Raw genomic sequence first — 56,289 nt, forward strand, 5'->3', positions numbered from 1 at the left:
CGCCCGGTCCCATCCCGAACCCGGAAGCTAAGCCCACCAGCGCCGATGGTACTGCACTCGTGAGGGTGTGGGAGAGTAGGACGCCGCCGGACTCATTTTCGCGATAGCCCCCTCACTTCGGTGAGGGGGCTATCGCCATTTCCAGGCCTTCCGACGCGGAAAGGCACATCACCGGCTCCGCGAATTGAGGCGCGCGGCCTGCCGGGTCAGGTGGTCGCGCTCCGCCAGGTTCGGCGCCTTCGCCGCCGCCTCCGCGTACAACCGGGCCGCCGCGTCCAGATCACCGTCCCGCTCGCGCAGGTGCGCCGCCACCGCCGCGTACCGGGGGAGCGAGTCGTCCAACGCCGCCAGCGCGGCCAGACCCGCCCGGGCCCCGTCCGCCTCCCCGACGGCCACCGCGCGGTTGAGCCGCACCACCGGGTTGTCCGTGAACCGGATCAGCTCGTCGTACCACTCCACGATCTGCACCCAGTCGGTTTCCGCCGCGACGAGCGCGTCCGCGTGCAGCGCCGCGATCGCCGCCTGCGCCTGGAACTCGCCCAACCGGTCGCGCGCCAACGCCGCCTGGAGGACCGCCACCCCCTCGGCGACCGCCCGGGTGTCCCACCGGCCGCGGTCCTGCGCGGCCAGCGGGACCAGGCTGCCGTCCGCCGCGGTCCGCGACGCCCGCCGGGCGTGGTGCAGCAGCATCAGCGCCAGCAGCCCCGCCACCTCCGGGTGGTCGACGGCGGCGGCGAGCTGCCGGGTGAGCCGGATGGCCTCGGCGGCCAGGTCGACGTCACCGGAGTAGCCCTCGTTGAACACCAGGTACAGCACCCGCAGCACGGTCGCCACGTCACCGGGCCGGTCGAACCGGACGCCGGAGACGGTGCGCTTGGCGCGGCTGATCCGCTGCGCCATCGTCGCCTCCGGCACCAGGTACGCCTGGGCGATCTGGCGGGTGGTCAGGCCACCCACCGCGCGGAGGGTGAGCGCGACGGCGGACGACGGCGTCAGCGACGGGTGCGCGCACAGGAAGTACAGCTGGAGCGTGTCGTCCACGTCGGTGGCGTCCCCGGCCGCGGGCTCGTCCTCGACCAGGTCCTCCCGCCTGCGGCGCGCGGCGTCCGCCCGGGTGGCGTCGACGAACCGGTGCCACGCCGCCGTGACCAGCCACCCCTTGGGGTCGCGCGGCGGATCGGCGGGCCAGGTCTCCAGTGCCTTGATCACCGCCTCCTGCACGGCGTCCTCGGCCGCCGCGAAACCCGCTCCGCGACGGACGAGGACGCCGATCACCGCGGGCACCAGCTCCCGCAGCACCTCCACGCGCACGGCTACTCGGTCACCGTCGGCGCCTCGCCGTACAGCGGGCGCAGCTCCAGCCACTCGTGGATCGGCCGACCACCCGCCCCCGGCGCGGCGGAGAGCTCGCCCGCCAGCTCGACGGCGCGCTCGTAGCTGTCCACGTCGATGATCATCCAACCCGCGATGAGGTCCTTGGTCTCGGCGAACGGGCCGTCGGTGATCGGCGGGCGGCCCTCCCCGTCGTAGCGGACGAACGTGCCCTCGGGGGCCAGCGCCCGGCCGTCGACGAACTCGCCGCTGCCCTCCAGCCGGTCGGCGAAGTCGTTCATGTACTTGATGTGCGCGGTGACCTCCTCGGGCGTCCACTGGTCCATGGGGACGTCGTTGACCGCCGCAGGGGCGCCGCGGTAGTGCTTGAGCAGCAGGTACTTGGCCATCTGACGAACTCCTCGCTCCGGTGCGACCCCATTCTGGCCGCTCGCACCCCGGGGACGGAGCCGGGTGGGCGGTTCTCGACACGGCCGCCCGAACTTTTCGAGAAAAACTCGTCCTGCCTGTTCAGAGGGCACAAAGAAGCGAGCGCCGCGGGAGGCGACGCTCGCTATGGGTTGGGGGGAACCGTTCCGCTAGCCGATAGGCAGCTCTGCTCGAACATCGTCACCATGGTGGGTCAGTGTCGCTCCGCAGGTACGTAACGCGCCCAGCGCCGCGGCGTTGCCGGTACTGGTGTCCGCCACGATCGTGCGGACCCCGGCCGCCGCGGCCTCGGCCAGCAGCGCGCGCAGCGCCGCCGTGCCGATGCCCTTGCCCCGGGCCGACCGGCCCAGCCACATGCCCGTCTCCGCCTCGTCCGGGGAGATCCGGGCCATCCGGATCATCCCGGTGAGGCTGCCCTCCGCCTCGACCGCGTACATCACGGTCCCGTTCGCACCGTGGAAGTGCGAGCGGTGGAACTCCCGGAAGGCGTTCTCCGTCGCCGGGGTCCAGGTGTCGGGCGTCCACTCGGCCCGCGCGGGCGGCATCACGTCCGCCGGTCTGGCCTCGTGCACGGCGACCGTGAGCAGCCGCTCGGTCGTCGCCTCGTCCAGCGGCAGCAACCGCACCACCGGGTCCGACGGCTTGTCGGCGCGGACCACGTCGTGCATCCGCTCCAGGAAGCGGCGGGCCACGGCCAGTTCCGCGCCGTCGAACTCGCGCATGGCCGAGACCATGTCGCGGGTGATCCCGCCGAAGAACGCCCAGCCGAGGCGGACCGCCTCGTCCTGGACGGTGAGCAGCACCCGTCTGCGGTCCCGGTTGTCCCTGGTCCGCCGGACGTAGCCCGCGCGGACCAGCCGGTCCACCAGTGCGGTGACCGAGGCCGAGTTGAGCGCGAGCTTGCCGCTGAGCCAGCCCGGGGTCGCCGGGATCTCCTCGCGGCGGGCGTCGAGCAGGTGCACCAGCGCCCGCAAATCCGTGGGGTGCAGCCCGTTGGCCGCGGCGAACTCCGAGCCCATCAGGTCGAGTCTGCCGGTGATCCGGCGCAGCAGGTGTACCAGTTCCAGTCCCGCGTCCCCGTCGTCCACGTCCACGTGGCACCTCCGCGTGCGCACTGTCGTGTGTGGACAGTGCGGATGATAAGTCCGAATAGGAATGCCCGTGCCGCCCGCCGCCGAAGGACGACGGCGGGCGGTCTGGCGGGCCACACGCGGCTGTAACGGGCTGAGCGGCTGCCCGGGGTTGACCCGAGCAGCCGCCCACATCCGGCCCGTCCCAGCCGGAGACTAGCCGCGCAGCGCGGAGATCAGCTCGCCGTTGCTGGTGTCACCGGACAGCTCCCAGAAGAAGGTGCCGCCGAGACCCTGCGAGTTGGCCCAGTTGCGCTTGCCCGCGATGGTCGCCGGGGTGTCGTAGCCCCACCAGTTGCCACCGCAGAACGCGTACGCGGTGCCACCGATGGTGCCGGTGGAGGGGCAGCGGGTCTTGAGGACCTTGTAGTCCTCGAAACCGGCCTCGTAGGTGCCCGGGGCGGCACCGGTCGCCGTGCCACCGGGGGTGGCCTGGGTGACGCCGGTCCAGCCGCGGCCGTAGAAGCCGACGCCCAGCAGGATCTTGCTCGTCGGGACGCCCTTCGACTTCAGCTTGGCGACAGCGCCCTCGGTGGTCCACTTGTCCTTCGGGATACCGGGGTACGAGGTCAGCGGCGAGTGCGGGTTGGTCGGGCCCTTGGTGTCCCACGCGCCGAAGAAGTCGTAGGTCATGGGCATGATCCAGTCCAGGGACTGGGCCGCGCCCGCGTAGTCGGCCAGGTCGAGCTTGCCGCCGTCCTCACCGTCGGCCGAGATGGCCGCGGAGATCAGGTTGCCCGCGCCGAACTTGGCGCGCAGCGCCGAGGTGACCGCCTTGAGCGAGTCCGGACCGCTGGTGTCGCAGGTCAGACCGCAGGCGTTCGGGTACTCCCAGTCGATGTCGATGCCGTCGAACACATCGGCCCAACGGGGGTCCTCGACCAGCTTGTAGCAGGAGTCGGCGAACGCGGCCGGGTTCTTCGCCGCCTGGCCGAAGCCGCCGGACCAGGTCCAGCCACCGAAGGACCAGAGGACCTTCAGGTTCGGGTACTTCTTCTTCAGCTTGCGCAGCTGGTTGAAGTTGCCCCGCAGCGGCTGGTCCCAGTTGTCGGCCACGCCGTCGACGCTGTCGGCGGCGGTGTAGGCCTTGTCGTAGTCGGCGTAGGAGTCACCGATGGTGCACTGGCCGTTCTGGACGTTGCCGAACGCGTAGTTGATGTGCGTCAGCTTCGCCGCGGAACCGCTGGTGTCGACGTTCTTCACGTGGAAGTTGCGACCGTAGACGCCCCACTGGATGAAGTAACCGACGAGCTTCGACCCGGGCGGGGGCGGAGTGGTCGGACCAGTGGTGGTCGTGGTGGTCGTCGTCGTGCTGGTGGGCGTGGTGGTGGTGCTGGTCGGCTTCGTGGTCGAAGTCGAAGTCGTCGTGGTGGTCGTCGTGCTGGTGGGCGGGGTGCCGCCCTCACACGCCGCGCCGTTGAGCTTGCAGCCCGTCGGCGAGCCCGACCCGGAACCGTTGAAGCCGAAGGACGCCGAGGCGCCCGCGGCGATGTTGCCGTTCCAGGACAGGTTCACGAACTTGTAGTGGTCGCCCGTCTTGGTCATCTGGGCTTCCCACGCCGACGGGATGCTGGTTCCCGAGGGCAGGTCGAACTCGACGGTCCAGCCGGAGAGCGTGGTCGAACCACCGTTCTTGACGGTGACCTGACCGGTCCAGCCGGAGCCCCAGTCCTGGGTCTTCTTGAACTCGGCCGTGGGGGACGCCGCACCACTGGCGGGTGCGGCCACGACGCCGATCGTGACAGCGGTCGCGGCGACCGCCGCCGCGACCAGATGCCATCTGAACCTGGACAATTGTTCACCTCGAAGGGGAGCAGGGATAACACTGTCTACCGTGGTCCAGACCAATTGTTTGGGACAAGGTCTAGACCACAGGTGTCACTCTAACGGAGTAGCCGAACAAGTCCACACCGCGATTCGTGGTGCGGTGTTGCCAGTTCGGCGGCCGCCGATCCGCGGGACGCCCCAGGCGCGTCGATCCGTGCCGCCGCCCCGGGACCGGGGTGGGAAACGCGGATCCGCGCGCGTGGTGGCCGGATCGGTGTAGACCAATATCGCGACCGGGTCGCGGTCGACCGCGCCCGGGGTGGCGGGGTGTGAGTCGGTGCCGCCGGTTCGTCGACCCGGGTGGTCCCGCCGGTCGGGTCGACCGTCGCCGCGCGGGGTGGCGCAGCGACGCGAGCGCTCAACTCATGTCCCGTCCTTTCCCGTGCATTGCGTGTCACGCAACAGAAGTCTCACTGGCGGCAACCGCAAGGATGGTAGAATCTGCCCATCCCGGGCACAAGATAACCCCGGTTCGGCGAAACGCGCGATAGCGCGCCACGGACGGTTATCTCGCCCGCCACGCCACCGGGTGCTCCGGTGGCCGGGTCGCGCGGCGTCGGAGATCGTTGTGGGCGACCAGGGGCCGCCCGTCCACCCTTGTGGTCTGAACAACTACTGGTCTATACCTATGGTGCCGACCATCGGAGGATTGTGTGTCCAGTTGCCCCGCGTCCCGCCTGCCCGCCGTGCCGAGGAGTCGCGCATGACCAGGGTGATCCCGGCCCCCGTGTCGGTCGAACCCGATCGCGGCGCCGACTTCGAGCTCACCGCTGAGGCGGTCATCCGGGTCGGTGGCGGCGCCGAGGAGGTCGGCGAGTACCTCGCGGGCGTCCTGCGGCCGTCGACCGGGTACGCGCTACCCGTGGTGCGCGGTGGCGGGGCAGCGGGCATCTCCCTGGAACTCGGGGACGTCGGCGCCGAACTCGGCGCCGAGGGCTACCGGCTGGACGTCGGCACCGCGGGCGTCGACCTGCGGGCCAACACGGCGGCGGGGCTGTTCGCGGGCGTGCAGACGCTGCGCCAGCTGTTGCCCGCGGAGGTCGAGAGCGCCACCGCGCAGCCCGGGCCGTGGCCGGTCGAGGGCGGGCGCGTCGTGGACTACCCGCGGTTCGCCTACCGCGGCGCGATGCTCGACGTCACCCGGCACTTCTTCACGCCGGAGCAGGTCAAGCGCTACATCGACCAGATCGCGCTGTACAAGGTCAACCACCTGCACCTGCACCTCACCGACGACCAGGGCTGGCGGATCGAGATCGAGCGCTGGCCCCGGCTGACCACCCACGGCGGCACCGAGGTCGGCGACGGCCCGGGCGGCTCCTACACCAAGGCGCAGTACCGCGACCTGGTCTCCTACGCGGCGTCGCGGCACATCACGGTCGTGCCGGAGATCGACCTGCCGGGGCACACCAACGCGGCGCTCGCGGCCTACCCGGAGCTGAACCCCGACGGCGTGGCGCGCGAGCCGTACACGGGCATCGAGGTGGGCTTCAGCTGCCTCGACATCGACAGCGACGTCACGTACCGGTTCGTCGAGGACGTCCTCACCGAGGTGGCGGAGCTGACCCCCGGCCCGTACCTGCACCTCGGCGGCGACGAGGCGCTGCAGACCCCGGACGCGGACTTCATCAGGTTCTTCGACCGCGTGCTGCCCATCGCCCAGGCGACCGGCAAGCAGGTCGTGGCCTGGCACGAGTTCCTCAAGGTCGAGTCCGCGACGTCCGTGGTGGGCCAGTACTGGGGCAACCCCGCCGCGCCGGACAACACCGCGGACGCCCTGGTCCGGTCCGCCCTGGACCGCGTCGACAAGATCATCATGTCGCCCGCGAACAAGTCGTACCTCGACATGAAGTACGACGAGGACTCGCCGCTGGGCCTGAAGTGGGCGGGCTACGTCGAGGTCGACGCCGCGTACGACTGGGACCCGGCCGACTTCGTCGACGGCCTGCCGGAGGCCAAGGTGCTCGGGGTCGAGGCGCCGCTGTGGTCGGAGACGCTGGAGAACAGCGACCACATCGAGTACATGGCCTTCCCCCGACTGCCCGCGATCGCCGAGATCGGCTGGTCGCCGCGGTCCACCCACGACTGGGAGTCGTTCCGGGCGCGGCTGGCCGAGCAGGCGCCGCGCTGGGCGCACCGGGGGATCGGGTTCTACCGCTCGCCCAAGGTCGACTGGCCGTGACCTGAGCGCCGGACCGCGGTGTCGCCGCGGTCCGGCGGCGAGCGCGGCGGCACAGTGGTGAATTCCCGTTTCGCCCGGCCGCGGGTTCACCGCGCACCACAGCCCGCTCGGCGGGCCATCCCGCGAACGACAAGAGCCGGGCACCCCTGCGGGTGCCCGGCTCTTCGCCTTCGTCTCCCGGTCGCCCACCACGAGCGTGGTGGGCGACCGGGAGACGAGCGGGTGGCGGCGTCGAGCCTGGTGACGTCGCCACCCGCTCGTCAGCCCTTCACGGCGCCCGCGGTGGTCCCGGCGACCAGCTTGCGCTGGACGAGCAGGAAGAAGATCAGCGCGGGGACCGCGTAGATCATCGAGGCGGCCATGGTGGCGCCCCAGTCGGTGCCGAACGCGGTGCGGAACGACGACAGCCAGACCGGGAGGGTCTGCTTGTCCTTCTCGCGCAGGAACACCAGTGCGTAGAGGAACTCGTTCCACGCGGTGATGAAGCTGAACACCGAGGTGGCCACCAGGCCGGGGCCCAGCAGCGGCAGCGTGACCCGGCGGAACACGCCCCAGCGGCCGCAGCCGTCGACCATCGCGGCTTCTTCCAGGTCGATCGGGATGCCCTTGACGAAGCCGCGCAGCGTCCACGCGGTGAACGGCAGCGTGAAGGCGACGTAGATCAGGCCGAGGCCGAGCAGCGAGTTGAGCAGGTCGGCGTCACGCATGATCAGGTACAGCGGGATGAACAGCGCCTCCGCCGGTGCCAACTGCGCGACCAGCACCAGCAGCAGGAAGCCCTTGCGGCCGCGGAAGCGCATCCGCGCGAGCGGCACCGCGGCCAGCAGACCGGCGGCCAGGGTGAACGCGACCGCGCCGAGGGTGACGATCAGGCTGTTGGTGAGGAAGGTCGTGAAGTTGGGGATGCTGATCGCGTTGCTGAAGTTCTTCAGCGTCGCCGACAACGGGATCAGGTCGTAGGCGGGCGAGAGCACCTGGGCGGGCGTCTTCAGCGACGTGGTGAACATCCAGTAGACCGGGAACAGGAAGAACCCGGCCACCAGCAGCCCGAAGACGGTGAGCCCCACGCGCTGCGCGGGTGACTTGAACAGCATGGCGCTACAGCTCCGTTTCGGGTGAGCGGATCAGCAGTCGCATGTACCGCCAGGTGACCGCGACGAGGACGATCAGCATCAGCACCGCGACCGCGGCACCCGAACCGAAGTGGCTGCCCGCGATGCCCCGGAGGTAGCCCAGCACCGGCAGGGTCGTGCTGCCGCCGTCGGGACCGCCCTGGCGGATGGCCCAGACCTGGGTGAAGACCCGGAAGTCCCACAGCACCGACAGGAAGGTGACCAGCGCCAGCATCGGGCGCACCGAGGGCCAGGAGACCGCGCGGAAGGCCTGCCAGCCGGACGCGCCGTCGATCGCGGCGGCCTCGTACAGGTCGCGCGGGGTGCTGATCAGACCCGCGTAGAGGGTGAAGGCGATGAACGGGACCGCCTGCCACACCACCAGCAGACCGATCACGGCCAGCGTGCTCGCGCCGCTGGCGAACCAGGAGTGCCCCTTGAAGGAGTCGAAGCCCAGCAGCACCAGGGTCTTGTTGAGGATCCCGTACTCCTGGTCGAACATCCACTGGAAGACCGTGGTGGCCGCGATGATCGGGGTACCCCAGGCCAGCACCAGGCACAGCTGCAGCACGATGCGCACCCAGCCGCTCAGGTGCCGCATCAGCACCGCGATGCCCAGGCCCAGCAGCAGCGTGGCGGCGACGACGGTGGCGGTGAACACCACCGTGCGGAGCGTGATCTCCCAGAACTCGGGGTCCGAGAGGATCTTGGTGTAGTTGTCGAAGCCGACCCAGGTCACCTTGCCGCGCACCAGCTCGCCGAGGTCGAGCTTGCGGAAGCTGATGAACAGCACCTGGACGGCGGGCCAGGCCAGCAGCCCCAGCATGATGACCACGCCGGGCAGCAGCATCAGGTAGGGCACGGCCGTTTCGGACAATGGGCGACGGGCCCGGCGCCGGGCACCGGGCCGCGCGGCCGGCGGGGTTGCCCCCGCCGACCGCGCGGTGTCCACGGATGAGGTCATCGTGTCCCGATCTAGCCCGAGAACGCGGTGTTCAGCGCCTTGTTGGCGTCAGCCGTGGCCGCGTCCAGGGTCTTGGCACCGGTGAGGTACGCGGTCAGCATGTCCTTGAGGGGGTTCTGACCGGCCTCGATGGTGGCCCAGCCCGGGGTGGCCGGGACGGCCTTGCCGTTGGTCGACGCCTTCGCCATCGCGGCGTTCACCGGGTCGGACTGCAGCGCGGAGACGTCCTTGGAGGTGCCCGGGATCATGCCCGCCTTGGCGAAGTCCGCCTGGTACTTGTCGCTGGTGATCAGCTTCAGGTAGTCCTTGGCCAGGTCCTTGTTCTTGGCCTTGGCCGGGATCGCCAGGTTGGAGCCACCCTGGAAGACCGGCGCGGTCTGGCCCGCGGTCTTCGACGGGATCGGGAAGCCCGAGGTCTTGTCCTTGATGGTCGGGTCGGACTTGGCCGCGGTCGCGACCTCCCACGGCAGACCGATCATCATCGCGACCTTGCCGCCGCCGTAGATGCCCGCCTGCTCGGGGGTCTGCTCGTCGGCGTCCTTCGGGGCCTTGGTGCCCGAGGCCTCAAGCAGCTGCTTGTAGAACTCGATACCGGCCTTGGCCTCGGGGGAGTCCAGCGTGGCGGTGAACTTGGTGCCGTCCTTCTTGGCGATGTCGCCACCCTCGTCGTAGATGAACGAGAGCAGGGCGTACCAGTTCTGGCCCGGCAGGTACAGCGGCTGGAAGTCCGGGTCGCTGCCGTACTTGGCCTTCAGCTTGGTGATGGCCTCGAGCCACTCGGCGCGCGAGGTGGGCGGGGTGGTGATGCCCGCCGCCTCGAACATGTCCTTGCGGTAGAGCACCTCGCGGTTGGCGGCGTAGAACGGGATGCCGTACTGCTTGCCGTCCCAGTTGCCGGAGTCCTTGAGGCTGGTCAGCCAGTTGGCGCCGTTGAAGTCGTTGACGCTGGCGGTCAGGTCCTCCAGCACGTCCTCGCTGGCGAACTTCGGCGCCTGGGTGTTGCCGACCTCGATGATGTCCGGGGCGTCGTTACCGGACAGCGCGGTGGTCAGCTTGTCCTGGATGCCGTTCCACTGCTGCTCTTCGAACTTGACGGTGACGTCCTTGTGGGAGTCCTGGAACTCCTTGTGCAGGGCCTCGACCAGCGTCTTGGGCGCCGAGCCGTTCATCAGCCACACGGTCAGCGTGCGGGGGCCCGCGGGCGGGGCGGCGGAGGTCGTGTTGGTGCCCGCGTCGCCACCCGACCCGGCGCAGCCCGAGACCGCGAGGGCGATCGCGACCCCCCCGACCATTGCCTTCGACCAACTTCTCACAGTGATGCATTCCTTCCGGACGCTGCTCCGCCCGACGTGGGTGGAGCGAAGGACTTGAGTGGTTTAGACCATTGCGATTAGAGTGGTCCGTACTTCTCGGGCTTGTCAAGATAAATGCTTAAACGTGACATCAGATGTCCGTCTCGACGCGGGTCGCCGACGCATGGGCGAGCAAGGAACAACATGGGTGAGAACCTGCCCGGCGATGCCGTGGAAAACGGTAAGAAATCGCCTCGAACGCCGAAGCACTGGGAACTCAAGGAGCGGCTCGCGGAGCTGCTGCGGGTGGTGTCCCCCGGTGGGTCGCTGCCCGGTGAGCGGGCACTGGCCAGCGAGTTCGGCGTGTCCCGCACGACCGTGCGCAAGGCCCTCGCGGAGCTGACCGCGGAGGGCAGGCTGACGCGGGTGCACGGCAGCGGCACGTTCGCGGGGGAGGGCAAGCTGACCCAGCGGTTGCAGCTGTCCTCCTACACCGAGGACATGCGCTCGCACGGCCGCAGACCGACGTCTTCCCTGCTCGACGCCCGGATAGGGGCCGCGGACCCGGAGCTGGCGGCGCTGCTGGGCATCCGCTCCGGCGACGACGTGCTGCGCCTGCGCAGGCTCCGGCGGGCCGACGGGGAGCCGATGGCGATCGAGACCTCGCGGCTGCCGCTGCCCCGGTTCCCCGGCCTGGACCGGTACGTGGGCGACAGCTCGCTCTACGGCGTCCTCTACGAGCACTACGGCGTGGAGCTGGGGCACGCCGAGGAGACGATCGAGACCGCGCTGGCCACCCCGGCGGAGGCGGCGCTGCTCGGAAACGAGGCTGGCGCGCTCATGCTCCTGCTCTCGCGGCATTCCTTCGACACCGAGGGCAGACCCGTGGAATGGGTCCGCTCGGTTTACCGGGGCGACCGTTACAAGTTCGTTGCGACCCTCGTGTCGCCGCAATCGCTGGACACGTGAGCAGGATTTCCGGCCCGGCGGCTCTGTCGGGCCGGAATGTTTTCGACTAGCGCCCCGCGCGCCAGTCGGACTTGTTGTCGGACCGGTTCTGCCTCGCTTCCTCGGTGGGGACCAACCGGTGTTCACCGGCCCGGGATCGCGCGGCCCGGCACGCCGGGTCTGCGCTGCCATGGCCGGGGACCCGCCGGTGGGCGGTACTCGACCCCCAGCGCGTCGAGCCTGGGCAGGTGGTGGTCGGCCACCCGCGCCAGGAACTCCGCCTGGACCCGCTCGTCGGTCTCCGCCCGTGGACTCCAGACCACCTCGGCGAAGGCGGCGAGCCGGGGGAAGGCAGCGTAATCGACCCGGCGCGGATTGTCGAAGTGCTCCGACCACAGGTTGGCCTGCGCGCCGAGCACCCGGTGGTGGGCGCTCGCGGGCAGGTCGGGCGGGATCGGCTCGTAGGCCCGGACGTCGGCGAGGGTGCGCACGTACCCGACGGGCACCGGCTCGTCCGGGTGGTCGGACTGCCGGTGGTCGAGGTAGACCTTCGTCTCCGGGCACATGACGACATCGTGCCCCGCGAGCGCCGCCCGCACACCTGCGGCCTCACCCCGCCAGGAGGCGACGGCCGCGCCGTCGGGCAGCTCGCCCGCGTCCAGGATCTCGTCCCAACCGAGCACCCGGCGGCCGTGCCCGGCGAGGTGTTCGGCCAGCTCACGGAGGAACCAGCCGTGCAGCTCGGCCACCGAGTCCAGGCCGAGTTCGTCGGCGCGCTGCTTCACCGCGACCGACTCGTGCCACTGGTCGGCGTGCACCTCGTCGCCGCCGAGGCACACGAACGGGGCGTCGAAGACGTCCACGACGTGGTCGAGCACGGTCCGGTAGAAGTCCAGTGTGGATTCCGCCGGGTCGAGCACGCACCTGCTCTCGCCCCAGGCGTGCCAGACCGCCACCGGCTCCTTGGTGACCCCGAGCTCGGGGTAGGCGGCGATGGCGGCCTGGCTGTGCCCGGGGACGTCGACCTCGGGCACCACCGTGATCTGCCGGGCGCGCGCGTACGCGACGATCTCCCGCAGGTCGGCGGTGGTGTAGTAGCCGCCGTGCGGGCGGTTGTCGTGGGTCTCGTCGCCGTCCACCTGGCGGCCGACCCACGAGCCGTGCCGCCAGGCGCCCACCTCGGTGAGCTTCGGGAAGGCGGGGACCTCGAGCCGCCAGCCCTGGTCGTCGGTGAGGTGGAAGTGCAGCACGTTGAGCTTGTGCGCGGCCATCAGGTCGAGGAAGCGCAGCACCCCGGCCTTGGGGATGAAGTGCCGGGCCACGTCCAGCAGCACGCCGCGCCAGCCGAACCTGGGGTGGTCCTCGACCTCCCCGCAGGGGAGCGTCCACGCGCCGACGTGGATGTCGGCGGCGCGGAACGCGTCTGGTCCCAGCAGCTGGCGCAGCGTCTGCGTGGCGTGGAAGGCGCCAGCGGCGTCGTGCGCGACGGCGGTGACACCGTTCTCCGCTATGGAAAGCCGGTATCCCCCCGGAGCGGGCACGGCGACCGGGTCCAGTGCCACGGTGGCGGGGTCGAGCACCGCCGCGACCGAGGCCACCGCGTACCGGCCCGGCGCGGGGCGGGCGGCGACGGGCCTGGGGAGCAGGGTCTCGAAGCCGGTCATCCCGCAGGAATCCCTTCCACCTTTGGTTGCGCCATGTGCAACCACTGTTTCACTGCCCGCAATGCCGCAGATCGTAGATCGGCGACCGAACCGGCACAAGTTCCCCCGATCAGGGGGCGAGCACGGTCACCCAGCAGGCGCCCTGGACGGTGGCGGCCTTCTCGGGGGTGCCCAGCCGGCCCGTCGCCGGGTCCCTCGGCAACATGGTGACCAGGCTCGACCGCTCGTTCGCCACGTACAGCCAACGGTCGTCGCGGGCGAACGCGCAGTGCCTCGGCCAGGCGCCTCCGGTCGAAGCGGTCTGGACCAATTTCGGTTGGCCGGACTCTACCCCCAGCACCGCGACCGCGTCTTCCCCCCGGGTGGTGGCGTAGACGAACCGGCCGTCCGGGCTGACCAGCACCTCGGCCGGGTAGGTCGGCGACGGCGCGCCGGAGCCGAGCACGCTCGTCTCGGACACCGCGGTGAGCGTGCCCGCCGTCGCGTCCCAGCGCGCCTCGATGAGCACGGCGCGCTGCTCGCCGAGCAGGAACACGCGCCGACCGTCCGGGTGGAACGCCAGGTGCCGGGGGCCGGTGCCCCGGGTGGTGGTCAGCTTGGAGTGGGTGCTGATGGCACCCGAGTTCTGGTCGACCTTGTGCACGAACACGGCGTCGGCCCCCAGGTCGACCGACAGCAGCCACTGCCCGGTCGGGTCGGGGATGACCTGGTGCGCGTGCGGCTGCGCGCCCTCGTGCCGCACGACGCTCGCCATCGCGCCGATGCGGCCGTCGGTGCCCAGCGGGTGGGTGGCGACCCGGCCGTCGGTGTAGTGCGCGGTCACCAGGAACCGGCCGTGCACCGCCAGGTGCGTCGGGCCCGCGCCGCCGGATGGGCGGGTGCTCAGCACCCGGGGGACCAGCGGGTCCCGGACGTCGATCGCGGTCACCTTGCCGGTGGGCACCAGTTCCGACGTCGCGTACAGGGTGCGGCGGTCGGCCGAGAGCGCCAGCGCCGACGGCTCGCGCACGGCGCCGAGGACGCCGGGCGCGCCGGGGCGGTCGTCGGTCGCCCCGGCGTAGCCGAGGCCCTGACCGCTGAGGGTGCCGATGTAGAGGGTGCTGTGTTGGACCACGTCACGCTCCTGCTCTGGTCGTGGTGGGCTGGGCGCCGCGGTCCCCGACCGGTCGGGTAACGCGACCGCGTCGGTGGGCATTCAAGCGCCCGCCCGTCGGATGGAGTGGCCGGGCAGCGCCCCGGTGGGGACGCCGTCCGAGAGCACCGGCACCCCGTTGACCAGCACGTGCGGGATTCCGCGCGCTGCCTGCCGGGGTTGGTCGTAGGTGGCGGTGTCGCTGATGGTGGTGGGGTCGAACAGGACCAGGTCCGCGGCGTAGCCGGGGCGCACCAGGCCCCGGTCGGTCAGCCGCAGCCTGCGCGCGGCGCGCCCGGTCAGGTGCGCCACGCACTCCTCGACGCTGAGCACGCCCAACTCGCGGACGTAGTGGCCGAGGTAGCGGGGGAAGGTGCCCCAGGCCCGCGGGTGCGGGCGGTCGCCGACGAGCAGCCCGTCGCTGCCGCCGGTGTGCGCGGGGTGGCGCATGATCGCCCGCACGTTGTCCTCGTGGCCGACGTGCATCAGGCACGACGTGCCCAGCCGCTCGGCCACCAGCGTGTCGGCGAACAGGTCGAACGGCGCCACGCCCGCGGCGGCGGCCGAGTCGGCGACCGTGCGGCCGACCAGGTGCCGGTGCTCGTCGCGGCGCACGCCGTTGATCTCGATGGTGCCCCAGTCCACGGGCACGCCGTGGCAGCCGTCGGAACCGGTGACCTCCAACGCCTCCCGGATCCGCGCCCGCCCGTCCACATCGGACAACCGGACCACGGTCGCGTCCGCGCCGCCCTCGGCGGCCCAGCTCGGCAGCAGCGCGGAGAGGTAGGTCGCGCCCGCGAGGTACGGGTACGTGTCGAGGGTGATGTCGGCGCCGCGCGCGATCGCGTCGTCGAGCAGCGCCAGCAGGTCGACCGCGCGGCCCTCGTTCACGGGGAAATTCATGGTGGCGTGGGCCAGGTGCAGCGGGCAGCCGGTGCGCAGGCTCAGCTCCACCATCTCCCGGTACGCCGCCAGCGCGCCCGCGCCGTAGCTGCGGTGGTGCGGGCTGAAGAACCCGTCGTGCGCGGCGACGACCTCGCACAGCGCGGTCAGCTCGGCGTTGTCGGCGTACATGCCCGGCGCGTAGGTCAGCCCGGCGGACAGGCCGACGGCGCCCTCGCGCAGCCCCCGCGCGGTGATCTCTCGCATCCGCTCGACCTCCGCGGCCGTGGCCGGGCGGTCGTCCCAGCCCAGCACCAGCATCCGCACGGTGCCGTGCGGCACCAGGTAGGCGGCGTTCACCGCGATGCCCAGGTCGAGGCGGCCCAGGTAGCAGCCCACTTCCCGCCAGTTCCAGGAGAACCCCTCGGGATCGCCGTTCCAGCCCGCGAGCTGCGCGCGCAGCACCTCCAGCGTGCGGTCGTCGACCGGCGCGTACGACAAGCCGTCCTGGCCGAGCACCTCCAGCGTCACACCCTGCGACACCTTCGCCAGGTGGTCGGGTTCGGCCAGCAGCCGCAGGTCCGAGTGCGAGTGCATATCGATGAACCCGGGCGCCAGCACCAGACCGTCGGCGTCCACGACCGTCGACGCACCGGTCAGGGCACCCGCGGGGTCGATCTCGGCGATGCGCCCGGCGGCGACCCGGACGTCGGCCCGGTAACCGGGGGAGCCGGTGCCGTCGACGACGGTGGCTCCGCGGAAGAGGAAGTCGGGTGCGGTCATGTCAGAAGAAGGTACGGACAAGGTCGACCACGGTCTCCCCGTCGGTACCGGTGAGCGGCAACAGTTGCCACTTGTCGAACACCGTGCACGGGTGCGACAGGCCGAGGCCCACCCAGTCGCCCACCTCGACGCGCGTACCCGGCTCCAGGGCGAGGAAGCCGTGCTGGTCGTTGAGCGCGGTCATCCGCGCGCCGCTGAGCGACCGCGTCCCCCCGGCGGTGCGCAGCAGCTGCGGCTCGGGGAGATCGATGTCGTACGGCACGTCCCGCTTGCCCACGGCCAGCAGCGCCAGACCGGGCTCGGGGCACGACGTCACCTGCGCCCACGCGCGCAGCGCGGATCGCAGCGGCGGGACGGAACCCAGTCGGGACCGCTCGCCGAGCGGGGAGATGCCGCGGTAGAAGCCGTCGTCGTGGGTGATGTAGGCGCCGCTGCGCAGCACCGGCAACACCTGGAGACCATCCGGCCACGGCGCGGTCAGCGCGTCGGCGACGCGGTCGAAGAAGGCGCTGCCACCGGCGGTGACGATCACGTCGTCGGTCTCGAACCGCTCGCGCAGCATGACCGTCGTCGCGCGCACCCGGTCGAGGAAGGTGTCCACGGCGCGCAGGGACTCGGCGCTGGAGTCGTGGCCCGCCGGACCCTCGTAGCCGCCGACGCCGACCAGGCGCAGCACCGGGCTCGCCACCACGGCGTCGGCCACGGCGCGCGCGGTCGCGTCCTCCCGGACCCCGGTCCGCCCGCCGGGCACGCCGACCTCGACGAGCACGTCGACGGGACGGGTCGCGCCCGCGGCGGTCAGGTGCTCGGTCATCAGCTCGGCGCCGCGCGTCGAGTCGACCCAGCAGGCGAACTCGAAGCCGGGGTCGGCGGCCAGTTCGGCGGCCAGCCAGGCGAGGCCGTCCGGGTCGAGCAGCTCGTTGCCGAAGAGCACCCGGCTCACCCCGAACGCCCGGTAGACGCGCAGCTGGCCGATGGTGGCGGCGGTGATCGCCCACGCGCCGTGGTCGATCTGCCGGGCGAACAGCGCGGGGGCCATGGTCGTCTTGCCGTGCGGGGCGAGCAGCAGGCCGCGCTCGGCGGACCACGCGGCCATGGTGGCCAGGTTGTGCTCGACGGCGGCGTTGTCCAGGGCCACGATCGGGCCGGTGAACCCGTCGCGGAACAGGCCGGGGCGGGCGGCCACGGCGTCGGCGACGGTCCGGCCGAACAGCCGGTGCGGCACCGATTTGAACCGCCAGTCGAGCGTCTCCCCGGCCAGGCGGGCCACGGCGTCGCGGTCGATGCTCGCCCGGTCCGACACGGGTGACCCCCTTCTCGGTGCCTGCTCGCCATCCCGACTGTTGCGTGTCGCGCAACGGCAAGTGCGCTATGTGATACACAGTGTGTAGCATTCCGCGGGTGCCGGTCAATTTCACCGGTTGCCGAAGGGTGGGTGCGGGTGGACGCGGGCTCCAAGGGCACTGCGGTGCTCGGTACCGGGGTGCTGGGCAGCGAGGTGCTCTGCATGGGCGAGTCGATGGTGCTGTTCGTGCCGGGCGAACCCGGTCCCGCGCACGAGGTCACGACGTGGACCCGCACGGTCGGCGGCGCCGAGTCGAACGTGGCCTGCACGCTGGCCCGGCTCGGGGTGCCGTCGGCGTGGGTGAGCGCGCTCGGCGACGACCCGTTCGGCCACGCGGTGGTCGCCGCCGTCGCGGGCGCCGGGGTCGACGTGTCGGGGGTGCGGTTCGACGCGGTTCGGCCGACGGGCCTCTACATCAAGGAGAGCGACGCGGCCGGGAGCCCGGTCCGCTACTACCGGCGCGGGTCGGCGGCGTCGGCGATGGGACCGGACGTGCTCGACCGGGTCGACCTCACCGGTGTGCGCGTCGTGCACGTCAGCGGCATCACGGCCGGTCTGTCGGAGTCGTGCCGCGCGCTGCTGTGGGCGCTGCTCGACCTGCCGCGCGACGGGTTCGCGGTGTCCTTCGACCTGAACTGGCGCCCGGCGCTGTGGGCCGAGCAGGACCGAGGCGTGCTGCGCGACCTGGCCCGGCGCGCGGACATCGTGCTCGTCGGCGCCGACGAGGCCGAGACCGTCTGGGGGGTCGGTACCCCCGCCGGGATCCGGGAACTGCTGCCGGAACCGTCGACCGTGGTGGTGAAGCAGGGCGCCGACGGGGCCACGCTGCTCGAACTCGGCGCCGAGCCGGTGTTCGAACCCGCGCTGCGGGTGGAGGTCGTGGAGCCGGTCGGCGCGGGGGACGCGTTCGCCGCCGGGTTCCTGGCCGCGACGCTGGCGGGCGCCGCGCCGTCGCGGCGGCTCCGGGAAGGGCACCTGCGCGCCGCGACCGTGCTGTGCACCCACCACGACGTGGCCGAACCGCTGCCCGTCGAGGTCGCGTCCGCGTTGCTCGACGCGGATCCGGGGGAGTGGTCGTCGGTGAAGCTGACCGCACAGGGGGTGACGCGGTGAGTCAGAGCCTCGACCGCGCGTTGACCGTGCTGGACGCGCTGGCCGGTGGGCCGCGCACGTTGGACCAGTTGGCCGTCTCGGCCGGTGTGCACAAGACGACGGTGCTGCGGCTGCTGCGCACGTTGGAGTCGCACCGGTTCGTGCAGCGCGACGACGCGCGCCACTACCGGCTGGGGACGGCCCTGTTCGACCTGGCCAACCGCGCGCTGGACGACCGCGACGTGCGCAAGGCGGCGGAACCGGCGCTGCGGGAGCTCAACGAGCTGACCGGGCACACCGTGCACCTGGCCAGCTACGAGGGCGGGGAGGTGGTGTACATCGACAAGTACGAGAGCCGCCACCACGTCCGCATGTACTCCCGCGTCGGCAAGCGCGCCGCGCTGCACTGCACGGCGGTGGCGAAGGTGCTGGTGGCCAGCTTCCCGCCCGCCCGGCGGGCGGAGGTCGCCGAGGGGATCACGTACACGCCGATGACGGCGAACACGATCACGTCGGCGGAGGAGTACCTGGCCGAGCTGGAGCGGGTCGAGGCGCGCGGGTACGCGCTGGACAACTCCGAGCACGAGGACTTCATCCACTGCGTGGCCGCGCCGGTGCGGGGGCAGCGCGGGGAGGTCCTGGCGGCGGTGTCGGTGTCGGTGCCGAAGATCCTGCTCGACCTGGAGGGCCTGATGGCGTTGATCCCGGACCTGAAGCTGGCCGCGGACAAGGCGTCGATCGCCTGCGGCTGGACTCCGGACGTGCGCGCGGGGGAACGCTGACTCGAACCAGCAACCCCTCGATCAACAGTCGAATGCTCGCGCTGTCCGTCGAGCGCGGCGGCCCATAGGTTGGGCTGTGTTGATGTAGACCTGCCCCCGGTTTCCATGCTACCGGAGGGGCGCGACAAGACCTGGGTCCTGATCTTGGGGCCTGTGGACAACTCACGACGCCGGTGGTCGGGGTCGGTTGGAGAGAGGGAAGAACATGCCTAGGACCGCGTTGACACCCGCCGGGAAGCCGCCCGCGGTGCCGCTGTCGCCCGGGGTGCGCAAGGGCAACATCGTCCAGGTCGCCGGTCAGGTGGCGTTCCACCCCGAGACGGGTGAGGTCATCGGCACCACCGTCGCCGAGCAGACCCGCCAGGTGCTGGCCAACGTCTCCGCTGTGCTGGCCGAGGCGGGCGCGACCGAGGCCGACGTGGTCATGTACCGGGTCTACCTGACCGACGTCGCGCACTTCGCCGAGATGAACGAGGCGTACGCCGAGTTCCTCAGCGAGCCCAAGCCCGCCCGGACCACGGTTTACGTCGGACTACCACCCGGTCTGTTGGTGGAGATCGACGCGCTGGCCGTGCTTGACTGAACCCAAAGCCGCCCTTGGGCGTCCGATGGGGCGGAGTTCCACAGTGGAAGATCCGCGCCGAGGGCGCGGGTGAGAAGGGGCTGAGGGATGGTCTTCAAGAAGATGCTGCGGGCGCTGGGGGTCGGCGGTCCGTCCGTCGACACGGTGCTCACCGACTCCCGCGTGCACCCGGGCGGCGTGCTGACCGGTGAGGTCCGCCTGACCGGCGGCGAGGCGCACGCGGACATCGACTACGTGGCGCTGTCACTGGTCACCCGGGTGGAGCGCAGCGACGACAGCTCCGCTCCGGTCGAGTTCGACCGGGCGGTCGTCGCGGGCCGGTTCGCGCTGCCCGCAGGCGCGCACCACAGCATCCCGTTCCAGCTCCCGGTGCCGTGGGAGACCCCGGTGACCGAGGTGTTCGGCAGCCACCTGCACGGCATGGCGCTGGGGCTGCGCACCGAGCTGGCGGTCGCCAAGGCCGTGGACAAGGGCGACCAGGACCCGGTGCACGTGGTGCCGCTGGGGTCGCAGGCCGCGGTGCTCGCCGCGTTCGGCGACCTCGGTTTCCGGTTCAAGTCCGCGGACCTGGAGGCGGGCCGCATCCACGGCGTGCACCAGCAGCTGCCGTTCTTCCAGGAGATCGAGTTCTACCCGCCGCCGCACCTGGCGGGCGGGTTAAGCCAGGTCGAGCTGACCTTCGTCACCGACCCGCACGGGCTGGCCGTGGTGCTGGAGGCCGACCGCCGCTCCGGTCTGTTCCGCCAGGGCGGCGACGCGTACGGCCGCTTCCACGTCAGCCACCACGACGCGGAGCGCACCGACTGGCGCGGCCGGATCGAGCAGTGGCTGCACCAGGTGTCGAGCACCCGCCACAACCCGGGCCACGGCCACGGGTTCCACGGCGGGCACGGTGGCCACGGCGGTCACGAGGGCCCGGGTGTCGGCGGCGTGGTCGCCGGTGCCGCGGCGGGCATCGTCGGCGGCATGGTGCTCGGCGAGGTCTTCGAGGGCATCGGCGACTTCTTCGGCGGCGACGACGACTGACGTCCGGCTACCCGCCCCGTCGGTCCCGGCATCCGGTCGGGACCGACGGGGCGGGTAGCGTTCACGCCCGTGTCGGACGAGTTGGAACTGTTCTTCGCCGAGCGCCACCTGGCGACCCTCACGACCCTGCGGCCGGACGGCACGCCGCACGTGGTCCCCGTCGGCGTCACCTACGACCCGGTCACCCGGGTCGCCCGCGTGATCACGTCACGGGATTCCCGCAAGGCCCGCAACGTCGCCGCCGGGAGCCGCGCCGTGGTGTGCCAGGTGGACGGTCGCAGGTGGACGTCGCTCGAGGGCCCCGCCGTGGTGTCCGACGACCCCGCGCGCGTCGCGGACGCCGAGCGCCGCTACACCGAGCGGTACCGGCCCCCGCGCGCGAACCCGGAGCGGGTGGTCATCGAGATCTCCGTCGACCGCTTCCTCGGGACGGTCAAACCGGCTACTGGGTCCCCGCGGCCTTGAGCCCCGCGTAGTCACCCGCGCCGAGCAGTCGGCGGGAGGTGTCGCACGGCGCGCTGGCCGGGGTCATGGTCTGCGCGGCGTTGCGGGTCTGGTCGACGTGCGCGAGACCGGCGGTGTGCAGCCGCTCGTGCGTCATCGTGGTCTCCAGGTCGTAGAGCTGGCCGCTGCACGTGGCGGGCTTGGTGGTGAACCACGTGTAGGCCACGTTGTCGATCAGCAGGTCCGTGGCGATGACGACGCCCTTGGAGTTGAAGTAGGTGCAGGTGTAGGCCAGCACCTTGGGCGGCAGCGAACCCCAGCCGGTGACGGACTTGTTGTCGTTGCCGGTGCAGGTCAGGTCGCTGGCCACCTGCGGCTTGGCCGTGGTGGTGCCCGCGTACTTGTAGACGGTGGTGAAGCTGGCGGGCAGCCCGCACCGGTTCGCGCCCTTGGCCACGGTGTCCCCGGACGCGGTGATGGCCCCGAGCGCGGTGCTCGCCACCGCGGGCGGCACGCCGTCGCCGTTGTAGAGCCAGTTCAACGTTCCCGCGACCTTCCAGGTCTTGAGCGCGTAGCTGCTGTCGCTGCACGAGGTGTCGTCGCGCGGCACCGTCGCTCCCGCGTACTGAGCGTCATCGACGTCGGCCGCGTAGATGGCCTCCCCGACGACGTGGAGTTCTTCCTCCGGCGCGGTCCCCTCAGACCCCGGTACCCCCGCCACGAACGCCGTGGCAACCAAAACACCAGCCAAAACCCCAAACGAACCCCGACGCATGACGTGTCCCTCTCGGCTCGAACCAGTCTTGGTTGGGAGATTTCCCACCTATCTCTTACCCGGTTTGGGAGCGCTCCCGGTTGCGACTTGGGTGCAGCGTGCAACCGAGCGGGTGAAAGGTTCCGGCGGCAGTCCGGCGGTTGGGACCGGTGCGGGCCTCGGACGTGGTGCGGCCCCCGGTCTGAGGATGACCGGGGGCCGCGGTGGGGAGGTGGAGAGTCTTAGCGGGTGGCGAGCGCCTTGAGCCCCGCGTAGTCGCCCGCGCCGAGCAGTCGGCGGGAGGTGTCGCACGGCGCGCTGGCCGGGGTCATGGTCTGCGCGGCGTTCTTGACCTGGTCGACGTGGCCCAGGCCCGCGGTGTGCAGGCGCTCGTGGGTGAGGGTGGTCTGCAGGTCGTACTTGGCGCCGGAGCAGTTCGCCGGGAGGGTGGTGAACCAGGTGTAGGCGACGTTGTCGATCAGGGTGTCGGAGGAGACCACGACGCCGCGGGCGTTGTAGTAGGTGCAGGTGTAGGCCAGCACCTTCGCCGGGAGGGCGCCCCAGCCGGTGACGGACTTGCCGTCGTTGCCGCCGCAGGTGCCGTTCGAGTTGACCTGGGGCTTGAGGGTGGTGGTGCCGCCGTACTTGTAGGTCGAGCCGGTCAGCGGGGCCAGGCCGCAGCGGTTCTGCGCGCTCGCCACGGAGTTGGTCGACGCGGTGATGGTCGACAGGGCCGTCGAGGAGATGCCGGCCGGGACGCCCGCGCCGTTGTACAGCCAGGTCAGCGTGCCGACCTTCCAGGACTTCAGCGCGTAGGTGCCGTCGGTGCACGCCGTGTCGGCGGTCTTGGCGGCGGAGACGGTGTTCGCGTCACCGTGGACACCGACCTCGACGCCGCCGTTGTCGAAGGTGAACGCCTCGGAGACCAGGTACAGCTTCTCCGGCGCGGCCGACACGGCCCCGGGCGCGGCGGCGGCGACCACGGCGGACACCGCGAGAACAGAAGCGGCGAGGGCGGTGATCCGGCTGCGGCGCATTGGTGTTCCCCTTCGACTTTCGGCTTGTTGGCACAAGCTTCGAGTTCGGGGGGAGCGCACCGGGTATGCGCACGGGTGTGTTTCGGGTGCGGCCCGCCGGGGTAAGGCCCGGGGCCATTTCGACAGCCCCGGGCCGGCTTTAGCTCAATTCCAAGTGATCTCCGACAAGTCCGCCAGTGGTTCGCGCTGACCTGCGGATTCCGGGCGGTCCGGCGCGGTGTCGGCGGATACCAGCGCGGCCGGGAATTGTAAAGAGGCGCGCGACCCCAATTCCGTGATCGGCACCTGGAAAACCCGGAACTCGGCGAACTCGAGGCTTTCCAACTGGTTGAGGTTCTGCGTCAGCAGGAAGGCGCTCGCGTTCAGCGCGCCGTCCTGCACGGAAGCGATGACCTTCCAGAACTCGCGGGGCAGCCGCACGCCCCGGTAGAGCCGGTCGTCGGCGGCGAACAGCGGCCCGCCGAACACGCTGACCCGCAGGTCGTCCACCTCGACGTCGGCGAACAGCGCATCCTCCAGCCGACCCCACAGCCCGGACCGGGCGCTCTGGTTGAAGTCGTCCATCTGCGGGGTGATGTTGGTGAAGAAGAAGGAGTCCCGGTTCGCCTTCGCCGCCTCCTCCGGCGTCCCCCACAGCAGGTCCGCGCGCCGCGCCAGGTGGCCGCGGTCGAGCCGGTTGCCCTGGTACACCTCGTCCCCGGCCTGCGCGGTCGCGGGCAGCCGCGGGTCCTTCACGAACGGGATCCCGCTGCGGTTCAGCTTCCGCAGGCCGCCGCCGTCGATGTTCCACGCGACCCAGAACGCGAACTTGCGCGGTGTGCTCAGCGCCAGCGAGAAGTGCGTGTAGTCGATCCGCGACGAGCCGTCGAGCAGGCACGCGTCGCCGCGCACCGACGGGTCCAACTCCGGCACGGGCAGCGCGACCCCGAGGAAGTCGTCGTCGTAGCCCGCGGTGGGCTCCGGCGCGGTCTCCGGTCGCAGCAGCGTGATGTCGAGCTTGTCGAACACCGACCGCGGCAGGCACGCCAGCGCGTGCTCGTCCGGGTCCCCGGTGCCCTCGCCCGCGAAGTGCAGCCCCGCCAGCACCTTCGCGGGCCGCCCGTTCGCCGCCTTGAACAGCCACGCCGCGCCCGAGTCGCCGCCCTCGCTGATCTCCCCGCCCCGGGGCTTGCGGTGCGGGTCGACGCCGATCTCGAAGCAGCCGACCTCGACGACACCGGCCGCGGTGCCGTAGTCGAGCTTCACGATGGTGTCCACGCGCCGCACGACGCCGTGCGTCACCCCGGTCGTGCGGCCGCTCTTGACCACTTTGTCGCCCAGCTCCGGCTCGCCGAGCTCCGCAGGCGCCACGTCCAGCTCGATGACCGACGCGTCGAGCCCGCGGCCGGTCACGGTCGCCAGCGCCGCGTCCCCGGCGATCCCCAGGTACGACCGCACCAGGGTGCCGACGTGGTTGCGGTCGACCCGGTTGTCGTCGTGCCGACCCGGCTGCACGACGACGTCCCCGACCTCGCCGTCGGGCCCGTTCAGCACGTGCCAGTTGCTCAGCACGTAGGGCGTCCCGTCCTGCCGGTCGTAGACCACCGCCCCGACCGTCCCGCAGGTGATCTTCGGGTGCCCGATGCTCACACCCGGCCGCACCGGGTCGACCCGCGACTTGCGCTCGTTCGCCGCCGCCTCGCCGACCACCCGGAACGACGGCCGGTAGGAGCGCTCCAGCACGTCTGTCAGCACCTCGACGCCCGCCACGGTGATGCTCGCGGGCAGCGGTTCGGTGCCCAGCTCGCCCAGTGCCTCCGGCGCCGCCTTGGTGCCGACGGTGAACTGGATGGCCACCTCGTCGGTGCGCCTGCCCCCGCGCACCCGGTGGCCGACGCCTATGGACGTGACATTGGAGTCCTGGAGATATCCGGAACCCCGGGCGCGGATGAACTCGCGCAGCGCGGCGAACAGCTCGGGGGTGGGTTCGGGAGGGGCTTCCGCCATGACAGTCCTTCGTCTTGTATCGAACGTGGGAGATGAAAAGAAATCGGAAGTGTGATCACGGCCCAGATGATGGCCGAGATGATCACGGATAGTTCGCAAGGTTCCCCGATCGGGCGACCAAAGAGACAGACCATACGGGCGAACCTGGTGTGACCAGCAGGTACAGCGGACGCGAACAGCGCGTGAGCGTGGGCGGAAAGGGGTATGAGTCGGCCGCCCGGACCGGCCGGGGCACCCGTGATAGCGCCCGCGGGAGGGTCTCAGGACACGGACCGGTCACGTCAACTTTCGGGTGAACCGCTACGCTGCTGACTCGCGTACCGCGTGCGGTTGGCGGCGCTGAGTGAGATTGATCTTGTCCCTGCGGGGTCGTTCACTCGGCGGTGTGATTACCCGTCCGGTGCGTGCTGCGCGTGTCCCACGCCAGCCCGATGACCTCGCCGAAGACGGAGAGCCGTGAAGCGCACCAGCGGGTCCCCCGCGAAGTCGACGACGACGATCCGGTCCCGGCTCACCGGAGTGGTGGTCGTCCCCAGCGCGATCCTGCTGGTCATGTGGGCGGTGTTCTCCTCGTACACCGTCTTCGACGGCATCTACCTCAAGGCCGTCACCAGCGGCGTCAAGGACGCCTCCATCCCCGCCGTGGACACCTTCGCCGCGCTCCAGCGCGAGCGGCAGCTCACCATGACCGCGCTCAGCGCCGTCAACCCCGACACCCTCGCGCTCAAGACGCAGCAGCAGACCACCGACAAGGCCGTGCAGGAGCTGCGCACCGCGCTCGACGCGCTCTCGGCCAACGCCCCCGCCGAGGTCAGCGCCCGCGTCCAGGCCCTCAACCAGGCCCTGGCCCCGCTGTCCCAGCACCGCGCCCAGGTCGAGGCCGGTCGGGCGAACAAGAACGAGGTCTACTCGTACTACAACAGCGTCCTCGACGCCGGGACCGCGCTGTTCGACACCCAGGCCCGCATCGTGCCCGACCCGGTCGTCGTGCAGGCCGGTCTGACCGCCACCGACATCTTCCGCGCCGCCGACCGCATGTCGCGCGCGTCGTCGCTGGCCGCCGCCGCCATCGCCGCGGGCGCCTTCACCCCCGAGCAGCACGTCGAGTTCGCCGGGCTGGTCGGCTCCTACCGGTTCCTGCTGGCCACCGCGGCGGGCGCGGGCACCGACGTCACCAAGGCCCACTACCAGCGGCTCTCCACCGCCGAGTCCTGGCTGCGGCTGACCACCCAGGAGAACACCCTCATCGGCGCCGCGCCCCGCGCGCCGGAGAGCACGCCCACCCCGCCCCGGCGCGGCAGCACCACCAACACCCCGGAGCCCGCCGCGCTGCCGGTGTCGGCCGCGGACTGGGAGGCGGTCAGCGGCGCGGCCTCCGAGGAGCTGATCAAGCTCGCCGTCGAGCAGGCCACCGGCGGCGTGGAACTGGGCCTGGACCGGGCCGACCAGAAGTTCTTCGAGGTCATCGTCGGCAGCCTGATCGCGCTGCTGGCCGTGGTCACCGGCATCGTGGTCGCGGTCCGCGTGTCCCGCCGACTGGTCAACAAGGCCCTGGTCACCCGGCTCGACCGGCTCAAGGCCGACTCGCTGAAGCTGGCCCACGAGAAGCTGCCCGGCATCGTCGAGCGGCTGCGCCAGGGCGACCGCGTGGACGTGGGCGCCGAGGTCCCACCGCTGGACTACGGCACCGACGAGATCGGCCAGGTGGCCGACGCGTTCAACGCCGCCCAGTACACCGCCATCGCCGCCGCGGTGAAGGAGAGCCAGGCCCGCGAGGGCGTCAACCGGGTCTTCCTCGGCATCGCGCACCGGCACCAGGGCCTGGTGCACCGCCAGCTCAAGATCCTCGACCGGATGGAGCGGGAGGAGGAGAACCCCGAGCACCTCGACGCCCTGTTCCAGCTCGACCACCTGGCCACCCGCGCCCGCCGCAACGCCGAGAACCTGATCATCCTGGCGGGCGAGCAGCCCGGGCGGCAGTGGCGCAAACCGGTGCGGCTGCTCGACATCCTGCGCGCCGCGGTCGCCGAGACCGAGCAGTACGTGCGGGTGCGCGTCCAGCAGGTGCCGGACGTGGCGCTGACCGGCGTCGCGGTCGCCGACACCATCCACCTGGTCGCCGAGCTGGTCGACAACGCCGCCTCGTTCTCCCCGCCGCGCTCCCAGGTCGAGGTCTACACCAGCCTGGTCTCCGGCGGCGTGGCCGTGGAGATCGAGGACCACGGCCTCGGCATGACCACCGAGGACCGCGAGCAGGCCAACCGGATGCTCGCGCACCCGCCGGAGTTCGACGCCATGGCGCTGCGCGGCGAGTCGCGGCTGGGCCTGTTCGTGGTGGCCCGGCTCGCCGTCCGCCGCTCGATCCGGGTGGAGCTGCGCGAGTCGCCCTACGGCGGCACGGTCGCGCTGGTGTTCATCCCTTCGGACATCGTGGCCGAGACCGTCGAGTACGTGCCCGACGCCGACGCGCCCAGCCCGCGCCCGCGCCGCGCCATCGAGCGCGGCCAGACGACCGTGGTCGACGGGCCGCCCACCGGCCCGCCGCGCCGGGGCATCGACAAGATCTGGTCCGACGCGGACCGCGACGCCGAGCAGGCGGCGTGGCCCGCGACCGACGACGAGGCGCCGGAGCCGTTACCCGGCCCGCGGGTGCCCGAGGCGGCGCCCGCCGACGAAGTGGGGGAGTCCCTGGGGGACGCGCAGAACGGGCAGGCCGGGACGCGTCCCGTGCTGCCGCGCCGCAAGCGCCAGCAGAACCTCGCACCGCAGCTGCGCGAGGAGCCGAGGCTCGTCGAGTGGGCGGACTCGGAACCGGACGCGGAGCAGACCGCGGAGCGGGTCCGCGACACGATGTCCGCGTTCCAGCGGGGGACCCGGGAAGCGCGGCGCAGCGAGGACACCGGTGAGTGGTGACATGACGGCGACTCCGATCCCGACCGCGCGGGCGGAGCGGGCGAGTAGCGGGGCCTGGGACATCAACGGGGAAGGACAGCCCAAGGTGAACGACAAGATCGGTCAGGACCACCAGCTCAACTGGCTTCTGGACGACCTGGTCCGCCGGGTGGTGGGCATCCGCCACTCGGTCGTGCTCTCCGCGGACGGGCTGCTGCTCGGGCGCTCCGCCGAGCTGTCCAAGGACGACTCCGAGCACCTGTCGGCGATGGCGTCGGCGTTCCAGAGCCTGGCCCGCGGCACCGGCCGCCAGTTCGGCGGCGGGCAGGTCCGGCAGACGATCGTCGAGATGGACCACGCGTTCCTGTTCGTCACGGCCGCGGGTCGCGGCGCCTGCCTGGCCGTGCTCGGCGAGGAGGACGCGGACGTGGGCATGATCGCCTACGAGATGAACATGCTGGTCAAGCGGGTCGGCGCGCACCTGGCGTCGGCGCCGCGCGCGGGCGCCCCGGTGCTCTCCGGTGGCCCCGGCGGGCCCGGTGGTCCGGCAGGCCACGGCGGCCCCGGGTTGCCGGGCCGCCTGCCGTCGTGATGCCCGGCGACGGCGACCTGTGGGTCGACGAGGCCGCCGGACCGCTCGTGCGCCCGTACGCGATGACCAGCGGGCGCACCCGGTCGACCACGCCGAACCTCAACCTGGTCACCCAGGTCCGGTGCTCCGGGGCGGCCTCGGACACCTCCGGGTTGAGCCCGGAGCACCTGCAGATCCTGCAGCTGTGCCGGGTCCCGCTGTCGGTCGCCGAGGTGGCGGCCTACCTCAACGTCCCGCTGGTGGTGGTGAAGGTCCTCATCGGGGACCTGGTCGAGCGCGGCGACCTGGTGGCGGGCGCCCCGTTCCAGACCACGGAGATCCACGACCCCCAGTTCCTACAGGCGGTACTCGATGGCATTCGGAGGATCTGATCAGGTGAGCGACACCCCGGTGGTCCCCACCTCGCTGAAGATCGTGGTCGCCGGTGGCTTCGGCGTCGGCAAGACCACCCTGGTCAACTCGGTGAGCGAGATCCCGCCGCTGCGCACCGAGGAGGTGCTGACCGAGGCCAGCGTCGGCGTCGACGACATGGCGGGGATCGAGAGCAAGGAAACCACGACGGTAGCCCTGGACTTCGGCCGGATCACGATCAACCCGCAGGTGGTGCTGTACCTGTTCGGCACCCCGGGCCAGAACCGCTTCTGGTTCATGTGGGACGAACTGGCGTCCGGCGCCCTCGGCGCGATCGTCCTGGTCGACACCCGCAGGCTGGATTCGAGCTTCCCCTCCATCGACTTCTTCGAGCGCAGGGACATCCCCTTCGTCATAGCCGTCAACGGCTTCGACGGCTCGTTCGACCACACGATCGACGAGGTCCGCCAGGCCCTCGACGTGGACACCGGCGTCCCCATCATCACCTGCGACGCCCGGCGGCGTGAGTCGAGCAAGGAGGTGCTGGTCGAACTCGTCCAGTACACGATGACCAAGCTCCGCGAGCGCACCCCGGCCTGAGCCCGGGGTGCCCTTGGGCCCGGAAGTCCCTGTGCCGGTTGGCATCGGTTGATCATCTTGCGGTCCCGCGCGGCGATCGGCCGGCCACCGGGTTGGTCATCTTCGGCCGGGACCGTCGGTCCCGGCCGGTGGAATGGTTGCCGGGGGCGTGCGCTCGCTCAGCGCACCGGCTCGACGCGGCAGTTGAAGTGGCGTAGCAGCGGTGGTGCCTCGACGACGCGGTAGCCCGGGACGCGTTCCGGGTGTTGGGCGATTTCGGCGACCACCTCCGCCACGTACTCCAGGTGGCTCTGCGTGTAGACGCGGCGGGGGATGGCCAGGCGGACGAGTTCGTGCGGGGCCGCCTTGACGAGGTTGCCGTGCTCGTCCTCCTGACCCAGGTACAGCGAGCCCAGTTCCGCGCACCGGACGCCGCCCGCCAGGTACAGCTCCGTCGCCAGGGCGTGCCCCGGGAACCGGGACGGGGGCAGGTGGGTCAGCAGCCTGCCCGCGTTCAGGTACAGGGCGTGGATGCCCGCCGGCCGCACGATCGACACGCCCGCCGCGGTGATCAGGTTGCCCAGGTGCTCCGTCGCCGCCGCGCGGGCGCGCAGGTAGTCGGGTTGGACGACCTCCGTCAGGCCCTGGGCCAGCATCTCCAGGTCCCGGCCGGACAGGCCGCCGTAGGTGCGGAAGCCCTCGGTGGCGATCAGGGTCAGTTCGCACCGCTGGGCCAGCGCGTCGTCGCGGAGGGCGAGGAAGCCGCCCATGTGGGCGATGGCGTCCTTCTTCAGGCTCGCCACGGCACCGTCGGCCAGGTCGAACGCCAGCCGCGCGACCTGTTCCGGGGTGTGGTGGGCGTAGCCGTCCTCGCGCTGGATGACGAGCCACGCGTTCTCGGCGAAGCGGGCCGCGTCGAGGAAGAACGGGACGCCGTGCGCGCGGCACAGGTCCGACACGGCGCGCAGGTTCGCCATCGAGACGGGCTGGCCGCCGCCGCCGTTGTTGGTGATGGTCATGAGCACGACGCCGACGCGCTCGCGGTCCGGGCCGGTGAGGGCGGCGGTCAGCCGGTCGAGGTCGATGTCGCCCTTGAACGGCGCCGGGCTGTCCAGGTCGGCGGCCTCCGGGCACGGCAGGTCGACGGGCACGCCGCCCGCCAGCACCACGTTCGCCCGCGTGGTGTCGAAATGCGTGTTGCTCAGGCACAGCTGCCCCGGCGTCAACAGCGCGTTGAACAGGATCCGCTCCGCCGCGCGGCCCTGGTGCACCGGCAGGATGTGCGGGTACCCGGCGAGCTTCTCCACCGTCTCGCGGAACCGGTAGAACGACCGCGCGCCCGCGTACGTCTCGTCGCCGAGCGCGCCCGCCGCCTGTTGCGCGGCCGATAGCGCGCCGGTGCCGGAATCGCTGAGCAGGTCGATGGTGATCTCGTCGGCGCGCAGGTTGAACGGGTTGTAGCCGGCGCGGACCATCGCGACCTCGCGTTCGGCCCTGGTCAGAATCGGAATGGGTTCGACGACCTTGATCCGGTACGGCTCCATCAGCGGCATGGGCATTCCTCGGCGATTCTCACGCGGCGCTCGCGCGGGGCGCGGTCACCCCGTGCGCCTCGGCGGACAGGTACACGGTGACACCGGAGCGGGGGCGGCCCAGGCGCAGCGACACGTGCGCGACCAACCCGGTGCCGGACCCGAGTGGACGGTCGGTGACGGCGCGCACGGCCGCGCGCAGCAGGTCGGTGTCGTGCCCGTGCTTGTCCAGCACGCACGCGGTCCGCTCCAGCGCCGCGGCGTCGTCGGGCACGTAGTCCCGGATCGGGACGTAGAGGGAGAATCCGTCCGGCCGCGCCTGGCTGCCGGACAGGAACGTCGTGCTCGACACCAGCGGACGGCCCCGGAAGGTCTCGACCTCGCCGAGGATCGCGGCGAACTCGACGACCTCGACCGGGTCCGCGTCCGGGAAGGCGGACGCGAGTCGGCGGACCTCGGCCAACCCGGCGTGCCGGTGCGTCTGGTACACCTTCACCCGCGAGCGCGGGGTGTCGTCGAGGTCGAGCGCGAAGAACGAGTAAGTGTCCAAACAGGACTCTTGGCGCGCGGCGTGCGCGCGCAGGTGCGCGTAGGCGCCGGTGAAACCCAGCCGGTCGAGCCCGGCGCGGACCAGGCCGGACGCGACGGCCCGACCGGACACCTCGGGGTTGAGGTACACCTTGACCCGCACCGCCGCCGCGGTCACCACGACGGAGAACCACAGCGAGAACGCGCCCACCGGGGCCGCGGGCAGGAACAGGTCGCGGACCGCGTCGAACCGGTCCAGGGAGAGCGGGTAGCGCCGCGCCAGGCGTTCCAGGGAACGCAATCCGGCGTTCATGTTGGCCCGCGGCCCCGGTCGCCGCGCGGTGCTCTCCACCAGCAGCCGCAGCGTCGTCGAACCGTCCTCTTCGAACGCCAGCGAGTACTCGACGGGACAGTGGTCATCGGCCACATCGGACCGCCACGCGGGTGGTCGGTCGATTCCCCGTTGCCCGGCCGGGCCCAGCAGGTCGGCCAGCAGCTCGACGACCTCGTCGGCGCGCTCGGTCAGGCCCGCCGCCGCGCAGAGCCGCCGAACCTGCGCGCCGGTGTGGTCGTTCACGGAGATCGCGCGCTTCAACGCAGCACACCTTCACTCGTCGGCGTAGATCGTCACCGGGCAACGTAGGGGGTGATCTCCTGCCGGGACTACCGCCAAGTTGGTGATCGCTTCCCTGTGGTTCTTACCGAGCGTAAATGGGATCGGGGCTTTGTCGAAGCGTTGATTGGGTCACGCTTGTCCGTCTGACCAGGGCGATTCGCTCACTGAGCGTGCAATTGCGACGTGGTTCGCGGTGTGCGGTGCGGAAAGCTTTTGTTTATGTCGTACGCTGTCCAGGTGGGCTGATCAGTGGTTATTTGTAGGCCACCGAGATTTCCAGTCTACAGTGGACGTAGCCACGGTTGGTAGCGGTCCGGGCGCGCGACGCGACGGGGATCACGCCCCGGCGCTGGGCCGAACGGGTCGCGGTCCCACCGGTCGGGAGTCCTTCGTGGAAGGTGACTCACCCCCGACCGTGTTAGCGTGGGGAACATGAACGCCCCGGAAGGTGATAGTCCCGGGCCGGGTGACGCCCGGCGCCAGCGACACCGCACCCCGCTGCCCGTGAACCGACCGGAGCGCCGGTGCTGATCCTGATCGGACTGCTCTCCGTACTGCTCCTCACCGCCGCGACGGGCTACTTCGTCGCCCAGGAGTTCGCCTACGTCGCCGTCGACCGCAACCGGCTGCGCCAGCTCGCCGACGAGGGCGACCCGGCCGCCGAACGCGCCTACCGCGTCACGCAACGCCTGTCGTTCATGCTCTCCGGCGCCCAGTTCGGCATCACCGTCACCGCGCTGCTGGTCGGCTACGTGTCCGAGCCGTACCTCGGCGGCGGCATCGCCGAGCTGCTCGGCCTCGCGGGTGCGTCCGGCGCGGTCACCACGGCGCTGTCGGTGGTCCTCGCGCTGGTGATCTCGACCGTCGTGCAGATGGTCTTCGGCGAACTCGCGCCCAAGAACCTCGCCATCGCCAAGGCCGAGGCCGTCGCCCGCGCGCTGAGCCGCTCGACCCTGGTCTACCTCGCCGTGGCCGGACCGCTGATCAAGCTGTTCGACACCGTCTCGACCCGGCTGCTGCGCGCCGTCGGCATCGAGCCGATCGAGGAGCTGCCCCAGGGCGCCACCGCCGAGGACCTGCGCGGCATCATCGGCGAGTCCCGCGAGGTCGGCAGCCTCGACGCGGGCACCTCGCGGCTGCTCGAGGGCGGCCTCGACTTCCGCACGCTCACCGCGGGCCAGGTCATGACCCCGCGCGTGGACGTGCACGTGGTGCGCGCGGGCGACCCGGTGACGCGGGTGGTGGAGCTGCTGGACACGGGCCGCTCCCGGTTCCCGGTCGTCGGCGCGGACATCGACGACGTGGTCGGCGTGATCGGCATCGCCGAGGTGCTGACCGTGCCGCCCGCCGAGCGCGGCACCACCGAGGCCCGCGCGGTCGCCACGGCCCCGCTGTTCCTCCCGGAGAGCCTGCCGCTGCCGGAGGTCCTGGAGCGGCTGCGCGCCGAGCACCGCCAACTGGCCTGCGTGGTCGACGAGTTCGGCGGCTTCGCCGGGGTGGTGTCGTTCGAGGACGTCGCCGAGGAGGTCGTCGGCGAGATCCTCGACGAGGACGACCACATGGAGATCGGCGCCGTCTCCCACCCCGACGGCTCCTGGTCGGTCCCCGCCCGCTGGCGGGTCGACGAGGTCGCCGAGGTCACCGGCATCGAACTCCCGGGTGACGCGGGCTACGACACCCTCAGCGGCCTGGTCATGCAGCACCTGGGCAGGGTCCCGCGCCCGGGCGACAAGGTGGAGGTCACCGCCGCCTTGGCGGACGCCGACCTGGACGACGCGCCCCAGACCGCGGTGGTCTCGGTCACCGAAGTCCACCGCCGCGTCCCGCACACGGTCCTGGTCAGCCTCCGCCCCGAGGTGAACGCGTGACGCGCGCGCGGGAACCCCGCTCGGCGGTGCGCGGGTCGGTCCCGGCAGCCGCCCGTCCGCGCGGCGCGCGGACCTCGGCGTCGCTCCTGCTCGGCAGGCCCGCGGTCGCGCCGCGGGCCGCGGGCGATGAGGAGTCGCCGCGCTCGACTGGTCGGGCCCCGGTCGTGCTGTGCGTGGCGGTCGGTGGGGCACCGGTTTCGCGGTGGCGATCCGGTGCGGCCTCGGGCGGCTCGGCGTGTGGCCGAGCGCGCCACCACGGACCCGCCGTCGCGCGCGGTCCACGCATTTCTCCGGGAACGCCCGTCGATCGGGCGGGCGTGACCGCGGTTGTTCTCGCCAGCTCTCGTGAATCGGAAGGTGGGGCGTGAGTACCGGGCCCGCGTTGTTGGTGTCGTTGGTCCTGTTGGTGGCCAACGCTTTCTTCGTGGCGGCCGAGTTCGCGCTCGTGGCCAGCAAGCGGCACCGGTTGGAGGAGGCCGCGGCGGACGGGAGTCGGGCGGCGCGGGCGGCGGTGGCCGGGACGCGCGAGTTGTCGCTGATGCTGGCCGGTGCGCAGCTCGGCATCACGCTCTGCACGCTGGGGCTCGGCGCGCTCGCCAAGCCCGCCGTGGCCGCGTTGTTCGAGCCGTTGTTCACCGCGCTCGGGTTGTCCGAGGCGTGGGCGTACCCGATCGCGTTCGTGCTCGCCGTGGTGCTCGTCGTGTTCCTGCACATGGTGGTCGGCGAGATGGCGCCGAAGTCGTGGGCCATCTCGCACCCCGAGCGGTCCGCGCGGCTGCTGGCGCTGCCGTTCGTCTGGTTCACCCGCGTCACCCGGCCCGTGCTGACCCTGCTCAACGGCGTCGCCAACGCCACCTTGCGCGCGGTCAAGGTCGAGCCCCAGGACACCGTCGCCCAGGCCCACGGCCCCGACGACCTGCGCGTGCTGCTGCGCGAGTCCCGCGAGCACGGCCTGCTGCCCGAGCAGCAGCACCAGATGCTCAGCGGCGTGCTCCGGGTCCAGCACACCACCGTCGCCCAGGTCATGTCGCCGCGCGCGGACGTCGTCACCGTCCCCGAGTGGGCCACGGCCGCCGACATCGAGGACGCGTCCCGGGCCAGTGGCCGGTCGCGGCTGGTCGTGGTCGATGACGACGACCAGCCGCGCGGGATCGTGCACGTGCGCGAGGCCGTCCGCGCCACCATCGCGGGCGGGGCGGGGACCGCGCGCGACCTGATGAACCCGCCGCTGGTCTTGTCCGCCGACACCACCGCGGGCGACGCCGTCAGCCGCATGCGCGCCGAGCGGGCGCAGCTCGCCCTCGTCGGCGACCAGGGCGCGATCGTCGGGCTGGCCGCGCTCGAGGACCTCCTCGAGGAAATCCTCGGCGAGTTCGACGACGAGACCGACCAGGGCTGAAACGCACAGGAACCCTGCCTAGTCTGGGACAGAACAGACACGGGAGGTCGGATGCGCGCCGGTGCACTGGGCGTGGTGGGGCTGCTGGCCGGGGTCGGCACGCTCCTGCTGCTGCACGTCATCCCGCCGACCGACGCGATCAGCCCCACCACCCGCACCCTGTCCGAGTACGCCATGGGCGACAACAAGTGGCTCTTCGACCTCGCGGTGCTGCTCGTCGCGGGCGGTTCCGTGGCCGCGTTCACCGAACTGGCCCGCGCCCGCGTCGCCCGACCGGCCGCGCTGGTCTTCGGGGCGGTGTGGGTGCTGGGCCTGGTCGCGGTCGTCGCGTTCACCAAGACGAACTGGGCCGTCGGGCCGAGCGTCGGCGGCTACGTCCACCGCTACGCCAGCGTCGCCGCGTTCTTGGCGCTGCCGATCGCGGTGCTGATCGCGTCGGGCCGGGTGGTGTCGCCTTTCCCGCGGTGGACGGCGCGCGGGCTGGGGATCGTGTCGCTGCTGTGGTTCGGCACGATCGTCGTCGGCGTCGTCAACATGGCGGGCGGCGGCGAGCCGTGGTGGCGGTTCGTGCCGCTGGGGCTGGTGGAGCGCGTGATCGCCGGTAGCGCCGTCGCCGCGCTGGTCGTGCTGCTGACAGGTGTGGTGACTGGACCATCCCGCCCACAACGGGTGAGTGCGACCGGTGTCACATCGGACGTCCGACCGGCGATAGGGTCTTCGTGATCGAAGCCTGCACCGAGGAAGCCTGGCTCCCGGGCACCGCCCCGGCCGTCGGCGTCTACCCGTTCGGCCTCCCCGTCCTCCGCCGCACCCCGCGCCTGCCCGACGCCGACCGCGCGGCCGCCCTCGTCCTCGGCGTGTACCCGAGCGCCCTGCACGTGCGGTGGCGCAGGCCGGGCCACCGCCCGATCGCCTCCCTCGCCGTGGACGACGAGCCCACCATGTTCTGGACCGGCGACCAGACCACCCGCATCGACCAGTGGCGCCGGCGCGTCGACTGGCGCGACGCCTGGGGGACCGTCGGCCCCGCGGGCCCCGGCGGCGGCTCCGGTCGGCTGGTGATGACCGACGTCCTGGAGCCGCTGGGGCTCGACCCGTGCGCGACGTACTTCACCGACTGCGTGCCGACGTACTTCGTCAAGACCGGGCCGCGCCAAACCCGCGCCATGAACGAGTACGACCGCTTCGCCCTCACCACCGGTCTCCCGCTCGCGCGCCTCCCACGCCGCCCCGCCAAACCCGACCTGGTGCGGGTGGCGCTGCGCACCGAGGGGCGGGAACTGCTCAGGCAGATCCGGGAGGCCGACGCGCCGGTGGTGATCACCCTGGGCAAGGAGGCGGCGGACATCCTGGCGGGCCTGACCGGCACCGACCGGGTCCCGTTCCGGGTGACGGGCGACTACGGCAGCACCCGCGTCGTCCCCCTCGGCGGCCGGGAACTGCGCTGGATCCCCCTGATCCACCCCGGCACCCGCCACGACGTCGCCTGGCGCAACTGCCACACCCGCTGGGTCCTGTCCCGCCGCTAGCGCCTGGCCACGTCCCGCACCACGGCGGCCAACGCGGCCAACCCCAGCGCGGCTGACACGACGATCAGGGCCAACGCCGTGCCGGAGATCTCCGGTGGGGTGCAGGGGCCTCCCAGGCACTGCGTTATGGCATACCCGCCGGACCCCGGTGCGAGTGCGTCCTCGGCGACCCACCACACCACCAGCGCCAGACCGAGCAAGGCGAGACCGATCGCCGCCACCACTCCGCGCGCCCACCGCAACCACATGGTCGAACCCCCGATTCCGGGGGACAGTACCCAAGCCGCGTCTCCCGGTCTGCGACCAGGTCAGGAACGCAGCAGGCGGATCACGGCGCGTTCGAGGGGTTCTCGGACCTCGGGTGCGTCCAAGTCCCGCGCGGCCAGCCTGCGGACGGTGGGTTCGATCGTCTCGCCCGCGCGGAACGCCTCCGTCACCCGGGGGTCCACATAGGACTTGCGGGCCATCGCCGGGGTGTTGCCCAGTTGCTCCGACACCGCGCGCATCACGGCGGCTTCGGCTCGTTTGGAAGGGGGGCCGTCGTGGGTGGCGAAGGTGGTGGCGGCCAGGACGGTCGCGGTCCACGTGCGCATGTCTTTGACGGTGAAGCGGTCGCCCGCCAACTCCTTGAAGCGCTCGTTGACCTCCGCCGCGCGCAGTTCGCGCCGGTCGTGTCCGTCGCGGTAGGCGAAGAGGCGGTCGTCGTCGGCGCGGTTGCGGCGCAGCGACGAGATCAGGCGGGACAGTTCGGGGTCGCGGATCGTCGCCGACCGGTCGATGCCGCCCTTGGCCGGGAAGTCGAAGGTCAGCTCGTTGCCCTTCAGCCGCACATGGCCCCGCAGCAGGGTCGACACGCCGTGGGTGTTGTTCTCCTCCGCGTACTCCTCGCCGCCGATCCGGAACACGCCACGGTCGAGGACCCGCAGTGCCCCGGCGAGCACCCGCTCTCGTCCCAGGCCCGGCCTCGTCAGGTCTTCCAGCACCCGCGCGCGGACCTTGGGCAGCTTGTGGGCGAGGGACAGGACCCGGTCGTGCTTCTCGGCGTCCCGGTCCTCCCGCCACCGCTCGTGGTAGACGTACTGGCGGCGACCCGCGTCGTCCAGACCGACCGCTTGGATGTGGCCCGCCGGGTAGGGGCAGATCCACACCTCCCGCCACGCCGGGGGGATCACCAGGCCGCGCACGCGTTCCAGGACCGAGGGGTCGCGGACGGCGTCGCCGTCGGCGTCCACGTACCGGAAACCCCGCCCGTGCCGCACCCGCCGGATACCCGGCCCCGAGCAGTCGCTGCGCCGCAGCCGCATGTCCGCCTCCCTCCCCGTGAGCAGGTGAATTCCCCGGCGCACCGAACCGCAAACGTCGGTCGCGCCGTCATCGAGGCTCGGCGGACGCTCGCCGGACGAAGCTTTCCTCCGGCCAGAAGGTGTCGCCCAGGTTCAGCCGGTCGAAGAGCACGCTGACGGCGCCAGGTGTGTTCTCGATGACGGCAGCCAGTTCGCGGTCGGTCGCGGCCTCGACGCGGAGCGCTTGGCGGGACCGGGTCATCGCGTCGGGGTCGACCCACAGGTGGTGTTCGACCCGTCTGGCCACGTAGCTGTCGCGCGCGGCGGTGTTGGTGACGAGCGGGGGATCACCGTCAGCGGGTTCGCGGGCCCACAGAGCCGCGTCGAAGCAGGCCGCCAGCCACTGCGCCTCGCCCTTGCTCGGAATCGTGTCCGCCACCAAGGGCACGCCGGGCAGCAGACTCGGTCGACCACCGGGGTGGAAGTGCTCGACACCGTAGGGTTCCGGACACCAGTCGAGGTCGCTGTGCAGCAGGGTCGCGAACCCCTCGCCCGGGCGCTGCCAGAAGATCAGGTCCTCGCCGTGCACGTTCACCTGGTGCTGCACGATGTCCCACGGACCGAACTCGACGCCCGCCATCTCGCCCAACTGGGCCTTGCGCCACGAACGGCCGCCTTTGACCTGGATCTTGACCAGGTCGCCGGTGACCGCACCGTTCTCGGTGAACGTGACGTGCAGGTCCTCGCCGAAGTCGTTCTGGCCGTCCACCTCTTGCACGATGTGGTTGTGCCGCTCCAGGAGCGCGCGGAGTGCGTTGACCGCCGCTCTGCCGGGTCCGCGCGAGTCAGGCACTTTCGGCAACGAATCCCCCGGCTCAGTGGCGTGCGGCGATGGATCGTCCACGACGGTACGGCTTGGTCGGAGGATATCTGCTACGCGTGGGCCAGGACTCGTTGGTCGGTGTCGGTGAGGTGGGTCAGGAGGGTGGCGGTTTCCGTGCGGGTGAGGGCGGCGGCGAGCAGGGTCGCGGTCAACGCGCGGTATTCGGTGATTTCTTCCGGGGTGTCGATGGCCGGTTGGTCTCCGTCGGTGTGCACGGTTGTCGGTTCGTCGCGGAAGGCGCACAGGGTGAAGGCTCCGGTGACCAGGCCGGGGTGCATGCGGTCGAAGGGGATTACGCGGAGGTCGATGGTTTCGGCCATGGTTCGCAGGTGTTTGAGCTGGGCGCGCTGTTCGAGTGGGGACACGACTCGGCGGTGCAGGGCGGGTTCGTCGATCAGGACCGTGACGTCGACGTTCTCCCGCGCGAACAGCGTCAGCTGACGGCCCGTCGCCAGGCCGACGCGGCGGTTGTTGGGCCTGCCCGGGGTCAGCGCGTGGCGGCAGGCGACCACGGCCGCGGCGTACTCGGTGGTGCGCAGGATCTCCGGCACCAGCGCGGGTGCGTAGGTGGTGACGGTCGTCGCCCGCGCCTCCAGGTCCACCGCGTCCCGCCAGTCCGGGGTCGCGGCCAGCCCGCGCCGCCACCACCAGTGCGGCGCCGACTCGGCGAGCAGCAGGTCCAGCACCTGCCGCTCGGCGTACCCGGACACCCCCAGCGCCCGCAGGTAGTCGGTGACGTCGGTGATGTGCGGCGGCCGCTGCCCGGTCTCCAACCGGCTGACCTTCGACGGCGACCACTCCAACCGCCGCGCCAACTCGAGCGCGTGCAGGTTGGCCGCGACCCGCAGGTCGCGGAGGCGGGTGGTGGTGCGGCGGTAGCGGATGCTGCTCATGAGGGCCTTCCGGGTCGTGGGATCAGGGGTGCCGCTCGTCGGGCGGCGGTGCGAGCACGGCGTCGCGGAGGGCGGCGCGCAGGCGGCCGATGTGCAGGGGAGTGAGGTGCACGAGCCCGGCGTCGGGGGTGCGCAGGACGACCCCGTTGTCGACGGCGGTGACCTCCAGGTGCCCCCGGTGCCCGGCCTGGTCCCGGCAGGGGACGCGCACCGAACCGGGCCCACCCACCCGGATCCGACGAAGAAGGGCCCGAAGGCGGCGGTAGGTCATGGGTGGCTCCCGGAGGTGGAGGAAGGGACGCGAAGGGGATTCGGAGGCACGCGGCGCTGGTGATTGGTTCCTCCCGGGGGATGAAGGTGGCCGGACACCTTGCGGCACAAGGGGTTCGGCGCGGCGGAAGCGATGGGCGACGGCGGTCAGCGGCGCGGATCGGCGGCTGGTAGGTGGGGGCGGGTTCGGTGGAGGGGGCGGGTGGGTGAATCGGGTTCGGGGCGAGGCCGACAGAGTCGATGGGGTGGGACGTCCGGAGGGCGTGCGGGAGCTGGCGGTCGCTATCGGAGCGGTGGGGAGGGAGCGGGTTCGGCGCGGCTGTGGGCGGCGAAAGGGGCGGGGGCGTTCTGGAGGTCGTGGAGTGGGATGTGGCGCGGCGTTGGGGGTGTTGGAGGGCTGGGGTGGGTTCGGCGAGGGCTTTGGTTGGGTTGGGGGAGTGGCGCGGCGATCGCGATGGCGGCGAGTGGGTGAGGTGGGCCCGGGGGAGCCGGCGGTTTGCGGCGTTGTGGAGGTCGTGCGGGAGTGGCTGTCGGTGGGAGCCGGGCGTTGGGGAAGTTGTGCTGGCTGGGGTGGGTGGTGGCTGGGTGAGGTGAGGTCGAGGTGGGGCGAGGGACTCGATGGGGTGGGGGGCGTGAGGGCGGCGCTCGCTATGGCGGTGGGTTCGACGCGGCTGGGGATTGATGGGCCGGACGCGTGGGGGGTGTGGTGGGGGCTTCCGGGCTTCCGGGCTGGGCACCTTGAGGCGGCGGGGGAGTGGCGCGGTGGCGAAGGGGCCGGTCCGCACCCGTCGGTAGGGACGGCGGGTGCGGACCGGCCCAGGGGGCGACGGGCTCCGGGTTGGACCACGGTGGAGGTGGCGTGGTCGTGGCCGGGGGAGCCCGTCGCGGTCCGGGGGTGGCAGGCTCATTGTGTGCTATCGGTGGTCGGGCTGATCATCGGGTGTTGCTATCCCTGCAACAGGTGAACTGCGGGGTCTGGGGGTTGTCGGGGTCTGCTGTTGTGGAGGATTGTTCGGGGGTGCCGGTAGAGTAGACCGTACGGTGCGTACGTACGCTGAGAAAATACTTCGATCGAGTGAATGGGGTACGTACTTGGCGTAGTTGTGTGCAGACTGTGCGGCATGGAAGATCGAGACGAACTCAGCCCCGGTTCCCTGGTTCGACGCTGGCGACTCGGCAAGCAGCTCCGCGAACTGCGCGAGGCGGCGGGCAAGTCGCAGGACGACGCCGCCGAGTACCTCGGTGTGAAGCGGCCGACGATCAGTCGGATCGAGAACGGGCGGCACGCGATCCTGTCGCGCAACGTGCGGTTCCTGTGCCAGCTCTACGAGATCGGCGCGCCACAGGTGGACACGTTGGTGCGGCAGGCGGAAGAGAGCAACGAGCGTGGCTGGTGGGTCAGCCACAGCGACACGATGCCGGACTGGTTCCAGACCTGGGTCGGCTTCGAGTCGGACGCGCAGGAGATCCGGATCTACCAGTCCGAGTTGGTGCCCGGCTTGCTTCAGGTCCCCAGCTACGTCCGCGACGTTCGGGCTGCCTACCTCGACAAGCCCGACGAGGCCGAGTTGGAGAACGCCGTCCTGTTCCGGCGGCAGCGGCAGAAGCGGCTGGAGACCAACCCGCCCCACCTCCACGTCATTCTCAACGAGGCCGTTGTCCGGCGACCGGTCGGCGACATGAAGGAGCAGCTGGCCAGGCTCATCGAGGTTTCGGCCGAGCCCTACATGACCCTGCAGGTGCTGAACTTCGAGGCTGGCATCCACCCCGGCATGACCAACCCGTTCACCCTGCTGACCTTGCCCGAGGAGGAATCCCCTAACTTTGTCTTCTTGGAGCACGCAGACGGCGCCGTCTACCTGGAGCGGCCCGCCGACCTGGCCAGGTACTCGAACAGCTTCGAACGGATGGCGCTGCTGGCGCTCTCGCCTGAAGAGACCCGCGCGTTCTTGACTAGCCTGATCGGCAGCTAGGCACTGCCGATCGGGAGGATCAAGTAATGACGCAGAACCAGATCCGCTGGCGTAAGAGTTCCTTCAGCGGTGGAAGCAACGGCGACTGTGTGGAGCTCGCGCACACGCTCACCGCTGTCCGGGACAGCAAGAACCCGGCGGGCGCGGCCCTTGCGATCGACGCAATGGCCCTTGTCACCGCGGTGAAGTCCGGCATCCTGGGCCGGTAGCGGTTGGCCCCGCCCCGCGAGGGGCGGGGGCAACGCAAACAAAATCCCCGCCCTCCGGGGCGGGGTCCCTCAGACCGGCGGTGTCACGCCCCTTCTTCGGAACAGCTCCGCCCGCTCGTTCTCATCCATCCCACCCCACACCCCGTACGCCTCTCGCGTCGCCAGCGCGTGCTCCCGACACCTGCGCAGCACCGGACACCCCGCGCACACCAGTTTCGCCTGCCTGACTCGTCGTTCGCGGGCTTTGCCGCGTTCGTTGTCCGGGCTGAAGAACCGGTCCGACGACACCTGCCTACAGGCACCCAGGGCCTGCCACGCCTCAGTCGCAGTGCTCACTCCTGCGTGCTACCCGAGCTACTCGACCAGCAAACGACGCGTTCGGGGTTCAGTCAACTACTCTCCGCGCACACTTGCGGGTAATAAAAGACCGCCGATCGGACCGGGGTGGGGGGTGGTCCGATCGGCGGTTAGTGCCACCTGCGGCGCGGCCAGGACGTGCGTCCAGCGATGTCGGGGGGTACATCTGCCGGGAAACGTCCGTGGGGTTCCTCGCTGCGGTGACAACCGTACTAACGCGTAACCCCCGCGCGGCGTTCCCGACCGGAGGTGGTCTTGATCACGCTCCGCTATCGAGGGGCCCGATGGGCCCATCAGTCGACCAGCGCGTCCTCGACCGTCGGCCTTAACTCCAGCACCTGCGACAGGCCGCTGATCTCCAGCACCCGGTTTGCCATCGACGCCCCTACGACCAACCGGAAACCGGCGCCCACCTCGCCCGCGCGTTCCGCCGCCCGGGCCAGGCCCGCCACCCCGGCGGACCCGAAGAACGACACCTTGTCCAGGTCGACCACCACCAGCCGCGCGCCCGAGTCGAGGGCGCCCGCCATGCGCGCGGTGAAGCGCGGCGCGGTCAGCAGGTCGATCTCGCCGTGGGGTCGGATCACGACGGCGCCGTCCGGATGCTCGTCGACCACGACGTCGAGCAGCTGCGGCGGGGTGGAGGCGTCGGGCATGGGGGCATTCTCCCAGGAGTACACGCGATTTGGCAGCGCCAGGCCTGCCCCGGCGCGTCACCGGCGGTAGCGTCGGCACATGATCGGTCTGCCTGACGGCGTCGCGGCCTGCCTGTTCGACCTCGACGGGGTGCTCACCAGCACGGCGACCCTGCACGAGATCGCGTGGCAGCGCACCTTCGACGCCTTCCTCGCCACCCGCACCGACGGCGACCGCGCGCCGTTCACCAAGCACGACTACACAGCCTTCGTCGACGGCCGCCCCCGCGCCGACGGCGTGCGCACCTTCCTCACCTCCCGCGGCATCCGCCTCCCCGAGGGCGAACCCGACGACACCCCCGATGCCGCCACCGTCAACGGTGTCGGCAACCGCAAGAACGAGGCGCTGCTGGCCCTCATCGACGAACGCGGCATCCAGCCGTACCCGGGCTCGGTGGCCTACCTCAACGCCGCGCGCGACGCCGGTCTCAAGATCGGCGTGGTCACCTCGTCGGCCAACGGGGAACACGTCCTCGACGTCGCCGACCTGGCGGAGTTCGTGCAGGCCCGGGTGGACGGCATCACCATCGCCGACGAACACCTGCGCGGCAAACCCGCCCCCGACTCCTTCCTCGCGGGCGCCCGGGCGCTCGGCGTCGCCCCGTCGGAGGCCGCCGTGTTCGAGGACGCCCTGTCCGGCGTCGAGGCGGGCCGCGCGGGCGGGTTCCGCTACGTCGTCGGGGTGAACCGCGCCGACCAGGCCGAGCAACTGCGCGACCACGGCGCCGACGTCGTCGTCGACGACCTCGCCGACCTGCTGGGGGGATCCCGATGAGCGGCGGTTTCGACCTCGACCCGTGGCGGCTGCGCTGGAGCGACCTCGCGCTCGACCAGCTGCACCGAACCGAATCGGTGTTCGCCCTGGCCAACGGGCACATCGGGCTGCGCGGCTCGCTCGACGAGGGCGAACCCGTCGGCCTGCCCGGCACCTACCTCAACGGCTTCTACGAGGAGCACGCCCTCCCGTACGCGGAGATCGGCTACGGGTACCCCGAGGCCGGGCAGACCGTCGTCAACGTCACCGATGGCAAGATCATCCGACTGCTGGTCGAGGACGAGCCGCTCGACCTGCGCTACGGCCGGGCCCTGCACCACCACCGCACCCTCGACCTGCGCACCGGGATCCTCTCCCGGGTCACCGAGTGGGAATCGCCGACGGGCAAGCGGGTCCGGGTGTCCAGCCAGCGGATCGTCTCCCTCACCCAGCGCGCGGTCGCGGCGATCCACTACGTCGTCGAGCCCATCGACGAGAGCGGCCAGACGCAGCTCGTCGTGCAGTCCGACCTGCTGGCCAACGAACCGATCGAGAGCCGCACCCGCGACCCGCGCGTCGCGCTCGCGCTGAAATCGCCGCTGGAGGGCGAGTTCCAGCGCGCCGAGGGGACGCGGGCCGTGCTCGTGCACCGCACCCGGCAGTCCGGGCTGCGCGTGGCGGCCGCGATGGACCACGAGATCGAGGTCCGCGACGGCCTGCGCACCGACATCACCGTCGAGGACGACCTGGCGCGGCTCACCGTCGCCGCCGACGTCCCGGTGGGGGAGGCGTTGCGGCTGACCAAGTTCCTCGGCTACGGCTGGTCGTCCACCCGCTCCGCGCCCGCCCTGCGGGCCCAGGTCGAGGCCGCCCTGGCCGGTGCCCGGCAGACCGGGTGGGACGGCCTGCTCGCCGAGCAGCGCGCGTACCTCGACGACTTCTGGGAGGCCGCCGACGTCGAGATCGACGGCGACGACGAACTCCAGCAGGCACTGCGCCTCGGCCTGTTCCACATCCTCCAGGCCGGTGCCCGCGGCGAGAGCCGCGCGATCCCCGGCAAGGGCCTCACCGGCCCCGGCTACGACGGCCACGCGTTCTGGGACACCGAGACGTTCGTGCTGCCCGTGCTCACCTACACCGTCCCCGAGGCCGCCCGCGACGCGCTGAGCTGGCGGCACGGCACGATCCCGCTGGCCCAGGCACGGGCGAGGGTGCTGGGCAAGACGGGCGCGGCGTTCCCGTGGCGGTCGATCAACGGCCAGGAGTGCTCCGCGTACTGGCCCGCCGGTACGGCCGCGTTCCACGTCTCCGCCGACATCGCCGACGCCGTGGCCCGCTACTACGCGGCCACCCTCGACGCGGACTTCGACGCCGAGCAGGGCACCGAACTGCTCGTCGAGACCGCGCGGTTGTGGGCGTCGCTGGGTCACCACGACCCGCACGACGGGTTCCGCATCGACGGCGTCACCGGGCCGGACGAGTACACCGCGGTCGTGGACAACAACGTCTACACCAACCTCATGGCGCAGAAGAACATGCTGGAGGCAATCAAGGCGGCCGAGCGCAACCCGTCGGTCGCCGCGCACCTCGGGGTCACGCCGGAGGAGATCGAGACGTGGCGCACCGCGGCCAACCGGATGCGCATCCCGTTCGACGACATGCTGGGAGTCCACCAGCAGGCCGAGGGCTTCACCTCACACGAGGAGTGGGATTTCGAAGGCACGCCCGGTAAGCACTACCCGCTGCTGCTGAACTACCCGTACTTCGACCTGTACCGCAAGCAAGTGGTGAAGCAGGCCGACCTCGTCTTGGCCATGCACCTGCGGGGGGACGCGTTCACGCCGGAGCAGAAGGCGCGCAACTTCGCCTACTACGAGGCGCGGACGGTGCGGGACTCGTCGTTGTCGGCCGGTACGCAAGCAGTGCTCGCAGCGGAGTGCGGGCACCTCGACCTCGCGCACGCGTACCTGGCCGAGGCGGCGCTCACCGACCTCAACGACCTGCACGACAACGTCGGCAACGGGCTGCACATGGCGTCGCTGGCCGGGGCGTGGCAGGCGGTCGTAGCCGGGCTGGGCGGCATGCGCGACCACGACGGGCAGCTGTCGTTCGCGCCGCGGCTGCCGTCGGCGCTGGCGCGGGTCGCGTTCCGCATGTGCTTCCAGGGCAGTCGGATCCAGGTCGAGATCACGCAGGGGAGCGCGGTGTACCGGCTGGTGTCCGGCAAGCCGGTCGACGTCGCGCACCACGGCGAACCGGTGCGGATCGAAGGCGAGGTCGCGCTGGACATCCCGGCGCCGCCGTCGCACCCCGCGCCGTCCGCGCCGAAGGGCCGGGAACCGCGCAGGCGGACGAAAGCCGGTGGCAGCTGACGGTTACGCTTCCCGCCGTTCCCGGGGGAGGAGAGCATGGAATCGGACGAGCACGCTGCGCTGCGCGCCAACAATCCGTTCAATGCCAAGCGGGCGGCGCTCGCGGGCCACTGGGGTTGGGAGTTCGCGCCCGACGCCCAGTGGCTGCTCGGCCGCTGGCCGGTGCTGCCCGTGGTGGCCCGCTGGTCGAGCCACTACCGCGCCGCGCACGCCGACCGCTGCTACGGGGCCGTGATCGGCGCGATGAGCGGCGTCGAGTTCACCGTGTTCGACTTCCAGCACGACCTGGTGCGCGGGCCGACGGCGCCGTCGTGGCTCGCGTCGAGCTGGATGAACTTCGTCACCGACACGGTGTGGGTGGTCTCCCTGCCGACGCCGATGCCGCACGTGCAGGTCCTGCCCAAGAAGAACGGCTACTGGTTCCTCGGCTGGAAATTGGGCCGCCCGACCACCCACCACGCGGCCTTCAACCAGCAACACCGGCTCGTTGACACCGACCCCGACGTGGCCGCGCGGGTGCTGACCCCGGCTGTCGTCAACGCGGCGGTGGCCCTGGACCTGGGCACCTGGGCGCTGATCGGCAACGACCTCGTCTACACCGAGGCGTCCCTGCACGGCGGCACGCCACCGGAGCGGATCGTCGAGGTGCTGGGCAAGCTCACCGCCTTCCTCGCGCATCTGCCCTATGACGTGGCGCTGAACCCGTAGGGTCGGGCGGTGGATTCCGAGCGCAACATGAGGTTCATCCGCCGCTTCAACTTCGATGTCGTCAACCAGCAGCGCGTCGGGCTCGCCGCGCAGCGGGGCTGGCGGTTCGACCCGGATGCGCCGTGGCTGCTGGACCAGTGGCCGGTGCTGCCGTTCACCGTGCGCGGGGACATGCGCCACGTGTATGGCGCGGTCACCGGTGTGGAGAGCGGCATGGAGTTCACCGCGTTCCAGTACTTCCGGCGCCCCACGGTGGTGAACCACAAGGCAGTGGGGATCACCGTTCGGCAAACCGACCAGTACGAGGTCGAGTCGGTTTTCGTGGTGTCACTGCCCGTGGTGATGCCGTTCGCGCAGGTGTGGTCGAAGCGCCAGTGGTACCCGGGTGGGCCGGAAAGGTGTCCGCGCCCGCAGACCCACGACCCGAAGTTCAACAGGCGCCACCGCTTGATCGACACAGACCCGGCGGTGGCGGCGGCGCTGTTGACACCTCAACTCGTGGGGACGGTGATGGCGTTGAAGTTGGGCACGTGGTCGCTGGTCGGATCCGACTTGGTGTACACGGAAAGCGCGGTGGACACCGGCTCCGGCCCGGAGGGTGTCTTGGCGGTCCTCGCGCGGTTGGCGCAGTTCGTCCCGTGGCTGCCGTATCACCTCGGACAGCCGAAACCGGGCGCTCAACCGCACCGCGCTCATCCGGGACCGCAGCAGCAGCAACCGGTGTACCCGCCACAACCGCGGTATTCGGCGCCGCAGCCGTATCCGGTGCAACAGCCCTACCCGCAGCAGCCTTATCCCGGTCCGCCCTACCTGCGCCGCCTCTAGTCCTCCATCATCGTCTCGCGCAGCTGCGCGAGGGTCTTGGAGAGCAGCCGGGACACGTGCATCTGCGACAGCCCCACCTGCTGTGCGATCTGCGTCTGCGTCTGGTTCCCGTAGAACCGCAGCAGCAGGATTCGGCGCTCGCGTTCGGGCAGGTTCGCCAGCAGCGGCTGGAGCGTTTCGTGGTACTCCACGCCCGCCAGGGCCTTGTCCTCCACGCCGATCCGGTCGCCGACCGACGTGTTGTCCTCGTCCGGGCCGATGATCTCGTCCAGGGACTGCGACCGGTACACCGCGCCCGCCTCCAGGCCCGAGTACACGTCCTCCACCGGCATGTCCAGGTGCCTGGCCAGCTCCGACGGCGTCGGCGCCCGGCCCAGCCGCTGCGACATCTCGCCGGTGGCCGCGTTCACGGCCATGTGCAGCTCCTTCAACCTGCGCGGCACCCGCATCGCCCAGCTGGTGTCGCGGAAGTGCCTGCGCACCTCGCCCATCACCGTCGGTACCGCGAACGACAGGAAGTCGCTGCCGCGGTCCGGGTCGAACCGGTCCACGGCGTTGATCAGGCCGAGGGTGGCGACCTGCAGCAGGTCGTCGTAGGGCTCGCCGCGGTTGGCGAAGCGCTGCGCGATGTGCTGCGCCACCGGGAGGAACCCGGTCACCAGCTCCTCGCGCACGCGGGCCCGGGCCTGGCCCTCCGGGAGCCGGGCGAGGTCGTCGAACAGCGGCAACAGGTGGCCGTAGTCGCTGTTGTCGTTGCGCTTCGAGTTACCGCGCCGGGCCGTGTCGGTCAGATGTGGCTGGGTCACGCGACCGCCGCCCTCCTCGCCATGCACAGGTCGATCACGAGTTCGGCGAACACCTCGCCGTCGAACACCGCCGTGGAGACCGTGTCCACCAGCGTCGAGATCAACCGCCACCCCAGTCCGGACCGCGCCAGCGGCGTCTCGTTCAGCACCGACACCGAGCACCGCACCCGCACTTCGGTCGGCGTCGGGTCGAACTGCACGACCAGCGTGGAGAACGGCAGCGCCCGCGCCAGCAGCAGTCCGCACGCCTCGTCGACCACCAGCCGCAGGTCGGCGATGGAGTCGATGTCGTAGTCCTGGCGCATGGCCACCGCCGCTGCCATGGTCCGCACGAGCGGCAGCTGCGCCAGCGTCGCGTCGAGCCGAAGTTCCACGGCCTCGCCCGCGCGGTTGCCCATGGTTACACCCCGTTCCACAGCCAGGTGCGGCCGCGATACGGCGCGGTTGTGGTCTCGCGGCTTGGTCATGGGCAGCGGGTACCCGGATGGGCGGATTCCACACCTGGGTGGTGTGCGGTGTCGCCCGGGGTGGGTAGCCCACGACGGTCAGTCATCCGATTCGAGGGAGGCACGCATGACCACGGCCCGCGACATCATGAGTTCCGACGTCACCTGCGTCGACAGCTCGCAGACGATCCTGGAGGCGGCCCGCATGATGGCGGCGCTCGACGTCGGCGCGTTGCCGGTGTGCGGGCAGGACAACCGGCTCAAGGGCATGATCACCGACCGGGACATCGTGATCAAGGTCATCGCCCAGGGCCACGACCCGCGCGCCTTGCACGCCAGCGAACTCGCCCAGGGCCCGGTCATCACCGTCAACGCCGACGACGACGTGGACCAGGTCCTGTCGAAGATGTCCTCCCACGGCGTCCGGCGGCTCCCGGTCCTCGACTCGAACCACGAGCTGATCGGCATCGTCGCCCAGGCCGACGTCGCCCGCGTCCTGCCCGCCCCCCGAGTGGGTGAACTGCTCGGCGCGCTGTCGTCCGCCGGATAGGCCGCCATGGCGTAACCGTGCTTGGACCTGGGTAACCCGGTGGGCATGAGCGAGCAACGGGAGCTGTCGACCGGGGAACTGGTCAGCCGCCTCAGCGAACAGGTCTCGCGCCTGGTGCGGGACGAGCTGGCGCTGGCGAAGGCGGAACTGCGGGACAAGGGCAAGCAGGCGGGCCTCGGCGCCGCGCTGGGCGGGGTGGCCGGGGTCGTCGCCTGGTTCGGCGTCGGCGCGCTGGTCGCCGCCGCCGTGGCCGGGCTGGCGGTGGTGCTGCCGGTGTGGGCGTCCGCGCTGGTCGTGGCGGGAACGTTGTTCCTGGTCGCGGCGCTGCTGGGCGTCGTGGCCGCCAACCGGTTCGGCCGCGCCACGCCGCCGATCCCGCGCCAGGCCATGGACAGCACCCGCCGAGACGTCGAGACGGTGAAGGAGAGTGCCCACCGATGAGCGGGAGGTCCGAACGCGCCGAGCTGCGCGAGGAGATCGAGGAAGCGCGCGAGGAGTTGGCCGAGACCGTCGACGCGCTGGCCGCCAAGACCGAGGTGGGTAGGCGGGTGGGGGAGAAGGCAGACGAAGTCAAGGGAGCCGTCGTGGAGAAGGCCGATCAGGTGAAAGACACCCTGACCGAGCGCGCTCACGAGGCCAAGGAGCGGGTGGAGGACCTCACCGAGCAGGTGGGCGCGCGGGCCGGTGAGGCCGTCGCGTTCGCCCGGCGCAAGCCGGTGCCGGTGGCCGTCGTGGCCGCGTTGTTGGCTGGGTTGGTCGGATTGGTGGTGTGGCTGCGTTCGCGGTGATACCAAACCGCGTGTCGTAGTGGCGCGAATGACGGACAGTGGGGCGGTCGGCGCGCGACCGCCCCGGTGTCAGTCCTGCTCGGTGGGGGAGTGTTCCGGATCTTCGGGCTCTTGCTCGAGGCCGTCGGCGGTGACGGCCTCGACCGGGATGGGGTGGCGGGTGTGTTTGCGGGTGTAGTCCGCCAGCGGGGCGGTGCTGCGGTCGAGATCGTCGGTGATGTCGGCGTCGTCCTTGGGGTCGGTCACGTGCGTGAGGTATCCCGTGGTCGGGTCCGCCACACCCGGGCGGCCGATGTTGCGTCCGCCGGGCGCGCGGGGAAGGCTATCGCCTGGGCCATCGCCGGATGCCCCTGAGATGGGCGAGGGGGACAGGCAACTGCACGAGATGGACCCCGCGGCGCTCGCCTTCGAAACCGCCCCGGCGATCATGTGGATGTTCGCCGGGCCGGACCACCGCGTCGTCGCGGCCAACCGACTGGCCAGGGCCAGCGTCGGAGACCGGCCGGGGCTGATCGGTACCCCGGTCCGCCAGGCCGTGCCCGAGGCCGACGGCTACCCCGTGCTCGACCTGCTCGACCAGGTCGCCCGCACCGGCGAGCCCGTGCTGGGCCTCGAACGGCGCGTCGAGGTCGACCTCACCGGCGGCGGCGCCCCGGCCGAGGGCTACTTCACCTACAGCGTGCTGCGGCACACCGCGCCCGACGGCAGCCACGTCCTCGTCGCGCACGTCGTCGACGCCACCGACTCCGTCCGGCAGCGCCGCGCCGCGGAGGCCGAGGTCGCCGACGTCCGGCAGCGGCTCGCCGTGGAACGCGACGTGGCGCTGCGGTTGCAGCGGGGTCTGCTGCCCGCCGGGCTGCCGCTGCTGCCCGACCTGGGGCTGGGCGCGGCGTACGTGCCCGCGGGCGAGTGGCTGACCGCGGGCGGCGACTGGTACGACGTGGTGCCGATGCCGGGGGACCGGGTGGGGCTGGTGCTCGGCGACGTCGTGGGACACGGGCCGACGGCGTCCGGGGTCATGGGGCAGTTGCGCGCGGTCGCGGCGGAACGGTTGGTACGCGGTGGGGCCGTAGTAGAGGTCTTGACCGCATTGGACGCTTTCGCCGCGTTGTGCCCTGACGCGCGCGGTAGCACCGTCTGCGTGGCGGTGTTCGACCGGTTGACGCGAGTGCTGGAACACGGCAGTCGCGGCCACCCGCGTCCGTTGTTGTTGGACGCCGAAGGCGTGCCTGGATTCCTCGACGGTCCTATCGGGCCACCGTTGGCGTTCGGGGACGGCTCTTCGCCGATAGCGCACACCACGCTCACGACAGGCGAAACGCTCGTCCTGTACTCCGACGGCGTGGTGGAGGCCCCCGGCCGCGGCTTCACCGAAAGCCGCGACCTGCTGGCGGACAGGGTTTCCCGCGTAGCGGCGGAAAACCCGGACGTGGATCCCCGGGAGCTGCCGACGCTGGTATGCGCCGCCCTGGCGTCGTTGGTGGATAACGAGACCTCACGCGACGACGTGAGCGTCCTCGCCGCGACGGTGCTCGCGGGCCCGGGGCCGCGGTTGTCGCTGGCGCTGCCGGGTACGGCCGAGCAATTGGCCGTGCTGCACCGCGAACTCAACGCGTGGCTCGACGCGCTCTCCGCCCACCGCGACGACCGGAACGCCATCGCGCTGTGCGTGGTCGAGGCGGTCACCAACTCGATCGAGCACGGCTACCGCGACCACAGCGGGACGGTCACCGTCCTCGGTGAACTCGACGGCGTCGGCGGGGTGCGGGTCACGGTCTCCGACGCGGGCACCTGGCGCGAACCCGTCGAACGCAGCCCCTACCGGGGCCGGGGCATGCTGATGATGCGCGAGTGCAGCGACCACCTCAACGTGGACACCGCCGAGGACGGCACCACCGTCACGATGCGCCGCTCCGTCCGCCGGCCCCCGGTGCCGCTCCCCGACGCCGACGTCCTCCCGCGCGCGCCGGTCACCCACGCGCTGGAGGTCAAGATCGGGTTCGAGGACTCGACCGTCCGCATCGCCATCAGCGGCATCGCCAACTCGTCCAACGCCGAGGACCTGCGGGTGCCGCTGCGCGAGGCGGCCCGCAGCGGCGTCCACACCTGCGTCTTGCTGCTCGACGGCGTGGAACTGCTCACCAGCGCGGCCCTGCGGGTGCTGTTCGAGCAGGTCGCCGACCTGCGGGCCACCGGCTGTGCGCTGCGCATGGTCGCCGCGCCGACCAGCCCGGCCGCCGCGGCCCTGTCCGCCAGCGGGCTGGACCGGGTGTTGGCCATGTCGCCCACCGAGTAGCCGGTCAGCCCTTGCAGGACGCGGTTCGCTCGGCCCCGTCGTGGAACTCGACCGGGTGGTGGTCGGACTGGGCGATCTTCACGCAGCGCCAGGCCCGGTACCCGGGGGGTTGGGCGGCGGAAGCGACTCCCCAGTCGAGCTCGGAGCGGCTGTGGGTGGGCTGGCCGCTGCGGTAGATCACGCCTGCGGGGAGGCTGGGCACGGCGCTGGTCTCGATGTTCATGTCGCCCAGCAGCAGCCACGGGACGGGCGTGCCGTCGGCGGCCGTGCTGTGCGTGTTGACCTGCGTGACCTTCGTCCGCACGTCTTCCAGGGAGAACTGGTCTTGACCGGGGGTGGCGTGCATGGTCCAGATGAACCCCTCGCTGAACTTCAGCCCGAACGCCGCGCGGAAGAGGCGGCCGTTGCGGCTCGGGGGCACGATCACGCAGCGCGGGATCAGTTCCGGGTCGGCCTTGGTGGCGATGCCCAGGTGCTTGCCGGTGTTGCGCCGCTGGTCGAGGATGGTGACGTAGAAGTACTCGCGCTGGTACTTGTACCGGTACACCGGCAGCTTCTGCGTGCCCACCGGGTCCACGGTGTCGCAGTCGATCTTCCGGAACGGCCTGCCCGAGGGGATCTTGACCTCTTGCAGCGCGACCACCGTGTGGTCCTTCATGAGCTTGCCGATGTCGGACAGGCTGCGCTCGTAGGTGTTGAAGGTGGCCGTCGTGCCCCAGTCCGTCGGGTCCGCGGCCGCCACACCGGGCACCGCCACCAACCCGACGAACAGTGCCAGCACCGCGGAAACCGCCCGGTTGCGTGACTTCATCGCGCCTCCGATCCTCTCGGGCCCATGCTGCTGGCCCGCCGTCCCGGTGCGCCAGGTCAGCCACCCGGCCCGTCCCGCGTCACCCGTTCCCGCCGGTCGACACCACCCTCCGCGAACGCCCGACGCCCCGGACCTTGATCAACTAGGGTGGTCGGCGTGGACGAGGCGCGCGGATCGGGAGTCGAACGGCACGAGTCGCGGCACGACGGGTTCGTGCCCGCGGCGGGGCTGTCCTCGGCGGCGGCCGACGCGATCGAGCGGCACGTCGAGCGGTACCTGGGGCCGGTCGAGTACGTGCTGCACGAGTTCGTGTCGCACCTGGTCGAGGCGCACGTGCTGGTCACCGGGCCGACCGCGGACCGGCCGTACCGGAGCCTGGTCACCGCGGGCATGAGCGGCCGCCCCATGACCGTCCCCGACGGGGTGAACCCGTTCGCGGAGGTCATGACCACCGTCCCCGCCGCGTGGTCACCGTCCCCGGAGGACTGGCCGGTGCGGGTCCTCAAGCAGGTCGCGCGGCTGCCGCACGAGTACGGCACGTGGGTCGGCGAGTGGCACTCCCTGCCCAACGGCGAGCCGTACACGCCCGACACCCCGTTCGCCGGGGTCGTCGTCGCACCGATGGTCACGGTCGCCCCCGAGGCGAGGGTCATCCACGTGGGGGACGGCACCGCGATCGACCTGCTGGCCTTGGTCCCGTTGCACCCCGCCGAGGTGGCGTTGAAGGTCGACCGCGGCACCCAGGCCCTCGTCGAGGTGCTGGACGAGGGCGGCGTCACCGAACTGCTCGACCCGGACCGCCCCTCGCTGCTCGACTAGCCTGTCTGGTTTGTCGGCTCACCTGCCCGGGTAGCACCCGCCCATGAGCACCGACGGCTATCCCGCGGACCTGAGCCAGGCCGAGGCCCTCGACGAGGACAACCTCCGGGTCGACCCCCTGGAGGAAGGCGTGGAACCCCCGGAGCGGTGGGCCGAGGCCGACCGGTTCGGCATGACGGTCGCCGAGCAGCGGGCGGGCGAGACCCTGGACCAGCGCCTGGCGGAGGAGGAGCCGGACGTGGCCCCGGATGACAGCCCGGGCCCGGACACCCCCTTGCGCGAGGTCGACGACCGCATCGACACCCGCACGGACGACCTCGACGACCCCGCCCCACCCGAACCCCACCAACCCCTGCGCACCGAAGCCGAACGAGACGGGCGTTCCGCCGACGAAGCGGGTGGCTCGGTGGCGGAGGCGCTGCGGGAGGGCAGGTGACCTTCGAACTCCCCGGCGGTGGGGAATTCCGCGCCGCCCAAGGGAACCCTTGACCCTCGGGCGATCATGGGGGAGTGGAGAGCCGCAACCACCTGATCGGCGACGTGGGCCAGGCCGTCATGGCCGGCGCGATCCACGGGGGCGTCCACCTGCACGCCGCCGCGCCGTCCGGTCCCCACCGGTACGACCAACTCCCGCTGCGCGCCGCCGCGTTCCAGGCGCGCGACCTGCCCTTGGGTGACGGCTGCACGATCCTGGTCGGCATGGGCGGGGCGGGCAAGACCCAGATCGCCGCCGACGCCGCGCACCGGGCGCGGGCCGAGGGGATCGAGCCCGTTTGGATCATCGCGGGGTCGCGGGACCAGGTGAAGGCCGCCTACGCCGATCTCGCCGCGCGGGTCAGCGGGGTCGAGCGGAGCGTGGACGACGCCGTCCGCTGGTACCTGGGCTGGCTCGACGACCACCCCCACCTGATCGTCCTCGACGACGTCGCCGCGCCTGCCGACGTGCACGGGCTCATCCCCAGCGGTCGCGTCATCGTCACCACCCGCGATCGCGGCTCCGCTTGGCGCGCCGACGGTCGGGACATCGTCGAGGTCGACCTCTTCACCCACGACCAGGCCCGCGCGTGCCTGGCCTCTTGGCTGGAGGACCACCCCCACCTCCTCGACGGCGCCGACGACCTGGTCACCGAACTCGGCCACCTCCCGCTCGCCGTCGCCCACGCGGGCGCCTACCTGGTCGACCTCGGCATCACCTGCGCCGACTACCTCGACCGCTTCCGCGCCCACCACTCCCGCCTGCCTGACCTGTTCCCCGACGACCACGACCGCGTCGTCGCCACCACCTGGACCCTGTCCATCGCCCGAGCCAACGAACGTCGACCCGTCGGCTTGGCCCTCCCGCTCATGCGCCTGCTGTCGTTCCTCGACCCGGCGGGCATCCCGCTGCAACTCCTCACTTCGCCGACCCTGCACGAGTACCTGGGAGCCGACAAGACCCAGGTCCACGACGCCGCCCACGGCCTGGCCCGGCTGAACCTGCTCTCGATCGACACCCACCCGGCCGCCGCCGGGGTCGCCATCTGCCTGCACGCGCTCGTGCAACGCGCCACCCGCGAAGCTGGCCCGCCGGACGCCGAGATCGAGACCGCCGCCGAGGCGCTGTGCGAGATCTGGCCGGACGTGGAAACCGACGCCGCCCTCGCGGACGCGCTGCGCCACAACGCGACCGCGCTCGGCCGCAACGCCGAACAGGCCCACCCGAATCCACTGTGGACACCGAAACCGCACGACGCGCTGATCCTCGCGGGCCGCAGCTGGAAGAACGCTGGGCAGTTCACCGCCGCGCGCGACCACTTCACCGCCCTGCTCGACTACGGCACCAGGGTCCTCGAACTCGACGCCGCCGACTGCTGGCCGGTTCGCTACTTCCTCGCCGACATCCGCGGCCACACCGGCGACGCGACCGGCGCGGCGCGGGATTGCCGGGCCCTGCTGGCGGAGC

Annotated in this window: 55 protein-coding genes and 1 rRNA gene (1 of these 56 only partly in view); 29 read left to right on the forward strand and 27 right to left on the reverse strand. The window is 71.4% G+C overall.

The features are described 5' to 3' along the window. A 5S ribosomal RNA gene (rrf, locus tag CLV40_RS00005) occupies positions 1–92 on the forward strand; the annotation flags it as partial. Between the two features lie 76 nt (positions 93–168). Here the strand turns inward: rrf and CLV40_RS00010 are convergent. The 4 genes from CLV40_RS00010 to CLV40_RS00025 all read right to left on the reverse strand — a co-directional run bounded on the left by CLV40_RS00010 (position 169) and on the right by CLV40_RS00025 (position 4,685). After that, the gene (locus CLV40_RS00010) at positions 169–1,311 is read right to left on the reverse strand and encodes an RNA polymerase sigma factor (RefSeq protein WP_104475654.1); all 1,143 of its coding nucleotides are present in this window, start codon (positions 1,309–1,311) and stop codon (positions 169–171) included. A gap of 2 nt (positions 1,312–1,313) precedes the next feature. Beyond that, positions 1,314–1,721, reverse strand: coding sequence for a YciI family protein (locus CLV40_RS00015; RefSeq protein WP_104475656.1), 408 nt, complete (start codon positions 1,719–1,721; stop codon positions 1,314–1,316). A 189-nt stretch (positions 1,722–1,910) separates the two neighbouring features. Further along, on the reverse strand, positions 1,911–2,855 hold the full coding sequence (locus CLV40_RS00020; protein WP_219823863.1) for a GNAT family N-acetyltransferase: 945 nt from the start codon (positions 2,853–2,855) through the stop codon (positions 1,911–1,913). A gap of 192 nt (positions 2,856–3,047) precedes the next feature. Further along, positions 3,048–4,685: a glycosyl hydrolase family 18 protein gene (locus CLV40_RS00025; RefSeq protein ID WP_104475658.1), complete on the reverse strand. Its 1,638-nt coding sequence runs from the start codon at positions 4,683–4,685 to the stop codon at positions 3,048–3,050. A 661-nt stretch (positions 4,686–5,346) separates the two neighbouring features. Here CLV40_RS00025 and CLV40_RS00030 point away from each other — a divergent pair. Next, positions 5,347–6,897: a beta-N-acetylhexosaminidase gene (locus CLV40_RS00030; RefSeq protein ID WP_104475660.1), complete on the forward strand. Its 1,551-nt coding sequence runs from the start codon at positions 5,347–5,349 to the stop codon at positions 6,895–6,897. A gap of 260 nt (positions 6,898–7,157) precedes the next feature. On the opposite strand, the gene CLV40_RS00035 is transcribed toward CLV40_RS00030, so the two are convergent. Genes CLV40_RS00035 through CLV40_RS00045 form a run of 3 tightly spaced genes read right to left on the reverse strand, consistent with a single transcriptional unit; the run spans position 7,158 to position 10,265 of the window. Next, positions 7,158–7,988 (reverse strand): carbohydrate ABC transporter permease, encoded by an 831-nt coding sequence (locus CLV40_RS00035; protein WP_374066496.1) that lies wholly within the window; start codon positions 7,986–7,988, stop codon positions 7,158–7,160. Between the two features lie 7 nt (positions 7,989–7,995). Beyond that, positions 7,996–8,973, reverse strand: a complete 978-nt coding sequence (locus CLV40_RS00040; protein WP_104475664.1) for a carbohydrate ABC transporter permease — start codon at positions 8,971–8,973, stop codon at positions 7,996–7,998. 11 nt (positions 8,974–8,984) lie between these two features. Then, a complete protein-coding gene (locus CLV40_RS00045) occupies positions 8,985–10,265 on the reverse strand; it encodes a sugar ABC transporter substrate-binding protein (RefSeq protein WP_104475666.1) in 1,281 nt (426 codons plus the stop codon). 204 nt (positions 10,266–10,469) lie between these two features. Between CLV40_RS00045 and CLV40_RS00050 the strand changes: the two genes are divergently transcribed. Then, entirely contained in the window at positions 10,470–11,234 is a 765-nt protein-coding gene (locus tag CLV40_RS00050) for a GntR family transcriptional regulator (protein WP_104475668.1), read from the forward strand. A 122-nt stretch (positions 11,235–11,356) separates the two neighbouring features. On the opposite strand, the gene CLV40_RS00055 is transcribed toward CLV40_RS00050, so the two are convergent. From CLV40_RS00055 to CLV40_RS00070, 4 genes are all read right to left on the reverse strand, one after another. Further along, a complete protein-coding gene (locus CLV40_RS00055; protein ID WP_104475670.1) occupies positions 11,357–12,877 on the reverse strand; it encodes a beta-N-acetylhexosaminidase in 1,521 nt (506 codons plus the stop codon). 109 nt (positions 12,878–12,986) lie between these two features. Beyond that, on the reverse strand, positions 12,987–13,991 hold the full coding sequence (locus CLV40_RS00060) for a lactonase family protein (protein ID WP_181043233.1): 1,005 nt from the start codon (positions 13,989–13,991) through the stop codon (positions 12,987–12,989). Positions 13,992–14,072: 81 nt separating this feature from the next. Continuing rightward, a complete protein-coding gene (locus CLV40_RS00065) occupies positions 14,073–15,674 on the reverse strand; it encodes an N-acyl-D-amino-acid deacylase family protein (protein WP_104475674.1) in 1,602 nt (533 codons plus the stop codon). A gap of 1 nt (position 15,675) precedes the next feature. Next, complete coding sequence (locus tag CLV40_RS00070) at positions 15,676–16,977, reverse strand: alanine racemase (RefSeq protein ID WP_104475676.1); 1,302 nt, start codon at positions 16,975–16,977, stop codon at positions 15,676–15,678. 204 nt (positions 16,978–17,181) lie between these two features. Here CLV40_RS00070 and CLV40_RS00075 point away from each other — a divergent pair, with 204 nt between their 5' ends. The 5 genes from CLV40_RS00075 (at position 17,182) to CLV40_RS00095 (ending at position 20,967) form a co-directional block, all read left to right on the forward strand. Next, positions 17,182–18,132, forward strand: a complete 951-nt coding sequence (locus CLV40_RS00075; RefSeq protein WP_104476675.1) for a sugar kinase — start codon at positions 17,182–17,184, stop codon at positions 18,130–18,132. Continuing rightward, positions 18,129–18,893, forward strand: coding sequence for an IclR family transcriptional regulator (locus tag CLV40_RS00080; RefSeq protein ID WP_104475678.1), 765 nt, complete (start codon positions 18,129–18,131; stop codon positions 18,891–18,893). Before CLV40_RS00075 ends, CLV40_RS00080 begins: the two co-directional genes overlap by 4 nt. Before the next feature lie 205 nt (positions 18,894–19,098). After that, positions 19,099–19,476 carry a RidA family protein gene (locus CLV40_RS00085; RefSeq protein WP_104475680.1) on the forward strand — a complete coding sequence of 126 codons (378 nt, stop codon included), beginning with the start codon at positions 19,099–19,101 and terminating at the stop codon, positions 19,474–19,476. Between the two features lie 87 nt (positions 19,477–19,563). After that, the gene (locus CLV40_RS00090) at positions 19,564–20,502 is read left to right on the forward strand and encodes a sporulation protein (RefSeq protein WP_104475681.1); all 939 of its coding nucleotides are present in this window, start codon (positions 19,564–19,566) and stop codon (positions 20,500–20,502) included. A 69-nt stretch (positions 20,503–20,571) separates the two neighbouring features. Continuing rightward, complete coding sequence (locus tag CLV40_RS00095) at positions 20,572–20,967, forward strand: pyridoxamine 5'-phosphate oxidase family protein (protein ID WP_245930879.1); 396 nt, start codon at positions 20,572–20,574, stop codon at positions 20,965–20,967. On the opposite strand, the gene CLV40_RS00100 is transcribed toward CLV40_RS00095, so the two are convergent. The 3 genes from CLV40_RS00100 to CLV40_RS00110 form a co-directional block, all read right to left on the reverse strand. After that, entirely contained in the window at positions 20,945–21,667 is a 723-nt protein-coding gene (locus tag CLV40_RS00100; protein ID WP_245930881.1) for a peptidase M10A, read from the reverse strand. The two genes, CLV40_RS00095 and CLV40_RS00100, sit on opposite strands and share 23 nt — an antisense overlap. A 275-nt stretch (positions 21,668–21,942) precedes the next feature. Next, positions 21,943–22,737, reverse strand: coding sequence for a peptidase M10A (locus CLV40_RS00105; protein WP_104475685.1), 795 nt, complete (start codon positions 22,735–22,737; stop codon positions 21,943–21,945). A 144-nt stretch (positions 22,738–22,881) separates the two neighbouring features. Then, complete coding sequence (locus CLV40_RS00110) at positions 22,882–24,723, reverse strand: DNA/RNA non-specific endonuclease (RefSeq protein ID WP_104475687.1); 1,842 nt, start codon at positions 24,721–24,723, stop codon at positions 22,882–22,884. A gap of 456 nt (positions 24,724–25,179) precedes the next feature. On the opposite strand from CLV40_RS00110, the gene CLV40_RS00115 reads away from it, so the two are divergent. From CLV40_RS00115 to CLV40_RS00130, 4 genes are all read left to right on the forward strand, one after another. Further along, complete coding sequence (locus tag CLV40_RS00115; RefSeq protein ID WP_104475689.1) at positions 25,180–27,636, forward strand: sensor histidine kinase; 2,457 nt, start codon at positions 25,180–25,182, stop codon at positions 27,634–27,636. Positions 27,637–27,721: 85 nt separating this feature from the next. After that, positions 27,722–28,207 (forward strand): roadblock/LC7 domain-containing protein, encoded by a 486-nt coding sequence (locus CLV40_RS00120; RefSeq protein WP_245931001.1) that lies wholly within the window; start codon positions 27,722–27,724, stop codon positions 28,205–28,207. Continuing rightward, a complete protein-coding gene (locus CLV40_RS00125; protein ID WP_104475691.1) occupies positions 28,207–28,578 on the forward strand; it encodes a DUF742 domain-containing protein in 372 nt (123 codons plus the stop codon). Before CLV40_RS00120 ends, CLV40_RS00125 begins: the two co-directional genes overlap by 1 nt. Next, positions 28,559–29,158: a GTP-binding protein gene (locus CLV40_RS00130; RefSeq protein WP_181043234.1), complete on the forward strand. Its 600-nt coding sequence runs from the start codon at positions 28,559–28,561 to the stop codon at positions 29,156–29,158. Before CLV40_RS00125 ends, CLV40_RS00130 begins: the two co-directional genes overlap by 20 nt. A 158-nt stretch (positions 29,159–29,316) precedes the next feature. On the opposite strand, the gene CLV40_RS00135 is transcribed toward CLV40_RS00130, so the two are convergent. Beyond that, a complete protein-coding gene (locus CLV40_RS00135; protein WP_104475695.1) occupies positions 29,317–30,690 on the reverse strand; it encodes a tryptophanase in 1,374 nt (457 codons plus the stop codon). A gap of 19 nt (positions 30,691–30,709) precedes the next feature. Then, complete coding sequence (locus CLV40_RS00140; protein ID WP_104475697.1) at positions 30,710–31,792, reverse strand: tryptophan dimethylallyltransferase family protein; 1,083 nt, start codon at positions 31,790–31,792, stop codon at positions 30,710–30,712. A gap of 545 nt (positions 31,793–32,337) precedes the next feature. Here CLV40_RS00140 and CLV40_RS00145 point away from each other — a divergent pair. From CLV40_RS00145 to CLV40_RS00160, 4 genes are all read left to right on the forward strand, one after another. Further along, positions 32,338–33,681: a hemolysin family protein gene (locus CLV40_RS00145; RefSeq protein ID WP_104475699.1), complete on the forward strand. Its 1,344-nt coding sequence runs from the start codon at positions 32,338–32,340 to the stop codon at positions 33,679–33,681. A gap of 364 nt (positions 33,682–34,045) precedes the next feature. Next, complete coding sequence (locus CLV40_RS00150) at positions 34,046–35,080, forward strand: hemolysin family protein (RefSeq protein WP_104475701.1); 1,035 nt, start codon at positions 34,046–34,048, stop codon at positions 35,078–35,080. 51 nt (positions 35,081–35,131) lie between these two features. Further along, on the forward strand, positions 35,132–35,803 hold the full coding sequence (locus CLV40_RS00155; protein WP_104475703.1) for a DUF998 domain-containing protein: 672 nt from the start codon (positions 35,132–35,134) through the stop codon (positions 35,801–35,803). Further along, the gene (locus tag CLV40_RS00160; RefSeq protein WP_104475705.1) at positions 35,800–36,609 is read left to right on the forward strand and encodes a hypothetical protein; all 810 of its coding nucleotides are present in this window, start codon (positions 35,800–35,802) and stop codon (positions 36,607–36,609) included. Before CLV40_RS00155 ends, CLV40_RS00160 begins: the two co-directional genes overlap by 4 nt. Here CLV40_RS00160 and CLV40_RS00165 read toward each other — a convergent pair. The 5 genes from CLV40_RS00165 to CLV40_RS00185 all read right to left on the reverse strand — a co-directional run bounded on the left by CLV40_RS00165 (position 36,606) and on the right by CLV40_RS00185 (position 39,939). Then, entirely contained in the window at positions 36,606–36,857 is a 252-nt protein-coding gene (locus tag CLV40_RS00165) for a hypothetical protein (RefSeq protein WP_104475707.1), read from the reverse strand. The genes CLV40_RS00160 and CLV40_RS00165 overlap by 4 nt on opposite strands. A 60-nt stretch (positions 36,858–36,917) precedes the next feature. Next, positions 36,918–37,913, reverse strand: coding sequence for a DNA topoisomerase IB (locus CLV40_RS00170; protein ID WP_104475709.1), 996 nt, complete (start codon positions 37,911–37,913; stop codon positions 36,918–36,920). Positions 37,914–37,980: 67 nt separating this feature from the next. Next, positions 37,981–38,745, reverse strand: coding sequence for a DUF4365 domain-containing protein (locus CLV40_RS00175; RefSeq protein WP_219823864.1), 765 nt, complete (start codon positions 38,743–38,745; stop codon positions 37,981–37,983). Positions 38,746–38,825: 80 nt separating this feature from the next. Further along, positions 38,826–39,668, reverse strand: a complete 843-nt coding sequence (locus CLV40_RS00180) for a helix-turn-helix domain-containing protein (RefSeq protein ID WP_104475713.1) — start codon at positions 39,666–39,668, stop codon at positions 38,826–38,828. Between the two features lie 22 nt (positions 39,669–39,690). Further along, positions 39,691–39,939 (reverse strand): hypothetical protein, encoded by a 249-nt coding sequence (locus CLV40_RS00185; RefSeq protein WP_146107859.1) that lies wholly within the window; start codon positions 39,937–39,939, stop codon positions 39,691–39,693. A gap of 1,120 nt (positions 39,940–41,059) precedes the next feature. Between CLV40_RS00185 and CLV40_RS00190 the strand changes: the two genes are divergently transcribed. Both CLV40_RS00190 and CLV40_RS00195 read left to right on the forward strand, forming a co-directional pair. After that, positions 41,060–41,911, forward strand: a complete 852-nt coding sequence (locus CLV40_RS00190) for a helix-turn-helix domain-containing protein (RefSeq protein ID WP_104475717.1) — start codon at positions 41,060–41,062, stop codon at positions 41,909–41,911. 26 nt (positions 41,912–41,937) lie between these two features. Beyond that, positions 41,938–42,120: a DUF397 domain-containing protein gene (locus tag CLV40_RS00195; RefSeq protein WP_104475719.1), complete on the forward strand. Its 183-nt coding sequence runs from the start codon at positions 41,938–41,940 to the stop codon at positions 42,118–42,120. A gap of 69 nt (positions 42,121–42,189) precedes the next feature. On the opposite strand, the gene CLV40_RS00200 is transcribed toward CLV40_RS00195, so the two are convergent. Both CLV40_RS00200 and CLV40_RS00205 read right to left on the reverse strand, forming a co-directional pair. After that, positions 42,190–42,456 carry a WhiB family transcriptional regulator gene (locus CLV40_RS00200; RefSeq protein WP_104475721.1) on the reverse strand — a complete coding sequence of 89 codons (267 nt, stop codon included), beginning with the start codon at positions 42,454–42,456 and terminating at the stop codon, positions 42,190–42,192. 314 nt (positions 42,457–42,770) lie between these two features. Then, positions 42,771–43,133: an STAS domain-containing protein gene (locus CLV40_RS00205; RefSeq protein WP_104475723.1), complete on the reverse strand. Its 363-nt coding sequence runs from the start codon at positions 43,131–43,133 to the stop codon at positions 42,771–42,773. Positions 43,134–43,212: 79 nt separating this feature from the next. Here CLV40_RS00205 and CLV40_RS00210 point away from each other — a divergent pair, with 79 nt between their 5' ends. Genes CLV40_RS00210 through CLV40_RS00225 form a run of 4 tightly spaced genes read left to right on the forward strand, consistent with a single transcriptional unit; the run spans position 43,213 to position 47,831 of the window. Further along, positions 43,213–43,947: an HAD family hydrolase gene (locus CLV40_RS00210; protein ID WP_104475725.1), complete on the forward strand. Its 735-nt coding sequence runs from the start codon at positions 43,213–43,215 to the stop codon at positions 43,945–43,947. After that, positions 43,944–46,298 carry a glycoside hydrolase family 65 protein gene (locus tag CLV40_RS00215; protein WP_104475727.1) on the forward strand — a complete coding sequence of 785 codons (2,355 nt, stop codon included), beginning with the start codon at positions 43,944–43,946 and terminating at the stop codon, positions 46,296–46,298. Before CLV40_RS00210 ends, CLV40_RS00215 begins: the two co-directional genes overlap by 4 nt. Before the next feature lie 36 nt (positions 46,299–46,334). Continuing rightward, entirely contained in the window at positions 46,335–47,006 is a 672-nt protein-coding gene (locus CLV40_RS00220; RefSeq protein ID WP_104475729.1) for a hypothetical protein, read from the forward strand. Between the two features lie 9 nt (positions 47,007–47,015). Then, on the forward strand, positions 47,016–47,831 hold the full coding sequence (locus CLV40_RS00225; protein WP_245930889.1) for a hypothetical protein: 816 nt from the start codon (positions 47,016–47,018) through the stop codon (positions 47,829–47,831). On the opposite strand, the gene CLV40_RS00230 is transcribed toward CLV40_RS00225, so the two are convergent. After that, the gene (locus tag CLV40_RS00230; protein WP_181043295.1) at positions 47,828–48,622 is read right to left on the reverse strand and encodes a SigB/SigF/SigG family RNA polymerase sigma factor; all 795 of its coding nucleotides are present in this window, start codon (positions 48,620–48,622) and stop codon (positions 47,828–47,830) included. The genes CLV40_RS00225 and CLV40_RS00230 overlap by 4 nt on opposite strands. Positions 48,623–48,633: 11 nt before the next feature. Further along, positions 48,634–49,104: an ATP-binding protein gene (locus tag CLV40_RS00235; protein WP_146107860.1), complete on the reverse strand. Its 471-nt coding sequence runs from the start codon at positions 49,102–49,104 to the stop codon at positions 48,634–48,636. Between the two features lie 106 nt (positions 49,105–49,210). Here CLV40_RS00235 and CLV40_RS00240 point away from each other — a divergent pair, with 106 nt between their 5' ends. The 3 genes from CLV40_RS00240 to CLV40_RS00250 are packed head-to-tail and all read left to right on the forward strand — an operon-like array spanning position 49,211 to position 50,421. Further along, a complete protein-coding gene (locus CLV40_RS00240) occupies positions 49,211–49,633 on the forward strand; it encodes a CBS domain-containing protein (protein WP_104475733.1) in 423 nt (140 codons plus the stop codon). A gap of 45 nt (positions 49,634–49,678) precedes the next feature. Beyond that, complete coding sequence (locus CLV40_RS00245; protein WP_104475735.1) at positions 49,679–50,074, forward strand: phage holin family protein; 396 nt, start codon at positions 49,679–49,681, stop codon at positions 50,072–50,074. Continuing rightward, positions 50,071–50,421 (forward strand): DUF3618 domain-containing protein, encoded by a 351-nt coding sequence (locus CLV40_RS00250; RefSeq protein WP_104475736.1) that lies wholly within the window; start codon positions 50,071–50,073, stop codon positions 50,419–50,421. Before CLV40_RS00245 ends, CLV40_RS00250 begins: the two co-directional genes overlap by 4 nt. A 69-nt stretch (positions 50,422–50,490) precedes the next feature. Here CLV40_RS00250 and CLV40_RS37635 read toward each other — a convergent pair whose 3' ends face one another. Next, positions 50,491–50,667: a hypothetical protein gene (locus CLV40_RS37635; protein WP_181043235.1), complete on the reverse strand. Its 177-nt coding sequence runs from the start codon at positions 50,665–50,667 to the stop codon at positions 50,491–50,493. Between the two features lie 109 nt (positions 50,668–50,776). Between CLV40_RS37635 and CLV40_RS00260 the strand changes: the two genes are divergently transcribed. Further along, positions 50,777–52,717, forward strand: coding sequence for a SpoIIE family protein phosphatase (locus CLV40_RS00260; RefSeq protein ID WP_104475740.1), 1,941 nt, complete (start codon positions 50,777–50,779; stop codon positions 52,715–52,717). A 4-nt stretch (positions 52,718–52,721) separates the two neighbouring features. Here the strand turns inward: CLV40_RS00260 and CLV40_RS00265 are convergent, their stop codons facing one another. Then, on the reverse strand, positions 52,722–53,528 hold the full coding sequence (locus tag CLV40_RS00265) for an exonuclease/endonuclease/phosphatase family protein (RefSeq protein WP_104475742.1): 807 nt from the start codon (positions 53,526–53,528) through the stop codon (positions 52,722–52,724). A 156-nt stretch (positions 53,529–53,684) separates the two neighbouring features. Between CLV40_RS00265 and CLV40_RS00270 the strand changes: the two genes are divergently transcribed. The 3 genes from CLV40_RS00270 to CLV40_RS00280 all read left to right on the forward strand — a co-directional run. Next, a complete protein-coding gene (locus tag CLV40_RS00270) occupies positions 53,685–54,347 on the forward strand; it encodes a suppressor of fused domain protein (RefSeq protein WP_104476680.1) in 663 nt (220 codons plus the stop codon). A gap of 43 nt (positions 54,348–54,390) precedes the next feature. Beyond that, complete coding sequence (locus CLV40_RS00275; RefSeq protein ID WP_104475744.1) at positions 54,391–54,783, forward strand: hypothetical protein; 393 nt, start codon at positions 54,391–54,393, stop codon at positions 54,781–54,783. Between the two features lie 74 nt (positions 54,784–54,857). Further along, positions 54,858–56,289: the 5' portion of a tetratricopeptide repeat protein gene (locus tag CLV40_RS00280; protein WP_146107862.1), read on the forward strand. The gene runs 1,325 nt beyond the window's last position; the window shows 1,432 of its 2,757 coding nt (coding positions 1–1,432); it begins with the start codon at positions 54,858–54,860; the stop codon falls past the right edge of the window.

It is taken from the genome of Actinokineospora auranticolor, from assembly GCF_002934265.1.
Lineage (GTDB): Bacteria > Actinomycetota > Actinomycetes > Mycobacteriales > Pseudonocardiaceae > Actinokineospora > Actinokineospora auranticolor.

Bases quoted from the DNA above. Each gene is read 5' to 3' on its own strand.
- CLV40_RS00015 (WP_104475656.1), bottom strand. From the start codon at position 1,721: ATGGCCAAGTACCTGCTGCTCAAGCACTACCGCGGCGCCCCTGCGGCG.
- CLV40_RS00030 (WP_104475660.1), top strand. From the start codon at position 5,347: ATGGTGCCGACCATCGGAGGATTGTGTGTCCAGTTGCCCCGCGTCCCG.
- CLV40_RS00040 (WP_104475664.1), bottom strand. From the start codon at position 8,973: ATGACCTCATCCGTGGACACCGCGCGGTCGGCGGGGGCAACCCCGCCG.
- CLV40_RS00045 (WP_104475666.1), bottom strand. From the start codon at position 10,265: ATGGTCGGGGGGGTCGCGATCGCCCTCGCGGTCTCGGGCTGCGCCGGG.
- CLV40_RS00050 (WP_104475668.1), top strand. From the start codon at position 10,470: ATGGGTGAGAACCTGCCCGGCGATGCCGTGGAAAACGGTAAGAAATCG.
- CLV40_RS00055 (WP_104475670.1), bottom strand. From the start codon at position 12,877: ATGACCGGCTTCGAGACCCTGCTCCCCAGGCCCGTCGCCGCCCGCCCC.
- CLV40_RS00065 (WP_104475674.1), bottom strand. From the start codon at position 15,674: ATGACCGCACCCGACTTCCTCTTCCGCGGAGCCACCGTCGTCGACGGC.
- CLV40_RS00075 (WP_104476675.1), top strand. From the start codon at position 17,182: ATGGGCGAGTCGATGGTGCTGTTCGTGCCGGGCGAACCCGGTCCCGCG.
- CLV40_RS00085 (WP_104475680.1), top strand. From the start codon at position 19,099: ATGCCTAGGACCGCGTTGACACCCGCCGGGAAGCCGCCCGCGGTGCCG.
- CLV40_RS00090 (WP_104475681.1), top strand. From the start codon at position 19,564: ATGGTCTTCAAGAAGATGCTGCGGGCGCTGGGGGTCGGCGGTCCGTCC.
- CLV40_RS00105 (WP_104475685.1), bottom strand. From the start codon at position 22,737: ATGCGCCGCAGCCGGATCACCGCCCTCGCCGCTTCTGTTCTCGCGGTG.
- CLV40_RS00110 (WP_104475687.1), bottom strand. From the start codon at position 24,723: ATGGCGGAAGCCCCTCCCGAACCCACCCCCGAGCTGTTCGCCGCGCTG.
- CLV40_RS00125 (WP_104475691.1), top strand. From the start codon at position 28,207: ATGCCCGGCGACGGCGACCTGTGGGTCGACGAGGCCGCCGGACCGCTC.
- CLV40_RS00130 (WP_181043234.1), top strand. From the start codon at position 28,559: ATGGCATTCGGAGGATCTGATCAGGTGAGCGACACCCCGGTGGTCCCC.
- CLV40_RS00135 (WP_104475695.1), bottom strand. From the start codon at position 30,690: ATGCCGCTGATGGAGCCGTACCGGATCAAGGTCGTCGAACCCATTCCG.
- CLV40_RS00155 (WP_104475703.1), top strand. From the start codon at position 35,132: ATGCGCGCCGGTGCACTGGGCGTGGTGGGGCTGCTGGCCGGGGTCGGC.
- CLV40_RS00165 (WP_104475707.1), bottom strand. From the start codon at position 36,857: ATGTGGTTGCGGTGGGCGCGCGGAGTGGTGGCGGCGATCGGTCTCGCC.
- CLV40_RS00170 (WP_104475709.1), bottom strand. From the start codon at position 37,913: ATGCGGCTGCGGCGCAGCGACTGCTCGGGGCCGGGTATCCGGCGGGTG.
- CLV40_RS00180 (WP_104475713.1), bottom strand. From the start codon at position 39,668: ATGAGCAGCATCCGCTACCGCCGCACCACCACCCGCCTCCGCGACCTG.
- CLV40_RS00185 (WP_146107859.1), bottom strand. From the start codon at position 39,939: ATGACCTACCGCCGCCTTCGGGCCCTTCTTCGTCGGATCCGGGTGGGT.
- CLV40_RS00190 (WP_104475717.1), top strand. From the start codon at position 41,060: ATGGAAGATCGAGACGAACTCAGCCCCGGTTCCCTGGTTCGACGCTGG.
- CLV40_RS00195 (WP_104475719.1), top strand. From the start codon at position 41,938: ATGACGCAGAACCAGATCCGCTGGCGTAAGAGTTCCTTCAGCGGTGGA.
- CLV40_RS00205 (WP_104475723.1), bottom strand. From the start codon at position 43,133: ATGCCCGACGCCTCCACCCCGCCGCAGCTGCTCGACGTCGTGGTCGAC.
- CLV40_RS00210 (WP_104475725.1), top strand. From the start codon at position 43,213: ATGATCGGTCTGCCTGACGGCGTCGCGGCCTGCCTGTTCGACCTCGAC.
- CLV40_RS00215 (WP_104475727.1), top strand. From the start codon at position 43,944: ATGAGCGGCGGTTTCGACCTCGACCCGTGGCGGCTGCGCTGGAGCGAC.
- CLV40_RS00220 (WP_104475729.1), top strand. From the start codon at position 46,335: ATGGAATCGGACGAGCACGCTGCGCTGCGCGCCAACAATCCGTTCAAT.
- CLV40_RS00235 (WP_146107860.1), bottom strand. From the start codon at position 49,104: ATGACCAAGCCGCGAGACCACAACCGCGCCGTATCGCGGCCGCACCTG.
- CLV40_RS00240 (WP_104475733.1), top strand. From the start codon at position 49,211: ATGACCACGGCCCGCGACATCATGAGTTCCGACGTCACCTGCGTCGAC.
- CLV40_RS00245 (WP_104475735.1), top strand. From the start codon at position 49,679: ATGAGCGAGCAACGGGAGCTGTCGACCGGGGAACTGGTCAGCCGCCTC.
- CLV40_RS00250 (WP_104475736.1), top strand. From the start codon at position 50,071: ATGAGCGGGAGGTCCGAACGCGCCGAGCTGCGCGAGGAGATCGAGGAA.
- CLV40_RS00260 (WP_104475740.1), top strand. From the start codon at position 50,777: ATGGGCGAGGGGGACAGGCAACTGCACGAGATGGACCCCGCGGCGCTC.
- CLV40_RS00265 (WP_104475742.1), bottom strand. From the start codon at position 53,528: ATGAAGTCACGCAACCGGGCGGTTTCCGCGGTGCTGGCACTGTTCGTC.
- CLV40_RS00275 (WP_104475744.1), top strand. From the start codon at position 54,391: ATGAGCACCGACGGCTATCCCGCGGACCTGAGCCAGGCCGAGGCCCTC.